Origin of the sequence: Acanthopleuribacter pedis, from assembly GCF_017377855.1 — a bacterium.
GTDB lineage: Bacteria > Acidobacteriota > Holophagae > Acanthopleuribacterales > Acanthopleuribacteraceae > Acanthopleuribacter > Acanthopleuribacter pedis.
In genome coordinates this window covers 1-57,671 of the sequence record NZ_JAFREP010000010.1, presented here as the reverse complement: position 1 = coordinate 57,671, position 57,671 = coordinate 1, and the positions used below count along the sequence as shown (strand labels likewise).

At 56.3% G+C, this 57,671-nt stretch carries 39 protein-coding genes (1 of these 39 running past the window's edge); 19 read left to right on the top strand and 20 right to left on the bottom strand.

The window, feature by feature from the left end:
* From J3U88_RS12630 to fabD, 6 genes are all read right to left on the bottom strand, one after another.
* A protein-coding gene (locus tag J3U88_RS12630) for an amino acid adenylation domain-containing protein (protein WP_207859127.1) crosses the window boundary here: on the bottom strand, nucleotides 1-5,268 show its 5' end (the start). The gene continues 6,441 nt to the left of window position 1, outside the view; 5,268 of the gene's 11,709 nt are visible here — the first part of the coding sequence; its start codon is at nucleotides 5,266-5,268; the stop codon falls past the left edge of the window.
* Nucleotides 5,269-6,263: 995 nt separating this feature from the next.
* The gene (locus J3U88_RS12625) at nucleotides 6,264-7,430 is read right to left on the bottom strand and encodes a 6-bladed beta-propeller (RefSeq protein ID WP_207859126.1); all 1,167 of its coding nucleotides are present in this window, start codon (nucleotides 7,428-7,430) and stop codon (nucleotides 6,264-6,266) included.
* A gap of 656 nt (nucleotides 7,431-8,086) precedes the next feature.
* Nucleotides 8,087-9,415 (bottom strand): metallophosphoesterase, encoded by a 1,329-nt coding sequence (locus tag J3U88_RS12620; RefSeq protein WP_207859125.1) that lies wholly within the window; start codon nucleotides 9,413-9,415, stop codon nucleotides 8,087-8,089.
* 33 nt (nucleotides 9,416-9,448) lie between these two features.
* Complete coding sequence (locus J3U88_RS12615; RefSeq protein ID WP_207859124.1) at nucleotides 9,449-10,681, bottom strand: beta-ketoacyl synthase N-terminal-like domain-containing protein; 1,233 nt, start codon at nucleotides 10,679-10,681, stop codon at nucleotides 9,449-9,451.
* Nucleotides 10,659-10,907, bottom strand: coding sequence for an acyl carrier protein (locus tag J3U88_RS12610; RefSeq protein ID WP_207859123.1), 249 nt, complete (start codon nucleotides 10,905-10,907; stop codon nucleotides 10,659-10,661). The genes J3U88_RS12615 and J3U88_RS12610 overlap by 23 nt, the downstream gene beginning before the upstream one ends.
* A gap of 34 nt (nucleotides 10,908-10,941) precedes the next feature.
* Entirely contained in the window at nucleotides 10,942-13,479 is a 2,538-nt protein-coding gene (fabD, locus tag J3U88_RS12605) for an ACP S-malonyltransferase (RefSeq protein ID WP_207859122.1), read from the bottom strand.
* Between the two features lie 373 nt (nucleotides 13,480-13,852).
* Here fabD and J3U88_RS12600 point away from each other — a divergent pair, with 373 nt between their 5' ends.
* From J3U88_RS12600 to J3U88_RS12570, 7 genes are read left to right on the top strand one after another with little or no spacing between them, the layout of a single operon-like run.
* The gene (locus J3U88_RS12600; RefSeq protein ID WP_207859121.1) at nucleotides 13,853-15,994 is read left to right on the top strand and encodes an ABC transporter ATP-binding protein/permease; all 2,142 of its coding nucleotides are present in this window, start codon (nucleotides 13,853-13,855) and stop codon (nucleotides 15,992-15,994) included.
* Nucleotides 15,991-17,262: a hydroxymethylglutaryl-CoA synthase gene (locus J3U88_RS12595; RefSeq protein ID WP_207859120.1), complete on the top strand. Its 1,272-nt coding sequence runs from the start codon at nucleotides 15,991-15,993 to the stop codon at nucleotides 17,260-17,262. Before J3U88_RS12600 ends, J3U88_RS12595 begins: the two co-directional genes overlap by 4 nt.
* The gene (locus J3U88_RS12590; RefSeq protein ID WP_207859119.1) at nucleotides 17,250-18,050 is read left to right on the top strand and encodes an enoyl-CoA hydratase/isomerase; all 801 of its coding nucleotides are present in this window, start codon (nucleotides 17,250-17,252) and stop codon (nucleotides 18,048-18,050) included. Before J3U88_RS12595 ends, J3U88_RS12590 begins: the two co-directional genes overlap by 13 nt.
* Nucleotides 18,037-18,780 (top strand): polyketide synthase, encoded by a 744-nt coding sequence (locus J3U88_RS12585; protein WP_207859118.1) that lies wholly within the window; start codon nucleotides 18,037-18,039, stop codon nucleotides 18,778-18,780. The genes J3U88_RS12590 and J3U88_RS12585 overlap by 14 nt, the downstream gene beginning before the upstream one ends.
* A gap of 20 nt (nucleotides 18,781-18,800) precedes the next feature.
* Nucleotides 18,801-19,922, top strand: coding sequence for an oxidoreductase family protein (locus tag J3U88_RS12580; RefSeq protein WP_207859117.1), 1,122 nt, complete (start codon nucleotides 18,801-18,803; stop codon nucleotides 19,920-19,922).
* Nucleotides 19,919-20,614, top strand: coding sequence for a phosphotransferase-like protein (locus J3U88_RS12575; RefSeq protein WP_207859116.1), 696 nt, complete (start codon nucleotides 19,919-19,921; stop codon nucleotides 20,612-20,614). The genes J3U88_RS12580 and J3U88_RS12575 overlap by 4 nt, the downstream gene beginning before the upstream one ends.
* A gap of 27 nt (nucleotides 20,615-20,641) precedes the next feature.
* Entirely contained in the window at nucleotides 20,642-21,340 is a 699-nt protein-coding gene (locus J3U88_RS12570; protein ID WP_207859115.1) for a chloramphenicol phosphotransferase CPT family protein, read from the top strand.
* 92 nt (nucleotides 21,341-21,432) lie between these two features.
* On the opposite strand, the gene J3U88_RS12565 is transcribed toward J3U88_RS12570, so the two are convergent.
* The gene (locus tag J3U88_RS12565; RefSeq protein ID WP_207859114.1) at nucleotides 21,433-22,251 is read right to left on the bottom strand and encodes a VOC family protein; all 819 of its coding nucleotides are present in this window, start codon (nucleotides 22,249-22,251) and stop codon (nucleotides 21,433-21,435) included.
* A 167-nt stretch (nucleotides 22,252-22,418) separates the two neighbouring features.
* A complete protein-coding gene (locus tag J3U88_RS12560; protein ID WP_207859113.1) occupies nucleotides 22,419-24,329 on the bottom strand; it encodes a transporter substrate-binding domain-containing protein in 1,911 nt (636 codons plus the stop codon).
* A 487-nt stretch (nucleotides 24,330-24,816) separates the two neighbouring features.
* Here J3U88_RS12560 and J3U88_RS12555 point away from each other — a divergent pair, with 487 nt between their 5' ends.
* Nucleotides 24,817-25,623, top strand: coding sequence for a methyltransferase domain-containing protein (locus J3U88_RS12555; RefSeq protein WP_207859112.1), 807 nt, complete (start codon nucleotides 24,817-24,819; stop codon nucleotides 25,621-25,623).
* 82 nt (nucleotides 25,624-25,705) lie between these two features.
* Here J3U88_RS12555 and J3U88_RS12550 read toward each other — a convergent pair whose 3' ends face one another.
* On the bottom strand, nucleotides 25,706-26,620 hold the full coding sequence (locus J3U88_RS12550) for a WG repeat-containing protein (protein ID WP_243435922.1): 915 nt from the start codon (nucleotides 26,618-26,620) through the stop codon (nucleotides 25,706-25,708).
* 294 nt (nucleotides 26,621-26,914) lie between these two features.
* Entirely contained in the window at nucleotides 26,915-27,280 is a 366-nt protein-coding gene (locus J3U88_RS12545; RefSeq protein WP_207859110.1) for a GFA family protein, read from the bottom strand.
* A gap of 192 nt (nucleotides 27,281-27,472) precedes the next feature.
* Here J3U88_RS12545 and J3U88_RS12540 point away from each other — a divergent pair, with 192 nt between their 5' ends.
* Nucleotides 27,473-28,957 carry a cryptochrome/photolyase family protein gene (locus J3U88_RS12540; protein ID WP_207859109.1) on the top strand — a complete coding sequence of 495 codons (1,485 nt, stop codon included), beginning with the start codon at nucleotides 27,473-27,475 and terminating at the stop codon, nucleotides 28,955-28,957.
* Nucleotides 28,958-28,964: 7 nt separating this feature from the next.
* Here J3U88_RS12540 and J3U88_RS12535 read toward each other — a convergent pair whose 3' ends face one another.
* Complete coding sequence (locus tag J3U88_RS12535; protein WP_207859108.1) at nucleotides 28,965-30,107, bottom strand: alginate O-acetyltransferase AlgX-related protein; 1,143 nt, start codon at nucleotides 30,105-30,107, stop codon at nucleotides 28,965-28,967.
* 17 nt (nucleotides 30,108-30,124) lie between these two features.
* Nucleotides 30,125-31,576, bottom strand: a complete 1,452-nt coding sequence (locus J3U88_RS12530; protein WP_207859107.1) for an MBOAT family O-acyltransferase — start codon at nucleotides 31,574-31,576, stop codon at nucleotides 30,125-30,127.
* Nucleotides 31,577-32,174: 598 nt separating this feature from the next.
* Here J3U88_RS12530 and J3U88_RS12525 point away from each other — a divergent pair.
* Nucleotides 32,175-34,676, top strand: a complete 2,502-nt coding sequence (locus J3U88_RS12525; RefSeq protein WP_207859106.1) for a PA14 domain-containing protein — start codon at nucleotides 32,175-32,177, stop codon at nucleotides 34,674-34,676.
* Between the two features lie 90 nt (nucleotides 34,677-34,766).
* On the opposite strand, the gene J3U88_RS12520 is transcribed toward J3U88_RS12525, so the two are convergent.
* A complete protein-coding gene (locus J3U88_RS12520; RefSeq protein ID WP_207859105.1) occupies nucleotides 34,767-36,929 on the bottom strand; it encodes a PKD domain-containing protein in 2,163 nt (720 codons plus the stop codon).
* Between the two features lie 309 nt (nucleotides 36,930-37,238).
* On the opposite strand from J3U88_RS12520, the gene J3U88_RS12515 reads away from it, so the two are divergent.
* From J3U88_RS12515 to arsS, 6 genes are all read left to right on the top strand, one after another.
* Complete coding sequence (locus J3U88_RS12515; RefSeq protein ID WP_207859104.1) at nucleotides 37,239-38,372, top strand: hypothetical protein; 1,134 nt, start codon at nucleotides 37,239-37,241, stop codon at nucleotides 38,370-38,372.
* 461 nt (nucleotides 38,373-38,833) lie between these two features.
* Nucleotides 38,834-41,023: a TonB-dependent receptor domain-containing protein gene (locus J3U88_RS12510; RefSeq protein ID WP_207859103.1), complete on the top strand. Its 2,190-nt coding sequence runs from the start codon at nucleotides 38,834-38,836 to the stop codon at nucleotides 41,021-41,023.
* Nucleotides 41,024-41,654: 631 nt separating this feature from the next.
* Nucleotides 41,655-42,929 (top strand): hypothetical protein, encoded by a 1,275-nt coding sequence (locus J3U88_RS12505; RefSeq protein ID WP_207859102.1) that lies wholly within the window; start codon nucleotides 41,655-41,657, stop codon nucleotides 42,927-42,929.
* Between the two features lie 432 nt (nucleotides 42,930-43,361).
* Nucleotides 43,362-43,877, top strand: coding sequence for a CesT family type III secretion system chaperone (locus tag J3U88_RS12500; protein WP_207859101.1), 516 nt, complete (start codon nucleotides 43,362-43,364; stop codon nucleotides 43,875-43,877).
* Between the two features lie 88 nt (nucleotides 43,878-43,965).
* The gene (locus tag J3U88_RS12495; protein ID WP_207859100.1) at nucleotides 43,966-45,375 is read left to right on the top strand and encodes a hypothetical protein; all 1,410 of its coding nucleotides are present in this window, start codon (nucleotides 43,966-43,968) and stop codon (nucleotides 45,373-45,375) included.
* A gap of 338 nt (nucleotides 45,376-45,713) precedes the next feature.
* A complete protein-coding gene (gene arsS / locus J3U88_RS12490) occupies nucleotides 45,714-46,685 on the top strand; it encodes an arsenosugar biosynthesis radical SAM (seleno)protein ArsS (RefSeq protein ID WP_207859099.1) in 972 nt (323 codons plus the stop codon).
* A 149-nt stretch (nucleotides 46,686-46,834) separates the two neighbouring features.
* Here arsS and J3U88_RS12485 read toward each other — a convergent pair whose 3' ends face one another.
* From J3U88_RS12485 to J3U88_RS12460, 6 genes are all read right to left on the bottom strand, one after another.
* Nucleotides 46,835-48,529, bottom strand: a complete 1,695-nt coding sequence (locus tag J3U88_RS12485) for a fascin domain-containing protein (protein WP_207859098.1) — start codon at nucleotides 48,527-48,529, stop codon at nucleotides 46,835-46,837.
* Between the two features lie 514 nt (nucleotides 48,530-49,043).
* On the bottom strand, nucleotides 49,044-49,511 hold the full coding sequence (locus tag J3U88_RS12480; protein WP_207859097.1) for a TlpA family protein disulfide reductase: 468 nt from the start codon (nucleotides 49,509-49,511) through the stop codon (nucleotides 49,044-49,046).
* 25 nt (nucleotides 49,512-49,536) lie between these two features.
* A complete protein-coding gene (locus J3U88_RS12475) occupies nucleotides 49,537-50,664 on the bottom strand; it encodes a DUF3570 domain-containing protein (RefSeq protein ID WP_207859096.1) in 1,128 nt (375 codons plus the stop codon).
* Nucleotides 50,655-50,846, bottom strand: coding sequence for a DUF4266 domain-containing protein (locus J3U88_RS12470; protein WP_423842046.1), 192 nt, complete (start codon nucleotides 50,844-50,846; stop codon nucleotides 50,655-50,657). Before J3U88_RS12470 ends, J3U88_RS12475 begins: the two co-directional genes overlap by 10 nt.
* 82 nt (nucleotides 50,847-50,928) lie before the next feature.
* Nucleotides 50,929-51,906: an FAD:protein FMN transferase gene (locus J3U88_RS12465; protein WP_207859094.1), complete on the bottom strand. Its 978-nt coding sequence runs from the start codon at nucleotides 51,904-51,906 to the stop codon at nucleotides 50,929-50,931.
* 426 nt (nucleotides 51,907-52,332) lie between these two features.
* Nucleotides 52,333-54,348: a methyl-accepting chemotaxis protein gene (locus tag J3U88_RS12460; protein WP_207859093.1), complete on the bottom strand. Its 2,016-nt coding sequence runs from the start codon at nucleotides 54,346-54,348 to the stop codon at nucleotides 52,333-52,335.
* A gap of 176 nt (nucleotides 54,349-54,524) precedes the next feature.
* Here J3U88_RS12460 and J3U88_RS12455 point away from each other — a divergent pair, with 176 nt between their 5' ends.
* A complete protein-coding gene (locus J3U88_RS12455; RefSeq protein ID WP_207859092.1) occupies nucleotides 54,525-55,172 on the top strand; it encodes a hypothetical protein in 648 nt (215 codons plus the stop codon).
* A 9-nt stretch (nucleotides 55,173-55,181) separates the two neighbouring features.
* Entirely contained in the window at nucleotides 55,182-55,880 is a 699-nt protein-coding gene (locus J3U88_RS34980; protein WP_207859091.1) for an NAD(P)-binding domain-containing protein, read from the top strand.
* 7 nt (nucleotides 55,881-55,887) lie between these two features.
* On the opposite strand, the gene J3U88_RS12445 is transcribed toward J3U88_RS34980, so the two are convergent.
* Nucleotides 55,888-57,084: an ankyrin repeat domain-containing protein gene (locus tag J3U88_RS12445; RefSeq protein WP_207859090.1), complete on the bottom strand. Its 1,197-nt coding sequence runs from the start codon at nucleotides 57,082-57,084 to the stop codon at nucleotides 55,888-55,890.
* A gap of 380 nt (nucleotides 57,085-57,464) precedes the next feature.
* On the opposite strand from J3U88_RS12445, the gene J3U88_RS12440 reads away from it, so the two are divergent.
* A partial coding sequence (locus J3U88_RS12440) for a hypothetical protein (protein WP_207859089.1) occupies nucleotides 57,465-57,671 on the top strand: 207 nt, incomplete at its 3' end.

Sequence of the window (57,671 nt, the reverse complement as noted above, 5' to 3'; positions counted from 1 at the left end):
CACTTCAATCGCATCGCCCGAGGGCGTGCCCGTGCCGTGCGCTTCCACGTAACCAATGCTCTGGGGATCGATCCCCGTTTGTTCGAGGACCGCGCGCGCCGCGGCGGCTTGACCGGTTACGCCCGGCGCGTGGAAGCCGGCTTTGTCGTTGCCGTCGTTGTTGATGCTGATACCGCGCAGCAAGGCGTAGATCGGGTCGCCGTCGGCCACCGCCTCGCGCGCCTTTTTGAGCACCACCACGCACACGCCCTCGCCCTCCACCATGCCCGACGCGTCCGCGTCAAAGCTTCGGCAACGGCCGTCGGCGGACAGGTTGAGGTCGGGTTCGTGCAGGTAACCGACACGGGAGAACGCGAACAAACCGGCGCCGCCGACCAAGGCGGTTTTGGCTTCGCCCGCGAGCAGGCTTTGCGCGGCCAGTTTGACCCCGACCAGCGAGGACGAGCAAAGCGATTGCACGAACAGGCTCGGCCCTTTGAGGCCGAGGTGGTAAGAGATTGTGTTGGCGACCATGCCGCCTTGGGCGTGGAGACCGGCCGGATGGCCGTCCGCGCCTTGGAGCTGGTGGGCGGCCAGGCCCAGTGGCTGTTGGTAGAAGTTGGTTGCCGCCGACATGAAGACGCCGGTTTCGGGGACATCGCCGACCGCGTAACCCGCATCTTCCAGCGCCCACCAAGAATGGAGCAGGAGCAGCCGCGTCTGCGGGTCCATGTTCAAGGCGGTGCGCGGCGAAATGTTGAAAAAGGCCGGGTCAAAGCCATCTTTGCCGCTGATGGTGCGTTGGGCCGGGACAAAGTTGGGGTTGGCGCGCAGCTCGGCGTCCACGCCCGCCGCGGCCAATTCTTCCGGGGAAAGCAGGCGCATGCTCTCCACGCCCTCCACCAGGTTCTGCCAGTACTGACGATGGTCGTCGGCGCCCGGGACCTGGCAGGAAATGCCGATGACGGCGAGGCTGTCGGCGGGAACCTCGGCGACGCCGGCTTTTTGGCAGGCCGCCGTGCGCTTCGCCGGGGACGTCGGTTTTTTGGCTTCGCCGGTAACCGCCGCGCGGTCGAGGCGACCTTGGTTGTCCAACGGCAGCTCGGTTTGGAAGATAAAGCGGCCGGGGATGCGGTCGTGGGGCAGCCGTTCGCTCAAATGGTATTTGAGGTGCGGCAGTTTTTCCTGCCAAACCACGCTGAAACCGGGGAAGTTGGCGCCGTCCAGTTCCAGGGTTTCGTCCTGTTGCCACGTCAGTTCGTGGGGCGGTTCGCCCGCGGTGGCGCCCTTGGGTTGGGCGTAGATTTCAAAGCGACCGTGCTCGTGGGGATGTTCCCAGTGGACCGTGGTGGTCACGCCGTCGCCGTTGCCCTGCTGGAGCACGTCGTAAGGGTCAATGCCTTTTTCGTTGTCGGGCGTGGCGTCGATGCGCGCCAAGGCCGCTTGCAAGGTGGCTTCGCCGTGATCGTCGGCGGTCCAGTCGAGGATGGCTTGTTCGCGCCACAGCCGGCGATTGGGGACATCCGTCAGCCAGAGGGCTTCGTTGCCGCCGGCGACCAACTCGCGGGTTTCCGCCGCCGATTCTCCGCGCCAGGGTTGCTCGCGCGGGGTTGCGCCTTCGACACGGGGTTCGTCCAGGTAGAGGAAGGTGTCGAAGCGGTACTTCATGAATTCGTTGTGGAAGCGGCCTTTTTTCGGACAGATGCGCACCTGTTTGACGCGCGGCAGGGTGCGCGTCAGGTTTTTGAAGTACAGCGGATCGATGACCAGTTCTTTTTCAAGGCGCACGCGGTCGGCCAACAAGCGTGCGAATTTGGCGCGCGTGGTTTTGGCCGGACATTGGTGGGCGAGAACCGCCGCATGGAAGGATTTGAGCAGGCGCAGGTCGCGCACGTCGCCGATAAAGATGCGTGCCCCGTGGGGCAAGCGTTCCGTCAGGGTGCGGATTAGGTCGGTCAGGTAATCAATGCCGGGGAAGTACTGAATCACCGAATGGATCATCACCGTGTCGACGGCTTCGACCGAGACCGCGTCCAAATCCGAGGCGTCGCACCGCACACAGGTCACCTTGTCGCGGTAGGTTTTGTTTTTGAGTGAGTTGTGGATGTGGTCCACCGCGTTTTGAGACAGGTCGGTGGCGTAGTAGTGTTCGACGCGGTCGGCGAGGTTAAACAACAACATGCCGCTGCCGCACCCGATTTCCAGCATTTTGCGGGGCTGGTGCGCCATCACGTGCCCCACCGCGAGATCGACACATTCGCGGATCTCTTCCTCCGGGATTTGATCGCCGGAATCGCTGGTGACGTAACCAATGGCGTTCAAAACCTCGTCGGAACTTTCCTCGCCGCCGAGGATGGGTGCGTAGTTTTGTTCCCAAATGGGAATCCAGTTTTTGAGCAGCTCTTCCGTGTCTTGGTCGGCCTTTTGAAAGCGGAACCAGTCAAAGTTGGGGCGCACGTAGGCGACCAAGCTCTGTTTGCCGCGGTTTTGCCGCGAAAAAACCACGCTCTGTCGCACCGCGGGGTGGGCGTTGAGCGCGGCTTCCACGTCGCTGTAGGCGTGTTGCTCCGTCGGTTCTTGCGGCGGCGTGGCTGACGCGCCCTTGGGGGGCTCGGCGACAGGTGTCGCCCGCGGGGACGGGTCCGCGATGTGGGCCGACAGGGCGGCAATGCTCGCGTGTTTGAACAGGGTCGTCGTGGTCAGCGCACAGCCAAAGGTTTGGTTGATGCGTTCGATCAGGGTGATCGCCAGCAGCGAGTTCCCGCCCGCCTCGAAGAAGCCGTCGTCGACCGAAAGGTCCATGATGCCCAACAGCTCTTCCCAGATCTCCAACATCTGTTCTTCTACCTCGGAGCGGGGCAGGCTGATTTTTTTGGGGCGGCTTTTTTGGACGGCTCGGCTCGCCAGTTGCTTGCGGTCCAATTTACCGTTGGCCGTCAGCGGCAAGGCGGCCAAGGGGACCAGCGCGGCGGGTACCATGAAATCCGGCAGGCGCGCGGCCAGCGTTTCTTTGATCGACGCGAGCAGGGCCGCGCGACCCGTCCACGGGGTTTTTGGTTCCGAGGGCGCTTTCTGCTTCTTCGCCGGTGTGCGGGTGGCGTAAAGGTTGTAAATTTGGGTGTTTTGGAAGGAATCGTCCTGTTCGACCACCACGTGGAAGCCCTGTCCCTCCAGCAGCTCTTGCACCGAGCGGGCACGGTTGTCGATATCGTGGACCTCGATCACCACTTGTTGAATTTTGGGCCAGTCCTCCGCCTTGATGCCGTCGAGTACCTTTTGCTCCATTTTTTCGACGTCGACCTTCAACAAATCAATGCGCGTGATGTCCGTCTCGGCGATGACCTCGGACAGGGTGCTGATGCGGCATCGCACCTCGCGGGTTTCCAGGCGGGCGCGTAACATGCTGTCCACATCTTCTTGACGGGCCGCGCTTTCACCGGGTTCACCGGCAAGGTAGGCGCGCACCACGTCCAACTCTTCCTCCACGTCGGCGTGGGCGCCGGAGAGAATGGTGACGTTGGGGTAGTAGGTAAAGGTTTCATAGCCGGACTGGTCGGCGATGCCGCGCGCGTAGGTCTGGACCTTGTCGCCGTAAATGTGGGTGTTGCGCGCCAACACCTCGTAGACCTCGGGCATGGGTTCAAAGGCGGTGACCCGTGCATCGCGTTCAGCCATGCAAAGTGAAAACAGGCCGATATTGGCGCCGACATCAAACACCTGATCGCCGGGGTTGACCACCAACCCGTGTTTGAGGTAACCCTCGCCTTCGTAGATTTCGCGGTAGAGGAACTCGGTTTCACCGGGGTTGAGGTGGAACACGTCCATGCCGTTGGGCAGGGTGGTCGTGCGGTGGTCCTCGTGTTTGTCTGCCGCTTCCAGGGCCAGCCGCCGTTGGACCGGGCCGGCATGCTGGGCGTCCGGTGCGAACCAGGCCACGATGCGCTGTTCGCCGCGTTCGTCCGCTTGGACCACCGCGGCGCAGGCACCGACGCCCGGGTGTTCGGACAAAACCGCCTCGATTTCACCCAGTTCAATGCGGTTCCCGCGCAATTTAATTTGATGATCGATGCGGCCCAAATAGGCAAGCGAACCGTCCGGGAGGAATCGCGCGCGGTCACCGGTGCGGTAAAGGCGCGCGCCAGGTGTCTCGGAAAAAGGATCGGGTTGGAAGCGGTCCGCGGTGAGATCGCCACGGTTGCAATAACCGCGCGCCAAGCCGACACCGGCAAGACACAATTCACCTGCTTCGCCGTGGGGGACCGGGTTCAAGGCGGCATCGACCACATACAGGTGCATGTTGGCGATGGCCCGTCCAATGGGCACCTCGCTCATTCCCGGCCGGCAAGGTTGGTAGGACACATCGATGGCGGCCTCGGTTGGGCCGTAAAGGTTGTGCAGTTCGCATTGGCCGAACGTGTCAAAGAAACGGCGCGTATGGGCGACGGTCAGGGCCTCGCCGCTGCAAAACACCTGCTTGAGTGAGGTACAGCGTGTTACACCCTCGATGCCGAGAAAGGCATTTAACATGGACGGTACAAAGTGCAGGGTGGTGATTGACTCGCGCACGATCAGGTCGCGCAGATGGTAGGGATCCTTGTGTTTCTCCGGCGCGACCAGCACCAAACGGGCGCCGGTGATCAGGGGCCAGAAGAACTCCCAACCCGACACGTCAAAACTAAAGGGCGTTTTCTGGAGGACGCGATCCTCGGATGTCAGGCCGTATTGGTCCGCCATCCAAAGAATGCGGTTGGCGAGGGCGCGGTGTTCCAGCAGTACGCCTTTGGGCCGTCCCGTGCTGCCCGATGTATATAAGATGTAGGCAAGTTGGTCGGGATGCGGTGCGGGGGGTGGTGTTTCGGGTGGGTTCGTTTGGCACAGGGTCTCCCAATCGCGGTCGAGACTGAGCAGCGCAGCCGTGTCACCGACCAAGGGCGCCAAGGATTCCTCAAAACGTGCGAGGGTGAGCACTTGGGAAACGCCGCTGTCTTCCAGCATGAACTGCAACCGTTGCGCGGGGTAATTTGGTTCGAGCGGGACATAGGCGCCGCCGGCCCGCAAAATCGCCAAAAGCCCGATGACCATTTCAAAAGAGCGGGTGAGGCAAAGCCCGACCGGTTGATCGGGACCGACGCCCTGTTGCCGCAGGTGGTCGGCCAGCTGAGCGACGCGCCGGTTCAGCTGGGCATAGGTAAGCTGTTGCGTCTCAAAAACAAGGGCGACGGCATCCGGTGTTTTCTCGGCCTGTTCTTCGATAAGCTGATGAATACAGGGCGTTTCGGGACGAATCACATGGGCGTCCTTTCATTTGATGCGTGGCGGTTGATCCGCGAGAAGGGATGGGGAAAAAGCCTTTCGCTTTTCCTTGCTTCGATGAAAATTGCAGGATTTTCGTAGAGGACGAATATTACATAGCTGTGAGTTTAGAGCAAGTCTTTATGAGATTTTCTTAAATAATGTTTAATTGGAGTTATCCTTTTGTCCGCGTGTTTTCCGGCAAAAGGTCCGCGGGACCCTTGTGAATTTGGTGGTGATTGGGTCTCTCGCTTCTTTTTGCCGGCTGTCGTTTGAGGTGACAGGAAGGTGCTTGGTTTTACATAAGTGGTTTTTTTGCAGATTGTTGCGTTTGCGTTCTTGATGATGGCGATATCACAGATGCAAAACTCAAGGCCAAAACAGAAGCTGTGTCTGTTGACCCCTCCCACGTTTGGCTCAGGGGGCTTATCCTCCATAGTGCCCGCGCTTAAGTTAGGTTGTGGTGTTGGTGGAGATTGAGTTTCTATGCTTTTGTGTTAAATAGTGAGCAATATCAAGACGGCCCTTATTATTTTTCGATGGATGCCATTTAGAAATAGATTATCTGGAACGGTCGGCTCCTGAAAGCGTGGTCTTCGAGGCGAAACCCTAACAACACCCGAGCGCGTTGCCCCAAAAGCTCGAACTCCCGCAAGCAGGGGTGGTGCGCACTCCTGGCTTTAGCCAAAAACTCTCGCTCCTATCGCGCTTCTTAGGTTGAAGTCTCATTTCTGTTTCACGCTGAAAGGTTTGGTGGTTGGCCATTGTTGCAGAAAGCCTGGCTCTAGATAAGTAAACAAGGCAAACATTGATGCATAGGAGAAAAACTATAAAGATCAATGCGCTCTTTTTCATTTTGCTTTCCTTCATGGTGCCTGGCAACTTATTCACCGCGGCATTGACTGAGACGGTTTTTAAGCTAGGGTTGTGTCTGAGATAAAGGCGGTTTGGGCGTCCTGTTGTGGTTGTGTTGCTGTGTAAAAAGAGGCTGTCTATAAGGTGTCCCAGAAGTTTTTACGTAGTTTGAAAAAGACAAGTATTTGGTTTGCTAAATCTCCCAGTTTCATATTGGAAAAGATGTGATAGTTGTCCTTGAATTCAGAAAAACGCACTGGATCACCGATTACCCCAACCAGATGTTGGGAGGTGGATCCAGATACATAGTCAATGCTTAAGTGGTCACGGGATGTACCATCTAGATCACGCAGAACAGTTTGTCGCAGTAGTGCGCCCTTTTTTGTTTTTAAGTTAATTAAGCGGAATCGATTGACGGCATCATCGCCGCTCCGGCGTCGTTCATGCATAATTAGATTACCTGAAAAAGATCTAAGTGACTGAAAGTGCCAAAGGTTTTTGATTACCGCTTTCCTGTTAGCTTCGTTAAAAGAATCACCTTTCCAAGCATCGGTAAACACCTGGTTTTGTGTACCGAATTTTGATGTGGTTAATTTTGATTGTTTAAAAACGTTCAAGGATAATGAATAGGCGTCTGTAAAGAAAAGTGAATCCCCCGCCGCGGTGATGGTGGTCGGTGCCGCAAACATGTAAGTTTGAAGCCGTTTATCTTGTGTTCCTAAAGTTCCTGCTGGGTTTAATTGATGGTCGAAGACAAGAAAGCCAGGGTTTTTTGAACCATTGCCTTTTCCAAATTTGAAATACAGGAAATCGCGGTGGGCAAATAGTTCTAGACCGTATGGCCCAAGGACAATTTCACTTAAAATCTCCCCTTGATCAGAGAATTTTAGCAGTCTGTTATCCGCAAGAAAGAACACATCGCCGACATGATTCACCGCAAAATCAAGTAATGTTCGGTATTCTCCAGGTCCAGAACCCTTGGTTCCAATTCTGTTCAAAAACCGGCCTTCGTTCGAAAAAACAAAGACAGATCCCGTTGCGTCATAGTCGCCGACATATATTTTGCCAGAAGGTTCATGAACAATGACTTTGCTTATCTCTCCCAGGATCGATGCCGGAATCGTTTCTAGTTTCACCGCACGTTCAATCGCAAAAGCATCTTCAAACATCTTTGCCTTGCTTTGGGTGAAATGGATAGACGAAAGTGGCTGTGAAGTATCGTTTCCTTTTTGGGGAATTTGATGTGTTTGGGTGTTACAGGTTGTCAATGCAAGTGCCAGTAATATATGGAGTGATAACCTCATGATGAATTCCTAAGAGATCGGGCGATGTCTTGCAGATAGGGTAGGGTAGAATTTTTTATCCCCGCTGCAAGTTGTTTGCTTTAATAGAATGAGCGAGAGGGTTGTACCTAAGAAACGCGATAACTGCCGGTGATTTTGGCTAAACCTCTGGGCTGCAACGGCCTGTAAAAACACTCACCGCACCCATAGGGTGCGCGTCGTGCGCGACCCCGGCCCGCTTTTTTCAAACCATTTCGCTCCAGATCTTCAGCCAAAATCCCTCACTCTTATCGTGCTTCTTAGGTTTAATAGTATGGGAATGAGTGTGTTTCCTACAAGCAAATCTAGCAGGGTGAATCTTCTTGTTCAAACGTTTTCTCGGGCGTTGGGTGTGAAACCGAATTTTTGTGAGGGTTTGCTTTCTTTTGATGATGTTGGTGACTTTTTCCGCCATCGCTCCTCCGTACCTTCTAATCTTGGTGGAACTGTCATTTTTCCTTATACCTAAGAAGCGCTGACGCGGTGGTTTTGACTAAACCTCTGGGCTACAACGTCCTGTGAACATGCTCACCGCACCCAGCGGGCCTGAGCATTTTTGCAGACCCTTGCCGCCCCGAGATTTAGCGAAAATCATCAAGCATCGCCTTGCTTCGGTTCGCACCTTGTCTGGAGCGACCCTACTTCTTGGGCGGGGATTTTGGCTGGAGTTGCTTGTTTTTTACTAAAAAACTTTGGCTGATGCTGCCGTCCAGTTGGTACAAGGTGACCTGCCAACCCGCCGGGGTTGCCTCGGCCATGGCGTAGTTAAAGGCATCCTCGGTGTGGAAATTCTCGGGGGTGACGCCCAAGGTTTTGAGGATGTTTGATTGGGCCAAAACTTCCGGGGTGATTGCCGGCGAGCGTTTGGTGCCGCTGTTGCCGATGATCATCATCGGCGGGCGTCCGTCGGTGAAATTCAAGGCCTCGAACAAGTGAACGTGGCCGCTGAGGAGCAGGCCGATGTGGGGGCTGAACGCGCCCGCGGCGGTTTGTTTGAGCGCCGCTTGCAGTGTTAACTGCAAGGGGAACAGTTCGGTACCTTGTTCCGTTTTTCCCGGCTGGATGCCCCAGATCGGTTCGTGGGTGAGCAGCCAATTTTCGCGGTCGGCGCTCGCCAAGCTGTTGAGGCGGGTGTAACTTGCCGCGTATTGGCCGACCAGTGCTTTTCCTTTGGGGTCGTTGCCCGGGGAGTGGGGGACGTTGGCGCTGTCTTGAACCAACAGGTGTAGGTCGGTGAAGGAAAGGCCGTAGGCTGGGCTGATCATCGGGCATTGATCGGATTGCCAAGGATTGGCCGGGAGCGGGCCGGGATCCAGCAGGTAGAACCAACCACGCCAGGCGCGTGAGCAGCTTTCGTGGTTGCCGCGGATGAATACCCAAGGCGCCGCGGCCAAAAGGTTGCGGGCCGGGGCAAAAAAATCGGCTTCCCAGGCGGGCCAGTTATTGCCGTAGGGACCGGCGCAACCCTTGTTCCCCTCGGGGCAGGGGAACTCTCGGTAGTGGTAGTCACCGAGGTGGATGATTAAGTCGGGTTTTCCCGCCGCAACCGCGTCTGCCACTTGGGCAAAGGGCCAGGGGGTTCCGTAGCCTTTGACGCCGTTGCAGTTTTGCACATCGACAATGCCCTCGATGTTGAGGATGCGGCAGCCGGTATCGCCGATGATGGCGATGCGGCGCGGTTTGCGCTTGACCACCGGCAGCGGTTTGCCTTGGAAGCCGACCGTTTGGGTGTTTTGGGGCAGGTCACATTCACACACCAGCACGTCAAAGTTGGGCGGTGGGTTTTCGCCGCGTGGGGTGAGCGGGTGCGGTTTGCCGTTGACCTGGATCGTGGGGCAGGTTTTTTCGCGGGTAATGACGCGCACGATTTGGCGGTTGTTCGCGCCCATCTCCGTCCAGGCGTAATCGGGGGCGGTGGTGTCAGGGTTGAAGGCCGTCACAAGAAACCAAAAAACGAAACCAAACATGCTGCACTCCTCGTTCCGGGCGGCGCTCAGTGATTAGCCACGCGGATTTTGAAGGCAAACGGCGGTGTTGACGCCGCCGAAGCCGTAACTCAGGCAAAGGGCGTTGTGTACGTTTTGGACGCGTGCCGTCGCGCCGACGAAGTTCAATGCGCCGTTCATCGGTGCGTCGAGATTGCGGGATGGGTGCAGTCGGCCCGCCTCCATCTGTACCAGGGTGGCGGCGATTTCAACCGCGCCGGCGGCGCACAAGCCGTGACCGGTTAGGGATTTGGTGGTGTTCAGCGGCGCGTGTTCCAAGCCGCACTGCAGCAGCGCCTCGCTTTCCGTTTTGTCGCCCAGGGGTGAACCGGTCCCGTGGGGATTGATGTAATCGATTTCGCCCGGCTTCAGGTCGGCCGCCTGGAGGGCTTCGCGGATGACGCGGACTTCACCGTCCGCGTTGGGATTGGGATAGCGGTTGCCGTCCATCACCACCGCCGTGCCGCGCAGCAAACCTCTGGGCGCCGCGCCCCGTTGCGCCGATGTTTCGGCCCGCTCGACCACCAGGGCCGCGCAGTTTTCCCCAAAAATAAAGCCGTCCCGCTGTTCATCAAAAGGGCGACAGGCCTGTTCCGGCGCTTCCGCAAAACGTTCGGAACCCATGGCGCCGGCGGCGCGAAAGCCGGCGCATTCCCAGAAGGACAGGTCCATCAAAGCGCCCACCGCAACGGCAACGTCCACGCGACCCGATGCCACCGCGTCGGCGGCTTGGATGACCGCGAGTTGGCCGGCCGCGGAGGCGCCGCCCAGGGTGTAGGCAAACCCTCGAATCGGAAACAAGTCCGTGCACAGGCCGCACAGATCGCTGTCGAGAAAGGTCATGGCGTAGGTCGGCCGCAGAAAAGCGAGGCGTTCGGCGTATTTCTGTCGGGTTAGGGTCAGTTCGCGCTGTTGCAGGTTGGAACCGCCGATGATCAGGCCGATCCGGCTGGGATCAACGCCGTCCAACCTGGCGTTTTGCCAGGCTTCGTCGAGCGCCGCCAAGGCTGCTTTGCCGGGGAGGGAACAGGCACGCAACACGCGGGCGGGCACCCTCGGGAGGTGAATTTCGCCACATTCCGCGCCCAGGAACGCGCTGTCTTCCGTTTGACGTCCCGGTCGTTGCATGATGGCGAAGCGGTGATCACCGCGCAGCAAACCGGTGCGAAAAGCGTCGATGCCGATACCGATGGGGGAGACGACCCCCATCCCCGAGATGATTAAATCAGACGGCAACGCGCTGTTCATGGATGGCGTCCGCCAGTTCGCCGATGTTTTTGGGACCGTGGAACTTGACGGCGGGCACTTTGAGGTCGAGTGCCTCCAGGGTCATCATCAGGATTTCGGAACGGTCCAGTGAATTGGCGCCCAGGTTGCCCAGGGAATCGCTTCGCTGGAACGCGTGGTCCTCGAGTTCCGGGATGACTTCGACGGTGTGTTGGGCAATCAGTTTGAAAATAGCGTCACTGCTCATGGGGTTCTCCTTGGGAGCGGGCACAGGATTTAAGTCAGTTTTTGTGGGCCATCGTGTTGTAGCGTTGGTTCAGAATTTCGGCCGCGCCGGTCATGATTTTCTCGGCGATCTGGTCAACATGCCGGTTTCGCCAATCTTCCAGCGGGCTGCCTTTGACCCACTGGTTAAAGGCGCCGAGGGCCGGGCCGGTGTGGATCTGGTAATCGACCTTGCTTGCCGAAACACCTTCCTGCGCGAGCCGGGATGCGTAGCTGAAGTACCAGCGAAAAACCAAACTCATTTTGAATTTGGGGTCGCTGTCGGCCTTGGCGCGGTCGGCCGGTGAAAGCTGTTCGGTGACCTCGCGGAAAACCGCGGCAAAATCCCGTTTGAAATAGCGGCTTTGCAGTTGATCGACCGTTTTGGCGTCCAATTCTTCCAGGGCATGGTGGTGGCGGTATAGGTCGTACAGCTTGCGTGCTCTTGCCGGGAAGAAAACACCTCGTTTGAGTACTTGGACGCGGGTGCCCAATTCAAAAGCTTCACCTGAAGGTGCATAGTCGGTGTCTTGTACGTTCATGTTTTGCAGCAGGTCTTTGGCCTGGTCGCTGGTGGCGGCTTCCACCGTGCATTGGTTGACCGAACCGGTGAGGATGAAGTCGCAACCCAGCATGAACGAGGCGGCCGCCGCCTCGGCGGTGCCGATTCCGCCGGCGGCCCCTATATAAATGTTGCGGTGGTAACCCCGGTGCTGCACCACTTCATTGCGCAGGCGAATCAGGGTGGGCACAACCGCATAGGGCATGCCCTCGTCGGTTTGCCAGGCCGAGTCGGCGGCGACGATGAGGGCGTCGGCCATGGGGACCTCGCGCAGCAGGGCGGCTTGGGCTTCGGTGAGTTTGCCGGCGGCGACCAGACTCTTGACGACGCGTTCGGGGGCCGGGTTTAAGAAGGCGGTTGCGGTTTCGGGTCGGGTGACCTTGGCAAAAATACGACGATCCGACTGAATTCTGCCATGTTCATCGCGGCGTAAGCCGGCCGCGCGGTAGCGGATCAGGGCCGGTGTGATTTGCATGAAGGCGGCGGCTTCGACGACCGGCACCTCCCAGCGCAGAAAAAGATCGACCAGGGTTTCGTTGCGTTCGGGTTGATCGATATCGGCCACAAGGTTGGCGCCGTAGAAACGACCGGCCGAGGTTGTTTTGAGCGCCCGCAAATCTTGTTCGACGCGCTCGGGAGCAAGGTCGGCGGTGCCATAAAACGCGAGGTACCCCGCGCGGGTCATGCGGTTGACCAGTTCGACGGAAGATATACCGCGGTACATGCCGCCGGCGAGATAGGCATGGCGCAGTTGGTATTCAGCGCGAAAGGCGGGATTGCCCAAGGCGTCGGCGCTGAAAAAGGGTTGGATCGGCGGCGCGATGGGTGGCGTTGGGGCCTCGGTTTGGGGTGCCGACCGGCGTTTTTGTGTTGGTGTTTCGGGTGCGGGTGTTGCTGCCGGGGCCTCGGCTTGTTTTTGTTCAGTTCGCTCGTGGGGTGCGGGTATTGCCGCCGGGGATTCGGCTGGGGGTGCGGCCGGCTTTTGTTCCCTTTGCGCGTGGGGTGCGGGTGTTTCCGCCTGGTCCTTGGCTAGGGGCGCGGTTGGGTTTTGATCGGGATGCTCGTGGGGTGCGGGTGGCGGCGTTTCGGCGGCGTGCCGCGCTTCTTCCGCGGCTAACAAGGCGGGATCCAGGGGTTCGGCTGCGCGCATGGTGCGCATCGCCAAGGCTTTGACCACGCTCGACTTGCCGTTGCCGATCTCGACGAGGTTCTTGTGGGTGGCACCTTGGGCCATCAGGTAGCGAATGCTTTCGGTCCATTTGACCGGCGCCGTAATTTGGTCGGTGATGTGTTGCAGCATCCGCGCTTTGCGGTAGGGGCGCGCGGTGACGTTGGAAATGAGTGGCAGGCGCGGTTCGTTCAGGCGAATCTCGCCTACGACCGCGGCAAATTGTTTGCCCGCCTCGGCCATGTAGCGGGTATGAAACGCGCCGCTTACATTGAGCACGCGGTAATGGGTCGCGCCGCCCTCGAGGAATAAAGGTTCGGCTTTGACAATGTCTTGTTTGGGGCCGGAAATGACCAACTGACGGGGACTGTTGTAATTGGCGATCGAAAGGTTGGCGAGGGCCGGGTTTTGGAGCACGGCGGCAACGCCGTCTTCTTCCAAACCGATGACCGCGGCCATGCCGCCGCCGCGGGCTTCGGCCATGAGGGCGCCGCGTTTTTGCACCAACCGCAGTCCCGTTTCGAAATCGATGATGTCCGCGACAAACAAGGCGCTGTACTCGCCCACGCTATGGCCCAACACATAATCGGGTTTTGCTTCCGAACGGATGTGGTCCAGGTAACTCAAGCAGTTAACCGTATAGACCGCGGGCTGGGTGTAGCGCGTCTGTCCCAATTGGTTGTCGGGATCATCCAAGCACAAGGTGCGGATGGAATAACCCAGAACGGCGTCGGCCGCGCGGGTGTATTCGGGAAATGCGTCGAACAGTTCGTCACCCATGCCTTTGCGCTGGGAACCTTGACCGGGAAAAAGAACAATTTTCACGACACCATCCTTCTGAAACCGCGGTGCGCGCATAATCCAAAGAAGACCGGCGTGGCGGCCGCGGTAATCACCAAGCGAGCAATGGAAAATACTGACTTGTATGAAATTATCTTTTATAAAGGACTTTTGCGAAATGTACGTCTTGCTTGCTGGGTGCGCAATCTTAACACAGCGCTCATCGACGGGAAAATCCTTCTTTTGGCAGAATCACCTGTGATAGAATGCAGCTTCTTCAAAGCCCATCCTGCCGAATAACGGACAATCGCGAATCTTTAATTCGTACCGCCCTTATGTTTTCGTCCCGAACTTTTCGCGAGGATAACCGGTTCTTTCTACTGTTCTTCCATCTCTTGCGCAGCGCGAAGGATCACGGATGAAAAGACACAAAACCGTTCAGCCGCTCAGATTACGGTCGGCAATTCAGGGACGAGAACGTTGGGATATTGTCGGCCTGCGGCGTAAGCCGTTTCTTGCCGAACAACTCGAATGGGATCTAAAAAACCACGCGGGCGTTGTGTCGGTTCGCGCCAATCCCGTTACCGGGCGCGTCTTGCTGGTTTACGATCACCACATTGTTACCGATACCGCCGACCTTTTAAGGGACGCGCTTGAGGGATTGGCCAAACGCTGGGCGGGCGAAAGCGCGACACGCGAAGGCGGCGGCCCCTTTGACGAAGCGCCCGCCACCCATCAGGCTGACGAGCACGTGCTTTCGCTGATTCGCTCCGTTGAAGAAAACACCGGGCAACGCTGGAAGGCGACCGGTTTAACCTTATTGAATACCGTGGCCGCGTTGGCGCCGCCTTTGACCCTGGGCCTGATTATGGCCGCCGCGGTTTCGGGTGGGTTACCTGTGTTAACCAACGTGGGGTTATCGCCGGTAGCCCAGGTGGGCTTGTTGGCCGTCGGTTTTGTCGGCGCGAACACGGCCAACACCATTACGGAATACCACGCCAAAACGGCCTGGCAACGCTATGCGGCGGGCATTGAACATGCCTTGCGCGTCAAGGCATTTGCCCATGTGCAACATCTGGATGCGGCCTACCTTGACAATCAAAATACCGGCCAAGTTCTGAGCGTGGTTCACGACGACACGGTGAAAATGCGCGAATTTTTGAGCCATTTGCCCGATTCAACCGTGGATCGGGTGGGGACCTTTGCCGCGGGCAGCGCCTTTTTGTTGGCCATTTCGCCCGTTTCCTTTTTGCTGTCGCTGGTGCCGTTGCCCGTTATTTATTATGTATACCGCCGCTACCACAAAAAAATTGCCGAGGTGTATCGGGACCAGGGGATCAAACAACATGCCGCCCGCAAGCAGTTGTCCGACAGCTTGACCGGTTTGAGCACGATCAAAAGTTTTTCCCGCGAAGAATACGAGCAGTTGCGTCTTGAGGCGCTGAGTCGCGACCTGAAGGAAAGCACGGAAGCGGCTTACGCCGAGGCCATGCGTTACGCGGATATGACCAAATTCGCCATGGTTGCCGGCATCGGGTTGCCGATCATCTACGGCGGCGCCCTGATGCTGTCCGGTCAAATATCGGTGACCGTTTTTATGCTGCAGAGTTTTGTGATGCCCAAGATGGTGGGTGCCATGGGTGGCCTGGATCACGATTACGATCTCTACCAGAGCACGGTCGCGGCCGGCAAACGCCTCTCCGGGATTCTGTCGGTTCAGCCCGCCATTCAGAACGGCTACCGCTTGTTCGAGGCCGAGACCATCCACGGGGACCTGCGTTTTCAAGGTGTCACCTTCGGTTATGCGGGTAACGAACACCTGTTCGAGGATTTCGACCTGCACATACCCGCGCGCTCCTCCGTGGGGCTGGTGGGTACCACCGGCTCGGGGAAATCCACCCTAACCCGGTTGCTGATGCGTTTTTACGAAATTACCAAGGGGCGTATCCTGTTGGACGGCCAGGATATTCGCGAGCTTGAATTCAACGCGCTGCGGGATGTGATCGGCTTGGTCAGTCAAGACGTGTTCCTCTTCCACGGCACCGTTTACGAAAACATCCACTACGGGCGCTTAGACGCCACCCGCGAAGAAGTAATCACCGCCGCGCGTTTGGCCGAGGCATTGACCTTTATCAACGCGTTACCGGATGGGTTCGAAACCATCGTCGGTGAGCGTGGGCAAAAACTGTCCGGTGGTCAGCGGCAGCGGATCGCCATCGCCCGCGTGTTCCTCAAAAACCCGCCGATCCTCATTTTGGACGAGGCCACCTCCTCGGTGGACAACGAAACCGAAGCCGCCATCCAGCATTCCATTGACCAACTGGCCAAGGACCGCACCACCATTGTCATCGCCCACCGCCTGTCCACCGTGCGGCACCTGGATCGGATTCACCTGATCGAGTGCGGCCGTGTTTTGGAAGAAGGCAGTCACGAGGAACTTTTGGCCTTGGATAAGGCCTATGCCGCGCTTTGGAAACGGCAAACCGGGGACGACGCGGCCGCACTTTTTACGGGCGAGAACGAGGACCCTGAAAACCAACCCAACAAGGAGCAGCCGTGATCCCAGCCGGAATTGAGTCGATGAATATTTTTGGTGGCACCGCCTACCTTGATGTGAAGAAGTTGGCGACGCATCGGGAACTGGATACCACCCGTTTTGAGAACCTGTTGATGAAAGAGAAAGCCGTCGCCCTTCCTTACGAGGACCCGGTCACCTTGGGGGTTAACGCCGCCAAACCGATCCTTGACCGCATGAGCGACGCCGAAAAAGAGCGTATTGAGCTGTTGATCACCTGCACCGAATCGGCCTTTGATTTCGGCAAATCGCTGAGCACCTACATGCACGATTACCTCGGGCTCAACCGCAACTGCCGCTTGATGGAACTCAAAAACGCCTGTTATTCCGGGGTGGCCGGCTTACAAATGGCGTTTAACTTTATCCTTTCGCAGACCTCGCCGGGCGCGCGCGCCTTGGTTGTCGCCACCGATCTATCGCGGTTTGCCGTCGACCCCGAAAGCGAGGAAGCCGACGCGCTTAAGGGGAATTGGGCCTTTTCCGAACCCAGTGGTGGTTCCGGCGCGGTGGCCATGTTGGTGAGCGAGCAGCCCTATGTGTTTCGGGTGGATCCAGGCGCTTCCGGTTATTACGCCTATGAAGTGATGGACGCCTGCCGCCCCATGCCGGACGGCGATGCCGGTGACGCCGACCTGTCGCTCTTGTCTTACCTGGACTGTTGCGAAAACGCCTTCCTCGAATACAAAAAGCGGGTTGCCGACGCGGATTATGCCAAAACCTTCGGGTACCTTGCGTTTCACGCGCCCTTCGGCGGCATGGTCAAAGGCGCCCACCGCAAGATGATGCGCACCATGGTGAAAGCCAAGCCACCCGAAATCGAGGCCGATTTTCAACGGCGTGTCATGCCCGGCCTGTCCTATTGCCAAAGGGTCGGCAATATCATGGGCGCCACCGCCGCCTTATCGCTCGCCAGCACCATCGACAACGCATCCTTTTCGTCCCCCCAACGGATCGGCTGTTTCTCCTACGGCTCGGGCTGCTGCTCCGAGTTCTTTAGTGGGGTGGTGACGCCGGAAAGTCGCGAACACCTCAACACCTTTGCCATGGGTAAGCAGTTGGACGACCGCTACGAACTGGACATGGATGAATACGAGGTGTTGCTGCGCGGCAGCGCCGCGGTGAAATTCGGGACCAGCAACGTGGTGTTGGATCCCGATTTGATTCCCGGCGCCCGTAAGGCGCGCGAGGGTTCCGGCAACCTCTTCCTCAAAGAAATACGCAACTACCACCGGATTTACGAATGGGCGTCGTGAGCGATTCCTACCAAACCATTAAATTTCGCAATGACCGCGGTCTGGCCACCCTGCAGTTCCACCGTCCCGAGGCGAACAACACCATCAATGACCAGCTTGTCAGCGAATGTCGTGCGGTTTTAGCGGAGTTTGGTTCGCAGATCCGGGTGCTGGTCATCGAAGGGTTGCCCGAGGTGTTTTGTTTCGGGGCCGACTTTAAAGCCATCCACCAGGCCGGCTCGGATCCGGCCGCCTCGGATGGAACCCGTAGTGCCGAGGACCTTTACGACCTTTGGTTGGATCTGGCTCAGGGGCCCTATGTAACCGTGGCCCATGTACGCGGCAAAGCCAACGCGGGCGGGATGGGTTTTGTGGCCGCTTGTGACATCGTGTTGGCCGATGAGACCGCGGCCTTCAGCTTGTCCGAACTGTTGTTTGGCTTGTTTCCCGCCTGTGTGCTCCCGTTCCTGATCCGCAAGATCGGCAAACAAAAGGCCCATTACATGACCCTCATGACGGTGCCCGTTCAGGTAGGCGAGGCCCATCGCTGGGGTTTGGTTGACGCTTACGCCGCCAATAGCGACGACCTGTTGCGCCGCCACATGTTGCGCTTGCGGCGTCTTTCCAAATCCGGCATTCAGCGCTACAAAACCTATTTGGCCTCGCTGGAAAACGACCTCGCCGCCCAGCGCGACAAAGCCGTTGTCGGTAACCGCGCCGTCTTCAACGATCCCGAGAACTTGGAAAAGATCGCGCGTTTTGTCGAGACCGGTCAGTTTCCTTGGGAGGGCGGCCATGGCGGTCGTTGATCTCGCCGAGGCGGCGCCGGGGATCCTCGTGTTAACCATGCAGGATCGCGTTAACAAAAATGCCTTCACCGATGAGATGACCTTGGCACTGTTGGACGCCTTTGAAACCATTGCCGCCGAGGAGCAGGCCAAGGTGGTGGTGCTCACCGGGTTCGATAGTTACTTCTCGACCGGGGGCGATCAATCCGCCTTGTTGCGGCTTCACGAGGGCGAGGGCAACTTCGCCACCACCAGCCTTTACAGCTTGGCGCTGGACTGTCGGATCCCCGTCATTTCCGCGATGCAGGGCCACGGTATCGGCGGTGGTTTTGTGATCGGTCTGTTCGCCGACATGGTGTTTTTGAGTCGGGAAAGCGTCTACACCACCAACTTCATGAAGTACGGATTTACGCCGGGCATGGGTGCCACCTACATGGTCCCGCTCAAAATGGGGACCGCGCTCGGCCATGAAATGCTGATGACCGCCCGCAATTACCGCGGCGAGGAATTGAAACAACGGGGCGTGCCTTTTGCGGTGTTGCCCCGTGACCAAGTGTTGCCCGAAGCCGTAAAAGCGGCCCGTCAACTCGCCGAAAAACCGCGTGTTTCGTTGATCACCCTCAAGGATCACCTGGTCGCCGAACAGCGCCGTCGCCTGCCTGAATTTATTCAGGCCGAGGTTGCCATGCACCAAAAGACCTTCCACCAGGATGAGGTCAAAGAAAAGATCCTGTCGTTGTTTGGTCGCTAGGAAAGGGCCGGGAGGAAAACGTGTTTCCAACAGATGTCGAAGCGCTAACCGTCGCATGGCTGAACGGGGTTTTGTCGGACGGATCCGCGGCCGTCATCGATTTTCAGGCTGAAAAGCTGGGGGAACAGGGACGGACCTCCGTGGTTTACGTCTTAACCCTGACCTATGACCGTGCGACCGCGCTGCCGACCAAGGTCGTGGCCAAATTCTCCGCCGGCGAGCAGTACGTCAAAAATGCGGTGCAGGCCCTCAATGTGTTTGAGCGCGAGGTTTTGTTTTATCGGCATTTCGGTGATCAGGCCGGGATTCCCGTGCCCCATTGTTACGCCGCCGAGTATTCCCGCGAAGAAAATGCCTGCGTCCTGCTGCTGGAACTTGTTGTCAACGCCCGGCAACCCGATTTATTTCACGGTACCGTCGCGGAAGTCGCCCTTGCCGTGGAACATTTGGCACCGTTTCACGCCCGTTGGTGGGGCCGTCGCGAACTACCGGGCGATGTTCCCTGTGATTACGACCGGCCCGAGCTGTACGTGGCCGACGTGACCAAGGCGCTGAACAAAATCCCGGAAGAACACCGCGACAACGTGGGGCGCACCGTGATCGAGGTCCTGGAGCTGTGGCTGCAACACCACCGTCAGCTCGCCGCCTATTGCCGAACCTTGCCCTTGACCCTGTGTCACGGTTCGTTTCACCGCCAACAGTTGCTTTTTCCGACAGCTGAAAACGATCCCTTCCGCGTCATCGACTGGCAGAGCACCGGCATGGATTGCGGCCCGATCGATTTGGCACGCCTGATTGTGACCGGTCTTTTGCCCGATGATCGCAAAAAACACGAGGCCCCATTGGTGGCGCGCTACCATGCCTTGCTTTGCGAGCACGGGGTCACCGATGTCAGCTTGGCGCAGGTATGGGAAATGTACCAATTGGGCATCGTGCGCATCCTGGTGTTGCACATCCATGTTTTTGCGCACTTTAGCGTCAAACTCATGATTGAGCACTGGCGCAAGGTGGCGGAGGAGCGCTCGCTCTGGAAGATCCTGTTTCAGTGGCCGCAACAGGCCTTGCTGGAACACGATGTGCCTGCGTTATTGCGGCGTTTGGCGTCCCAGGCTTCGGTGCCCGCCGCGGGAGGTCCATCATGATTCAGGAAGGGACGATCATTCTCATCAACGGGACTTCTTGTTCCGGCAAAACCACCTTGGCGCGTGAGATTCAGGGGGCCGCGCGCAAACCTTATATCGCCACGGGTCACGATGATTTTTTGCCCATGTTTCCCGGTAGCTATGTGGGCATCGACAAAAAAGTTCAGCCCGAGATTGCGCAATGGCCGGAGCCGGGCAGTGCGCGATCTTCGCTAGGGTATGAGGTCCGCGTGACCCAAGAAGGGGAACCGCCCGAGTTCCACTTTTACGCCGGCCCCGCCGGGTGGCGGATGTTGGCCGGCATGCACCGCGCCTTTGCCACCATGGCGCGCGAGGGCAACAACCTCGTCATCGCCGACGTGATGACCGAGGTCCTGTTGTACGACTATTGCGCCGCCCTCAAGGACATCCAGACCGTGTACCTGATCGGCATTAACTGCCCGTTGGACGTGCTGGAACACCGTGAGGCGACCCATGCCAACCGCACCGTCGGCGGGGCGCGCATGCAGTTGGCAAAAATGCGCCGGCCCGGTGAATACGATTTCACCGTTGATTCCGGTCGCGACACGCCGGGCGAATGTGCCCGGCAGGTGCTTGCCTATATCGCCGACAATCCGCCCGCCGCGTTCCCCAGCCTGGCTGAACGTTACGGCGATTTTAAGGTTGATCAATTTCCCGTGGCGTTATGGTAGCGCCGGGACTATCCACGAGAGGTATTTATGAAGAAACAAGGCGAGATTATTCTCATCAACGGCGCGACCAGTGCCGGCAAAACCACGCTCACCCGTGAAGTGCAAAAGCTGGCGGATCGCCCGATTATGGCCACCGGCTACGATGATTTCCTGCCCATGCTGGCGTTAAAATACGTTGGCCTCGATCCCGAGATCACACCCCACCATTGGCCCTGCCCCGATCCCGGTTCGCCCGATACGCAACGGGGATTCGAAATTCTCCGCGACGGGGAAGGGGAGAACCGCACCTTCCGCATGATGGTCGGTGAGACCGCTTGGACGCTGATGGTCGGCATGCGCCGCGCCCTGGCCGCGATGGCCGAGGCCGGCAACGATTTGGTGTTGGCCGAGATCAACACCGAAATCATGCTCAAGGATTACCTGGACGCCTTTAAAAACATCGAACGTGTTTATATGGTGGGTGTGCATTGTCCGCTGGAAGAGTTGGAGCGCCGTGAAGACGTGATGCCCAACCGCCGCGTTGGCTGCGCGCGCATGCAAATCGAGCAAGTGCATATTCCCGGTGAATACGATTTCACCGTGGATACCGGCAAAGACGACGCCGTGGAATGCGCCCGCCAAATTCTCGAATTCGTCGACAACAACCCACCCGTGGTTTTCAAGAAGTTGGTAGAACGCTACGGCGACATCGAACCCGTCACCGAGTTCCCCGTTCAGTGGTGGTAATGCGCCGCCCTGTCGCCGGCGTCCTGTTCAGGGACCGGCGACAGACTGGTGCATGAGGATGGTTATTGAGGTGCGTCTGGTTCGGGACCGACTCAGCGATTGAGCGAACCCGCTTCTTTTTCAAGTGAAGGCGTGTTTTCGGGCATCTGAGTCTTGAGTGCAATCGAAACGCCCTGGGGATCAAGCATGCGGGTGACGCCCGCGGCAGCCAGGGTTTCCGACGCCGCCGGTAACACGGAGCCGCCCAGTTCCACCGCGCGTGCCACGGCCGCTTCGTGATCAGCGACGCCGATGGCAAACGTCCAGCCTTGATGTTCCGGCGAGGTGGCGGTGGACATGCTGCCCAGCGGTTTGCCATAAGCGCCGTAAATGATCTGTTCATTGGGGCCGTCGGGATCCAGGGTGTCGAGGCGTTGCCAATCGAAAAGGTTTTGGTAGAAGGCAAAAGAGGCGCGGTGATCGGCGCAGGCCAACGCGTTCCAGACGATGCCGCCGTGGCGCCAAGGATGGCGTGCCTCCAGCGGATCTTTTGGGGTGAAGACCGCGAGTTTGGCACCCTGGAAATCGCGAAAAACCGCCCAACGACCGACCGTTCCCATCGCCTCGGGACCCAGTACCAGGCGGCCGCCGGCTTCGAGAATGCGATCCACCGCGACCTCAAGGTCGCGGACCACCACATTGGCAAACCAATGGGGTGTAATTCCGGGTTCCCGTGCGCGTTCCAGGCTGAGCAGGGCGCCCAGCGGTCCGAAGTGATCGATCCAGGTGGTGTAGGGTTCGTTGGATCCCTTGGGGTAATACTGGTGCGTTTTCCAGCCTGCGACCTTTTCGTAAAAGCGTGCCGCTGCCTCGGTATCGGAGGTAACCAGCTCATGCCACATGAACTGTCCATGCTGGTAGGTAGGCTCCATGATTTTTCTCCAAAAGCGGTATTTTTACAAACGCCAGCATAGCGCAATCCAGACCGACGATCAGCCAAAAATACCTGGACTTAAACCTGTTCCATCCCACCAGGTTCTCTGATAGTGACAGGCGGGGCTCTAACCTAATGACCTAACGCCCCTGTGAGAAAGGCGGGTTAGTTGCCCATCGATTGAGCCGTGGTGAGACCTTCCTTGATATCCTCTTGTTCGATAGGGATGTAGGCCTTGAAGGTGGCGCCGCGGTTGACGCCCTCGGACTCGATTACCAGCTTCGCGCCGATGCTCTGTAGGGTTTCCGCGCAGTAACGCAGCCCAAACCCATGCCCGTCCTTTTTGGTGGTGAAGCCGTAGGTTCCCAGTTTGTCCAGATGGTCCGGGTTAATGCCGTGCCCGTTGTCGCCAATTGCCACCATGATGTGTTTTTCGGTTTCCGTCACCGACAAGGTCAGCTCCGGTGCGGCATCGGTGTTGTCGCGCATCGCTTCCTTGGCGTTTTTAATCAGGTTGAGGAAGACGTGGGCCAGCTTGATGCGGTCCGTCTGAATCGGGCTCACCGCGTCGTAACGGCGCGTGATCGTGATCGCACCCGTTTGGATGGGAAACTGAATTTTAAGCGCGTCTTCCAATACGTCCTTCACCAAGCAGGTGTCCTGCTGGTTCACCGCAAAGTTTTGCTGGGTGCGTGCAATGTCGCGGATTAATCGAATTTGGTGATCCATGTGCAACAACTCGTCCTGCAAAAGGCCGCGCTCCTTTGGCAATTCGTCACCGATCATGGACAGGTATTCCAGCAGTTTGCCGCCGCGTGGGTCGCTGCTGAAAAAGGTGCCCAAGTTGTCGCCTTGTTCCGTGATCAAATCGATGGCCCGTTTGACCCCGTTGGCACGGGAATGCTGGTGCATTTTTTCCAATGATTGGACGCCGACCACCAAACTGTTAATCACGTTGCTGATGTTGTGAACCGTGCAGTTGGCGATTTCACGTGAAATCGCCAATTCTTCCTGGACACGGGTGCGTTCGATGACCTCGCGCTCAAGCAGACGGTTTTTCTCACTAAGCTCCGCCGTTCGTTGTTCCACCCGGTGCTCCAGCCGCGTGTGGGCCTCCTCCAGCTTTTCCTGGGCTTGACGGCGTCGGCCGATCTCCTCCTGAAGGGCGCGGGTCTTGCGCTGGACGATGAGACGCAAGGTGATGTTCGAAACAAAAACGGTGATCAAAATGACCAGCAACATCGCCAGCGCCACCTGGAACAGCGGTTCCCGCCAAAAAGGGCGCAGGGGTAGGTTGATCCACTTACTGAGGATTGCGCTTTTTTCTGTTTCGGGGAATGTGGCCAGGTATCGGTCCAGGATGCTGCTGAGATGGGGGATGTCTTTGCGAACCGCAAAGGTGTAAACGTAGTTGAAATCGACCGCATTCACGGTGCGCAGGTTGGTGATGCCCTGCGCTTTGACCATGTGGCTGAGCACCCCGGTATCACCGACAAAGCCGTCTACCTCGCTAAACACCGTTTGGCGCAGACCTTCAAGATCGTTAACCACCGGAACCAAATTCAGTTGTGGGTAGCGCCGTGCCATAAATTCTTCAATGGCGTACCCCTTGGGCACCGCGATGCGAAGGTCACCGGGCTCATCCAAATCGATGGGTTCCTGGTGCTCACTGCGCACCACCAGTAAGGCGGGAATGTGGGCATAACCCCGGGTGAAATCGAGGAATTCGGCGCGATTGGGGGTTCTGGCCAGGGTGGTGACCAAGTCCACCTCGCCGCGTTTCGCTTCCTCCAAAAGAATGTGTAAGTCCTTGGGTTCCGTAAAGGTAAAGGTGATTCCCAGGTCGCGTTCGGCCGCCCGAAGCATGTCCACGGAAATGCCTTGGGGCCGGCCTTCTTCGTCCGCAAACACAAAGGGCGGGTAATGCTTTTCGAAGGCGACCCGAATGGTACCGCCGCGCGCCACAAGCCAAGCTTGTTCTTGTTCGCTTAGTTCGATCTTGGGACGCTCTTGGAAACAGGCCAAGAGGATCAGCACCACCAAACAAGGAATCACGATTTTTTGGATGGGAGCCATGGAACCTTCCGAAGGGTTGCTGGAAAGGATGATCAGATGGATACCAAGCAATTTTTTAGATAGGGGGGCTTCCGAGACGGGTCGGTACGAGGTAAGCGCGTTCAGGTCTAGGAAGAACAGGGTGAATAAATCGAGAAAATGTTTCAGCGGTGAACTTTTGATTAATTCATTATAATGAGGGTGCGCTTTGGGGACAAGCGCAAATAATTTGTAGGCGCCTTTTCATACATTTTCCTAAGCGCTTGTTTTTTAATAGGGTAGCGGTGTTTTTTCCGGGCTTGCTGAATCTCTGCCAAATTCTGTTGTCACTTTTTGCCGGTTGCTTTGGTATAAAATTGGAATAAAAAAAGTTTACGGCTGTTCAATTCTTCGATCATGTGTCATCTTTTTATCAAATCACCTCGGCCCATTGAATTGACGGTTTCCTGCAGTTTTCGGTGTATGCCGGGTTGTGATGCCCATTGTCTTTGCCCTAAGAGGTGTTTTTGTGAAACAACATGCCGGCTCCTATGATTTCGGAACCTTCTCTCGGAATGATGCCGAGTTAGATCGCCTGACCCGTCAGGCTGAACTTGCCCGCGATATCGAACGCGGCATTCTCCAGCAGGCCGGTCTACGCAACGGCATGCGCGTGTTGGACCTGGCTTGCGGACCCGGCGTCATTACCCGAATTATCGCCGACCTGGTCCCCGATTCCGAGGTGTACGGGGTGGATCTAAGTGAACCGCTGCTCGAAACCGCGCGCCAAAGCCTTTGCGGCCACGAACACGCCCATCTGGTATTCCAGCAGGGCAATGTTTACGAACTCGATCCTGGATTGGGTTATTTCGATTTTGTCTACGCGCGCTTTCTATTTCAGCACTTGGAACGGCCCATGGCCGCCCTGCGCGAGATTCAGCGTGTTCTCGCGCCCGGCGGTATTTTGTTGGTTGCCGATGTCGACGACCAATGGCTCACGCTATACCCCGAGCCCTATTCCTTCAAACGGTTTACCGATGAGGCCGCGCGCGGCCAATCGCTTGCCGGCGGGGATCGTCGCATCGGGCGCAAGTTACTTCATTACATGAGTAAGGCCGGGTATACCGATGTGGACTTGCGGATTGAAACCATTACATCCTGCATGGTGGGTATGCGTAATTTCCTCGATGTCACCACCGGTTTCAAAAAAGAGCAGATGAACCACCGCGGCAGGGTCGAGGTGGCTAAGGAATTAGAAGAAATCTATCAACTGGTCGATGATCCCGAGGCCTTTGGCTCCGTGGGCGTTTTTCTCGCCCGCGGCAAGCAAGCTTAGCCTAGGTTCCAGCACGGCATGTTGATGACCGCCAATCAGGCAGTACCAGGGCTTTCGGCACATCCCTGCACAAAGTCGGCGGTTAGCGCCGCGGCGCCCATATCCATTTACCGGTGACGTCGATATAACCGATTTTTCCTTCGACCTGGACCATTGCCAGACCTTTGTCAAAGGGTTCGGCCCAATCGAAGACCGGCTTGATCACGAAATCGCCCTCGCTATTGATGTAACCCCATTTGTTTTCGCTGCGCATTGCCGCCAAACCCTGTGAAAAACGGGAGACCTTCTCCGAGGCAACGGGGAAACTGTCCTTGATGACAAACCGGCCGCGGTTGTTGATAAACCCAAAGTTTCGTTTCTCGCGAACCAGGGCAAACCCCTCGTGAAACCCGCCCGCGTAACGAAAGCGCGGCTTGATGATCCAGTCGCCGTCGGCGTTAATGTACCCCCACAAACGGTTTTCGCGAACCGGGGCCAAGCCTTCCGAAAATCCGGCGATGGTATCAAACTGAAGCTTGCGGTTTGGCGCGGTTTTTTGGTCGATAAACAGCCATTCCTGGCGCAGCTTAACCGCCGCCAATCCCTCCGCGAAGGGATATGCTTCGCTGTAATTGGGGTTGATAATAAACCGGCCCTGCTGATCAATAAAACCGTGGCGCTCGCATATGCGAACCAGCGCCAAACCCTCCGTGAACTTATCGGCGTCGTCAAATTGGGGCTCAATGACCATTTCCCCGTCGGGATTGATGTAACCCCACAAGCTGTTGCTTTGAATGGGGGCGAGACCCTGACTGAAGCCACGTGCATCCTCGAATTGCGGGGTGATACGCACGGTACCCTGACGGTCGATATAGCCCCACTTGCCTTTCACCGTGACAGGGAACAGTCCGACCGGGGCCGTGTCCTTGGGTTCGGTTGCGGCGGCCGAGGGAATGAGGAAGCAAATCCAAGCGCACCACGCCAACAGCAAGGGTGTTGGGATCGAGAGGCGTTGCATCAACAAACGTCCGTCCTTTTTTAAGAAACTGGTTTCTGGATAGGGGGGCAAAGAATAAACCGATTATAGCCAATATTTCCAGAATGAAAAACGAAACATGGCGGTGATCCTTGTGCTTGCCTGAAACAAAGCTGCCACCCATTTCCCGTTGTTAAGATAATTCACGATCACCTTTACAGCCATTTCCCGGCGGTTCCCGCGAGAAAAGCGCAAAAGGTAAACCGTGTCCCTTTCGACGGTGTTTTCCGTTCCTGCTCGGTTTTTCCTAGCCCGCGATGCCGGTTACCCTGTTTGTTAAAGCAGTTCCGCGCCGTCGAAAAGGGTAACCTCCAGCGTTTCAAGGTCGAATCCTTCCAAACAACCGAGGTTGATCCGCATCAAGCCGGGCTTTTGGGTTGCTTCGTGAAACGGATAGATGCCGCATCGTTTGCAAAAGTAATGGTTCACATCGCCGTCGCCCCATTGGTAAAGCTGCAACTGGTCCCGGCCCTGATGGAGCTGAAAACATGGCGGCGGGTAATAAGCCTTGGACATCAAGGCGTTGCGCCGCCGGCAGATCGAACAATTGCAGCGCAATGCGTCCGTAATGCGGGGTGATTGGATCGTAAATGCCACGCCACCGCAATGGCAGCTGCCATGGTAGCTGAGGTTTTGGGTCATACGCGCTGCCTGCTTAATTAGGGGAATAGGGATCTTGCAGGTCCAATCATAACAAGGCTTTCCCAAGGCTCGCCACCTCATGGTAAGCTGCCGGCGCCGACCCCTGTGCCATTCCGCCTGTTGCTCAAATTGGGGTTTCCTCACTTTTGACCGATAGACCCGATTAAAGACGAATCCACTTTCGGAGTTTCCATGGACGTAACTTTGATTTTCCCCCACCAACTTTTTAAGGAACATCCCGCCGTCGCGCTTAACCGGCCCTGTTGGATGGTCGAGGACAGTTTGTATTTCTACGACCAACGGCATCCGGTTCGTTTCCACAAACAGAAGTTGGTGCTGCACCGTGCTTCCATGAAGGCTTTTGCCGACCAGCTCAAACGAAAACGGTACCGGGTTCACTACGCCGATTTTCCCACCTATCCGCGCTTAAAACCCTTGCTAGGCCACCTTCAAAGCGAGGGGGTGCGTTGTGTGCATGTCGTTGATCCCACCGACTTTTTGCTGGAAAAACGCCTGAAACGGTTCACCGCGGACTTGGGCCTGCGCATTCAATGGTACGAAAGCCCTAACTTTTTGACCCCGCGTCGCCAATACGAATCCTTTCTCTATAAACGCAAACGCTACAGCATGGCCGAATTCTATGCCTGGCAACGCAAGCGGCTGAACATCTTGCTGGACCCTGACGAAAAACCCCTCGGTGGTAAGTGGAGCTTCGACACCGAAAACCGCAAAAAATTACCGCGTGGGCACCGTCCCCCGGATATCGGAACCATTCCCAACACCAAATACGTTAACGAGGCCAAGGCCTATGTGGCCCAGCACTTCGCCGCGCATCCCGGTTCGTTGGAGGGCTTTAATTACCCGATTAACCACGATCAAGCGCGAACCGCTTTTTCCTATTTCCTGCGCACGCGTTTTCGCCTGTTCGGACCCTATGAAGACGCCCTCTCGGTGCAACACGCCTTCATCTATCACGCGGTGCTGACGCCCTCGCTGAACATCGGCCTTTTGTCGCCGAGTGAAATTATCGAACGCACCATGGCTTATGCCGAGGACCACCAAATCGCCCTGCCGTCGCTGGAAGGGTTTTTGCGGCAAATCATCGGTTGGCGCGAGTTCATGCGCGCCATGTACGAGGTGGAAGGCGTCAAGCAGCGAAATGGTAACTTTTTTGGCCACACCCAACAATTGCCCGATTCCTTTTGGCAGGGAACCACCGGCATTCAGCCCATCGACCACGTTGTCAAGAAGGTTGACACCCACGCCTACGCCCACCACATCGAACGTTTGATGGTGCTCGGCAACTTCATGTTGCTGTGTGAAATTGAACCCCATGCCGTGTACCGCTGGTTTATGGGCGGTTTCATCGACAGCTACGATTGGGTGATGGTGCCCAATGTTTATGCCATGAGCCAATACGCCGACGGCGGTGGGATGACCACCAAACCCTACTTCTCCAGTGCCAACTATTTGCGCAAGATGAGCGACTACCCGTCGGGTCCGTGGGAGGAAGTGTGGGACGGCCTGTTTTGGCGCTTCATCGCCAGGCACCGTGATTTTTTCGCCAAAAACCACCGGCTGAGCATGATGGTGCGGCAGTACGAGAAAATGGATACCGCCAAACGCAACAAACATTTCCACGCCGCCGATCAATTTCTCGGTCGTTTCTTTGGCTGAGGCGCGGTTATTCCGGGGTGGGTTTCCAGTTGAGCAGGCGCCGCTCGACCAACTGTTGGATCACCACCTTGGGTTGCTCTTTTTCAACCAAACTTTTGTCAAAGCTATTGGACCATACGAAGGTTGCCCGTTTGAAATGGCGCGCCAGTAAGGGAATTAACGCTTGGCCGAAGCTGTCGTGAATAATAACCGCGGACTCGATTTCGCCCGCCTCGCAGCGCGTGACCAGGCCTTCTTCGCCTTTGAGCACGTCCTTGACGACCACGGTTAAGGTACTGCCGTCCTTTTCGCGAACCACGGGGCGTGACTCGGGAAATTGCGGGGTGCGCATCAGTTCTTCCGTGGAGAACTTGAGCCCCATCATGCGCGCCAAGTCGCCGCCGTTGGAAGTTTGTTCGTCGATCTCCAGTTCGTCAATCGGGACAATGGTTAATTCGGGGTAATGCTTTTTGAGTTCGGTCATGATTTCCACGTAACCCACGTAAGCGCCCATTTCGTTCCAGTGGGTATCGCTCTTGAAATATAGGGGGCCGTGGCTCGATTTGTGGTTGTTCAAGGCGGGACGCACGTCCACCATGGCGACCTCGGGCAGGCGGGAATCCACCGCGGCTTGCAACTGGTTCAGGCGGTTGGGGCGATCCAGCGGCTCCCAGCCTTCCGGCAAAAATTCGGGGTACATCGTGGGTTTGTTGGGTGAGATGGTGAACACGTAGGTGATGCCGCGTTCCGCGCAAAAGCTTTGTCGTGCCGCCAGCAAATCCAGCCATTGCTGCAAGCCCGGTTTATCGAAGGGGTAGAGATTGCGGTAATCCTCAAACACCATTTCATCGCGGTAGTACAGCCAATCATCCTTACCGAGCATGACTTTGGTGGACGGGCTGGTGCCGAGCACGTCTTTTTTGAGTTTGCCGTGAAATTGGATGAACCATTGGCGGAAGCCGAAATTTTCGCCAAACCAATATTTGAATTGGCCGGGCAGGGAGGCGACACCGCGCAGGCCGCCGCGAAATTCGGGGAATGTCGCCACCGTTCCGGCCACCGGCGTTTTGTCGATACCGACGATCATGTCGACACCCGGCAACAGGATCATCACCAGAAAAGTAGCCGTAAGTAATTTGTGGTACCAGTGGACGCGGCGACGGTGAAACACGGAACGGCCTCCTCAGCCTAGAAACGGAAGTAAATGAAGGGGTTGTAGCTGCCGGCCGCCATCATCATCAGGCACCAGAAGAAGATTGCGGTTAGGGCGGCCCATTTGAGCAGCGCGAACAGGTTTTCCCAGGTCGCCCGTTGGGCTTTTTCTTTGCCGGCCACATAGCTTTTAAGGCGGGCCGTGCCGGCGGGCACGATGTTGGTGGCGCCGATCATACCGATCACGATCATCACCAACAGCTCGGTATCCAGGTAATGGCCCAGGAGGCGCGCGCCGCTGGGATCAGAGCCGAAGCCGAACATCGCCGCGATAAAGGTCAGCGATTGGGGCAGCGTTTCCGCGCGGAAGAAGACCCAGCCAATGACGGCCGCCAACATGCAGTAGATGTGGCGTACCGCGCGGGGTCCTTTCTTGAGCATGGCGCCGAAACCGAGGCGTTCGATGATCAGGAACAGGCCGTGGTACATACCCCAAATGACGAAGTTCCAACTGGATCCGTGCCACAAGCCACACAGAAAAAACACCGTGAACAGGTTGAAGTAGGTGCGGCGCGGTGAAACGCGGTTGCCGCCGAGGGGAATGTAGAGGTAATCGCGGTACCAACTGGACAGGCTGATGTGCCAGCGGCGCCAAAACTCGGTGATGCTCTGGCTGATGTAGGGGTAGTTAAAGTTTTCCAGGAACTTGAAGCCGAACATGCGGCCGAGACCAATGGCCATGTCCGAATAACCGGAAAAGTCGAAGTAAATTTGCAGGGTGTAACAAACCATGCCTAGCCAGGCTAGGGAGGTGGTGATCTCGTCGTCCGGTAGGGCAAAAATTTGGTCACATGGATAAGCGACAGCGTTGGCGATGATCATCTTTTTGCCGAGCCCGATCAGAAACCGCTCCGCCCCGTAGGCGAAGTTCATAAAGCTGTGGCGGCGACGTTGTAACTGCTCGGAAATATCGTGATAGCGCACGATGGGGCCCGCGATTAACTGCGGAAACAACGAAATATACAGCGCCAAATCAAAAGGATTGCGTTGGACTTTCACCTCGCCGCGGTACAAATCGATGATGTAACTCATGGCCTGAAAGGTAAAAAACGAAATGCCGATGGGCAGGTGGACCGGGTCGAGATGGACCGTTGGCAATTGCACAACGGACAGGGCTGAATTGAGGTTGTCTACCAAGAAGTTGGCGTACTTAAAGGCGATGAGCAGGCCGAGGTCGCCGACAATCCCCGCGATCAGCCAAAACTTCTTGGCGGCGGGCGTGGCGGCGCGATCAATGGCCAAGCCGAGTCCGTAGTTGAGTGCGATGGAAAACAGCATCAACAGCACGAACATTTTTTCGCCGTATGCGTAAAAACCCAAGCTAAAGATCAATAAAACCGTGTTGCGCAGGACCTTGGGGACGGCGAAATAAATGGCGAACAACAGCGGCAGGAAAAACAAAAGAAACGCGGGTTCTGAAAAAAGCATGGTGACCTGATCTCAAAAAAGATGGCATTGCTCATTTACCGGCCACGCACACAGCAATACCCCGAGCCTTGAAAAAATGCGTGTGTGCGGGGGATCGGCCTATTATTGGTATTCCCGCCAGAGCAAGTCAAGCCATTTACCGAAGAAGCGCGATAAGCGCGGGGGATTTTCGCTAAAGATCTGAAGCGAAATGGCTTGAAAACAGAGGGCGGGTACCGGCCGGGTCTCAAACCGAACTTTACAGGCCGTTGTAGCCCAGAGGTTTAGCCAAAATCTACCGGTCGTCTGCTCTTGGCCCCTTTCGTCTTTCGCGGTTCTAGCCCGCATTTCTCACAATCTCGCGACGAATCCTTGTGAGAAATGCGGGCTAGGACACCGAACCCTGCGGGATTCCTGGCGCCACGCCTGGCCGGCCACAAGTTTGCAACAAACGCCCCATAGGTCGACCCGGTTGCACCAAGGCCCGCCGACCCGCGCGCCGTGTTCTCGCGCACGCTTGGTAAGATCCAGGCCTGACGGGCCGCGTGTCCGTCGGTTTTTTCGATCCGTCTTGTTGTATAAAGCAATGTAGGAATGTTCGTGTGAAGGAGCCATCATCGTGCCCTCGTTTGTAACCCTTATTTTAATGACCCTCTGTGTTTCGCCTGTTTTGGCGCACGAAACCCTTCCCGAGCGCGCCCGCCCGGATCGGCTGCCCGCGCGCCCGACCCTGCCGGACCTCCCTTGGCTGCCGGATACCGCGTTCGGTTCGATGCAGGTTTTTCTCGCCGGCGGAACTTGGTCCGGCTCGCTTGCCATGGCTGAAACCGGCCGTTACCGTTTCGAATTGATTACCTCCGCCGCCGTTCGCTTCAGCGTGGCCGGCAATCCGGTGCTTGAAACCAGCCTGGGCGACGGGAACCAAAGTTACATCACGACCCTCGACCTGGCTGCCGGCAACCATGCCGTCCAGCTCGCGCCGGTTACGGGTAGCTTCGCCTCCATCGTGCTCAAATGGCGTTATCTGGGTCAACCGGCGGATTGCACCGACAACACGTTTTGCGTCAGCTACTTCGCCAATACAGAACTGTCCGGCGAGCCGGTCCTCGAAACCGTTGAAAGCCATGTTTCTCACAATTGGGGTTACAACAGTCCCGGCCAAGGCGTTCCTGCTGATGGGTTTTCCGCCCGTTGGGAAGGTTCCTTTGATTTCAGTGCCGATACCTACTTGTTCCGATTAACCGGCGACGACGGCGTCCGTTTATGGCTCAACGAGGAACTGATTTTCGACGCATGGCGCGATCAAGAAGCCGTGAACCTGTCGCGTCACCTGACCCTACCCGCCGGCCGCCACGCGCTTCGTCTCGAATATTACGAAAGCGGTTTTGAAGCGCAGGTTTATCTCGACTGGCGTCCCGTCAATAAGGCCAACCAGACCTCGGCAATCGGGGTCAATGTACACGATCTCAATTACTGGTCGACCGAATGGACCTTGCTCGACATTTTTAAAATGTCCGGTGGCTGGTTCACTCAAAGCGACGATTCCTTTGACACGGCCGAACAGGCTCAGCTTGATCTCGACGCCAACGGCTGGGTGCGTTCCCTGCCCGCGGCGGACGACAGCACCCGCAACTTCCGCTACGTTGCCGCGCTGATGCTTCAGGGCAACACCGGCGCGCATCCCGCCGGTCAGTACACCGTGCTTTACGACGGTGACGGTTCGATTGAGTACCAATTCGACGGTGTTTACAACGAAACCCTGTCCCAACCCGGCCGCCACATTCTCGATGTGGACGAACCCTCGGATCGGGGCATTTTGCTGCGCATCACGGCGACCGATCCCAAGAACTACATTCGCAACATTCGCGTGATTATGCCCGGCGCCGTGTGTGACCGCGACCCCTACCAATGGTGCAACAACGACGGAACCTGTAGCGGTACCACCTGTTTACCTTTTTCAGAAGTCTATACCCACCAGCGTTTTCACCCGCAATACCTCAACGATTTACGCCGTTACCGCGTGATTCGGTTCCTCGACTTTTTCCGCACCAACCTCAACGAAACCAGCGCTTGGGAAGATCGCCCGCAAATGCGTGAGGCCCGCTGGAACCGTTGGGAACAAGGGGCGCCCTACGAATTGGGGATGGAACTGGTCAACCTGTTAAACGCCGAGCCTTGGGTCAACATGCCGGCCTTGGCCGACGACGGTTTTGTCCGTAATTTTGCCGAGGTTGTCAAAAGCGACCTGAACGAGGGGTTGCCGATTTACCTTGAGTACGGCAACGAAATTTGGAACACCGCCTTTTTGCCGGGTTTTTGGGTAGAGGATTTGGCCGTGGCGCGCTGGCCGAACAGCGATGCGGAACCGTTCACCAAACGGATGAACTACCACGGCATGCGCACCACCCAAATCACCGCTACCTGGAAAGAAATGCTGGGCGAGGATCGGGTGATCGGTGTTTTGGGCGGGTTTCACACGGTGCAAGCCGTCAGTGAAGCCGCCTTGGATTGTCCCTTGTATGCGGCCGAAAACGGCGGGGTTCCTTGTTACCAAAACCTCGACGCTCTGGCCATCGGGCCGTACTTTGGCGGCTACTTGGGCAGCAACACCTTTGCCCCGAGCGTGATCGGTTGGGCAAGCGAGGCCGACGGCGGCTTGGAAACCCTATTCCGCGAAATCACCGAGGGCGGTCCCCTGTACGATCCGAATCAGGAGCCTGAATGGGAGCGTGCCCCCCAAGCCGGGGCCATGGACGAAGCCATGGGCAATGTCACGGTTAACAAAAACCTGGCTGATCAGCGCGGTTTGCGTTTGATCGCCTACGAGGCGGGCCAGCATTTGGTCGGCATTGATCGTTACTTGGACGACACCACTTTGAACAACCTCTTCTTCGCCGCTAACCGCGATGCGCGCATGGGGCAACTCTATACCGATTACCTCAACGGCTGGCGTGAGCGCGGTGGGGAGCTGATGTGTATGTTCCTAAGCGTTCAGCTGTACGACCGGTTTGGGAGTTGGGGTCTCAAAGAGTACCAAACCCAGGAAGGCGCACCTAAGTTTGAGGCGACCATGGCGTTCATCGAGAACACGCCGTGCTGGTGGACCGACTGCACCCGTTAATTTTGTTTTTGCAAAAGTTAGATTAACAAAAATGGTTATTTGCTAACTGGCGCTAAATAATGGGTTTTGTTTAGCGGAGTGCGTTGGGGGTTATCGTTCCCTGAGGAACAGCCGACCCTTTTTGCCGATGGCCAAGGCTCGGTGAAGGGTCGCGCGTAAATCGTTAAAACCGGTGACCGGCGGCGCGCTTTGCGGCTGCCAGGTCAACCCATCTGGGCTGAAGAGGATGTTGGTTGCAAACCGCGGGGCGTCGCTTGAGCGCACGATTTTCCCCCGATTGCCCACCAAGGTAAAACCGTCGGGGTCGGTGCCTATAAAACGAACCTGCATGGCATAAGGCAAGGCGACGCGTTGCCAAGATTCGTTCGTATTCCCCAGATAAAGAAGGGTTTGTGCGTCCTGAGCGAGTTGATTATCACCCGCGACCAACACCTGGCTATCACGGAAACCGACCGCCCGCACCGCGTAATTGTCCCAACGAATTTCCGTCCAATCCCGTGCATCACTGCTGTGCAGCAGGCGGCCGTTGTTGGTGACCAGCCAGAAGCGGTTTTCATACGCTTGTAGGGTACGGGGTGATTCAAGTTGGCCGGCATGTTCCCAAAAGCGGGCCTCGGGATCGCGTGTGCGTTCAACCGAACCGCCGCGGGTGATGGCGACCACCATGGCCTCGGTGGCGGCGATGACTGCAAAAGGTTCCGTTTTGGCGTGGACCACGCGGGGCGCATCTTGCTCGAGCATCCAGATCGCACCCGGCTCCGTCGCCGCGGCGCGTTCACCCGCGATCAGCAGTCCCGTCGGCCGTTCCACCAGGCCCGCATAACGCACGGTTTGTGGGGTGGTGGTGACCTGCCAATCCCTTCCATTTGGGCTGGTTAAGAGTGTGCCGCCGTCGCCGGCCACCGCAAAACCCGTTCGGGTATGCGCGATGTGGTTGAGGGACGTCGCTTCCCCATGGCTTTGGTTCAGCGGATGTTCCTGCCAATCGACGCCATTGCTGCTCCACAACAGGGGACCCTGGTCGTCAAAGGCTTGCCACACCCATTGGTTATAGCTGATCAGGGTGACGTCTCGTTCCGGGAACGCCGGATGGCTGACTGCTTGCCAGGCGCGACCGTCCTCGCTGGTGAGCAGGCGTTCTTCCGCCCAGGCAAAAAAGCGTTCACCCTCGTAAAAAATCCGTTCCGGCCGGTCGTTGCCGACATACCGGGCGGCGACCCAGTTATCTTCTTCAAGGTAAACCAGTTGTTCGAGCAAGTTGATTTGGCGAAAGCGTTCGCCGCGCGGGATGGGTTCCGGGCGAATCGGATTGTCCGCGACCTGTTCCCAGGTTTCGCCGTCCGTGCTTATCCAGGTAAAAAAGCCGCCGGGGTCCTGACCCGAGGGTGCCCGTTTTCCCGAAAGCCACAGTTGGTTGCCGACCACGCGGATTTCGTCGATGCTTTCGCCTTCGGTCCTGAGCCAATCAAAGCGATTGGTGGCGCGGTTAAAGCGATAAATCACGCCCAAGCTGGTCAGGGTTTGGGTGTTGGGATCGATGAATTCCGCGCGACCCACCGCGAGTAATTCGGGTCCCAAAAAGGCAAAATCGGTCAAAACGGCGTCGGCTTCGGCGATGACCGGCCAGCTTGTGCCGTCGCGACCAACCAACAAAACGGTTTCCCCGCGTGGGTTGCCCTCACCGTCGAAACGGGCGGAATGACCCAACACATAAAATTGGTTTTCGACCGCCAGCACCCGGGTAAAGTTCCAGGAGAAACCGTCGCCCGCCGCGCACCATTCAAAACCGTTGGCACTCCGTTGGAGACTGCCGTTGTCGCCGACCGCGAGGAACCCGTGGGGTAAGGCCGCCATATCGTTAAAAACCCAAGGACTGGGACCGCGAACTTGGCGCCAGTCGGTGGGACATGCCGCCACATCGTCGATGTGCACCGTTTCAACATGGGAAGAACGGCTGCCGTCGCCGTGTTGAAACTGGGCCGTCACCTGATAGGTGCCGGGTTGGCTGTAGTAATGGCTGGGATTGATCGCGTTCACCGCTTGCCCGTCGCCAAAATCCCAATTGGCACTGACGGCAAAAGCCGGCGCCGAGGACCCGTCTTGAACCGTTGTGAAGACCACCAAGGCCCCTTGCTGTTGATAGGTAAACGAAAGTTGCGTTTCGGGCGTGTCGCCTTCCCCGCCGCCACCGCACGCAGCCAAACACAACAGGAGAACCAGCGAAAGTTGGGAACAACGTGAAGAAGGGAACATCATCAGCCTCATCGTGGTGGGCAGGCGGAAAGGGGCCTTGCACCCTGAATCACGACCATTGGGTCGAAGCGGTATTATTCCAGATTCCCATCCGAATAGGGGAGAGGTGACGCATAAAAAACGAATGATAGACGCGTTGGGACGGGGCCGCGAGGTGAACATTTTGGAATCTTCCGGGCGATTGCTTACGTAAAGGGAAGGGACCATCCCGCGAACCGCCACTCCGGCGACACGGTTTTTCGTGCCTTCTTATTTCGTGCTTTCTTTTTAGGTGGACTTGCGGGGTTATCACATCTGCAAGGGGCAACCATGTCCGCATCCGGCTCACACCCTATTCATCCCATTCAAACCGGTACACCTTGGATCCGCAATCGCGCCTTTGATTTGTGGTTGGTTACCGGCGGTGCCTTTTTTACCCTAGCCGCTGCCTTGCTCGCCTTCCAATTTCCGGTGCTTTTGCCGCCGCTGTTTTGGCTGTGGGTTGTTGCTTTTGAGGGCTCCCATTTCTGGGCAACCTTTTCGAGAACCTATTTCGACCGCGACTTCCGTCGGTCCCATCCCAAGTTGCTTTGGGGAAGCACCGTATTTTTCCTATTCCCGGTACTGGCTTTGAGCCTTGATGCGGTCTTACCGGGCGCGAACCTGGCGACCTTTTACGGATTTTTCATTTTTTGCTGGTCGTTGTACCACAATGCGCGCCAGCACTACGGTTTCATTTCCATTTACAGCCGCAAGGCCGGCCTGGACGCCGAGCGCCGCGCACACTTGGTCTTCGCGCTCTACGCCTCCGTGTGTCTGGCCCAATTCCATTTTTTATGGAACTTCAAGGCGCCCGGGATTTTTGGCCTGCCTGTTCCGGGCGAGGTGGGCGGCCTCTGGTTTTTTGTGGGCCACCAACTGCCCATGGCGTTAAGTGTCGCGGCTTTTGCGTTTCTGGTTTTTGTGGCCCGCCAACTCTGGAACCGGCGCGGTGCCGCCGCCTTTATGCCGATTTTTTACACCGCGGTGTGCTGGTTGTTTTATTCGCTGATGTTTTATGTGATCGCCCCGCGCGATACCTTTGTTCAACGGCTCAATGGCACCGAAACCCTGATGTTGATTGCCGTGATGAACTCCTTGTTCCACAACATCCAATACCACGCCATTGTGTACCACCATGGTCAGCGGCGTTATGGGGGCGACAAGCGCCAATTCGGCGCGGCCGGCTGGATTAATCGAGACGCGGGCCACTACATGGTGGTGGCGCTGTTGGTCGGCGCGGTTTTCGGAACCATCGTGTGGCATCTGGGGGATTGGCCGGATGTCTTCGGCCGCTGGTCGGGGGGTTCCATGCAGGCGTGGGCCTATGTTTTGTTTTTCGGCATCATCGGCCACCACTTCTACCTGGATCAAAAGATTTGGCGCCCGAGTCAAAGCAAAGCCTTGCGAAAGGCGCTGAGTTAGTGGCGCGAATAGCCCCGAAGAATTTCTAGCCAAACTCTGAAAGTTGAAGTGGAATTGAAAGCATGTCGAGTGAAAAAAACCGATAGAAGTGTAGAGGCTGTTTTGTCAGCGAAATTTCCGGTAGCGACGGCAACAAAATCTCGATCTTGAAGGGAACACTTTTTACCCTAGCCCGATTACGCGGCGAGTTGAGACAAAACCTTTTGTTACGAGGGCCCTTGTAGGGTCTGGCAAGTATTTGCTAAGCATGGTAAGTAAGGTAATAAATGATTCAATCTTGAGTTCTGTTAAGGCAAAGCCTTTTCGGAAGAAATGAACCGCATCACTCGCACCCGCGCGGTTTGGTGCGCATGATTGGATTTTTTAGGTGGATACTGTAATTTAATTTTTGGGAGGATTTTGCCGAGTCAGTTATTTATGAAGGATAACTTTAAGAAACCATAGGTATCAGGGAGTCCTCCGTGCTTGTTAAGTTCTTTTTTCTAGGGATGGTGGTTGTTTTAGCGCTTCCATGGGGGCTGTGCCAAAAAGCGCAACCCACCCGTGAAAAAGCAACCGATCTTTCCCTTGAGGCCTTATTGGAACTGCGCATTACCGAACAAGCCGTGCGTGAGTTGGGTCTGGATGACCAGCCAAAGACTGGAAACCACTTTCATTTGTCCGCCTTCCAGTTACCTGTTTCCATCGATATCATTGAGCATGACACCGCGCGGGCACGTGGCCTGAAAAGTGTGACCGAGGCCGCGGAGAATTTGGTCGGCGTTTTGTCCGGCGAGTCGCCCGCGGAGCCGTCCAGTTTCTCCATTCGCGGATTTACCCGTGACGGGATCGCCATTCTCCGCGATGGGATTCGCGCCGGTCCCTCCACCATGACCATGCGTCCCCAGAACACCTTTAACCTGGACCGTGTCGAGATCTATAAAGGACCGGGTTCGCTGCATCACGGTCCCGGTACCGCCGGCGGTGCCATTAATATGGTTACCCGTCGCGCGCGTCTCGACTTGCCGCGGCGCACCGAACTGTTCGGGTCCTGGGGGCGTTACGAAAGTTTCGACGCCGGTTTCGGGATGGGCACACCGCTGGGTCATCGAACGGCCTTGCGGGTTGACGCCAACGTGACCCAATCCCAAGGTTGGGTCGACCGAACCGATTCGGATTCCCTAAACCTCACCACCTCCCTGGTCTGGGCTGTCAACCATCGCCTGTTGGTGGAAGTGAGCCTCGACTTGCTCGACGACGATCTCCCCGCTTATTGGGGAACCCCCCTGATTGATGCCGCCGCGGCACGTGCGCCGCTCACCGGCGTGGTGGAGACGCGTGATGGTCGGGTTTTGGATGATCGCCTGCGCTTTACCAATTACAACATTGGCGACCAGCTTTCCCAGTCCGAGCATCTCTGGACGCGGTTGGGCGTGGATTGGCAGGTTTCCGACAAGATTGCGATCAAACAATCGGCTTACCATTTCAGCGCGGATCGGGCCTGGCGCAACGCCGAAAGTTACCTGTTCGATTCAGATCTGGAAACCCTTGCACGGGACCGATTTTTTGTCTTTCACGATCAATCCCTAAGCGGGTACCAGCTCGATGCCGTGCTAACCGATCTTTTTGAAGGTTTTGAACAAGAGTGGGTGGTGGGCCTTGACTACACGCGCCACGATTTTCTGCGTATGCGCGGGTTTCCCGATGGGGACCGCGTCGCGCTGGATCAGCCGGAACCCGGCCAGTTCGGCCCCGAGGTCGCTTTTTCCAGTCCCACCGACATAAGAACCCTGGCAGGAATCCTTGATTTCACCGCACGGCTGTCCTCCCAGTGGCGGATTTTTGCCGGGTTTCGCGCCGAACACACCGATCTCGACCGCAAGAACCTTGATCCGGCCGGGGTGTTGGTGGCGGAGGAGAGCTTTGCACGCGACTTTCAGCCCTTGTCTTACCGACTGGGGCTGACCTATCAAATCGATTCCGGCAAATTGGTTTACCTGAGCCACGGAACCGGTCACGATCCGGTTGGATCCAATATCTTTCAGGTCAACGCCGCCGAAAACTTTGACTTAACCGATATTGTGCAGACCGAAATAGGCTTCAAATGGTTGGATCAGGAAGATCGCTTCCAACTGACCGCCGCGGTTTTTGACAGCGAACGCAAGAATTCGCTCCTCCTCGCGTCCCACAACAATGCTTTTGACAACATAGGCGACCAACGCGCCCGCGGCCTGGAGCTAGCAGGGCTCGTGCGAATGGGAGAAAACACCCGCTTTGGTGGGAACGTCGCCTACACCGATGCCGACTATGGGAACTTTATCGATCCTGATTTCGGCCACGATGTCGGCGGAAACCAACCCCACAATGTACCGGATTGGGTTGCCGGTGCCTGGTTGAGCCGCGGCGGCCTTTTGGGGTTACCCCTGGATGTGGGTTTCGGGGTGCGTCATGTTGGTGACCGCTTCGCCGATTCGGCAAATACGGTGCTGCTGAAGCAGTACACCCTCACCAACGCTTTTCTGGCCTACCAAACCCGACAATTTCGGCTCGCGCTCAACGTTCGCAATCTCGGAAACATCGATTACGTTCCCTGGGGCGACATCTTTTACCCCAACCAACTGGCACTGGCCGCGCCGCGGAATTACGAGCTCAGTGTCCATGTGAAGTTCTGAGCGACCGCTCTCGGGGTCGGGGTTTTATCTTGCTTCCGGTGGGTCTGAGGCGGAACGCTTTGGATGATGCCTCGCACAAAGCCGATCTTGCGCGTGTTTGGTTGCTGCCAAGGGTGAAGGGTCAAAGAAATCGAAAAAAAATCGTTTTTCTTTTTGTCTCCCCATTTCCTCCGCAATTGGTTTCTATCTTTGTCAGTGTCAGGCGGCAAACGGGTTAAGCAACCCGGCCTCGACGGCCTAATGAGCAACCAACGATACATTAGGAAACACCTGGCCGCACGGAACATACCGGCGCCATCCAATACCATACTTGGGAAACCCATCACCCTTTCCATAACGGCATCCTGACCGACCTTTTTTAACGTGTTTAACGTTTGTTGGTCCCGCTTAAGAACTGCAAAGAACGGCGCTTTTTTGGCGAAGATGTGTCGAAGGGTAATACGACGCAACGTGGTTTTAATCAGCGCGATGATGCTCTGGTTTAATCCATTGCTTGGTGGTCTACGTGGTTTTTTCCCTTCATTACTAGGAGTAAATGATGCCTCAGATCAAAAATAGAATGTTCGATTTTAAAACCGCTCGAAGCCAGGTTGAGAGTCAGTTGAAATCACGTTCCCAGAACGATTTGGGAATGCGCAAAGTTTCTCATCAGAAATCGCAAAGCACCGAACTTCAACCGATGAGCAATCCTTCGCCAAAGCGCATTCAAAGTACCGATGTTACCCCCATAACCTATAAAAAGTTCGATGATTTTAAGCTCGACTTAGAAGTTACCGTCATGCGCTTTAAAGATGAATTATTAAAGGATCAAAATAATCCTGATCTGAAGGCTCAATTGAAAACCGCCGAGAAGAATCTGGAACGTGCCGAGGTGCTTTACGAACACTATCGTTTGGGCAACGATGTACGCGGTCCGCGCATGCTCCACCGTCGCGGTCAGGATCCCAAGGAGCAGTACCGGAACCTCGGCAGTCAGTTGCACGCAATCAACATGACCTGGCAAGGCCAGGGCGATAAAACCCAAGATTTGCCGATTTTGTATGCCTTTGACAAGGGCTCTTCCGCTAAGGAACACTTGCATTCTCAAGGGATTATCTATGACCCTGTTGGTGTGGAGCACAAGCTTGCCAAATGGTCACCGAGAAAAGAGGTGAACGAACAGCAAAAAGTTGAGGTTGTGAAGGTTCCGCCCAAAAAGAAGTTGCAATTTAAAGGGAACAACTTCCTGGCTCAGATTCAGAACATGAAAACCAAAGAAAGCAAGCAGCCCTCTGAATCCTTCAAGAGTCTTGAGAAAAAGATGAAAACCAAAACGCAAGACAACATCGTTGAGAGTCAGAAGAAACCCGAGGTGAAGCTGGGTCACGACATGCAAAGTAACTTTGCATGGTTGTTGGGTGCGATGCACAATGGGGAACCCTTTGAGTTGGTCGGCCCCTTAACCGAGCGCAGTTTGGCGCGTGGCTCAAATGAAGAAGAAGCTTCGGCCTTGTTGCGTGAAATTCGCGGTTTGTTGCGCAATGGCTATGAGTTAAAACCCGAAAACCAAACCTTGGGAACCAAACAAAACCCCATCATTGTTTTAACGCCTAAGCAAGGTTATGACCCCGATAAGGTGACCTTGGAGTCGCTTGACCAATCGGCGCCGGTAAGCCTTCCCGATGAAGAGGAGAAGAAGCTCTACCGTGAGATGGGTTTGTTGGTAGATGGTTTTGACGATCAAAAGCAAACCAAAGATCTGAATGAACTCCAGAAGTCGGTGAACGAAATGGTCAAGGAACGCGCCAAGATTGTGCCGCCCCTCGATCATTCTCACGGAAAAAACTTGGAACAGTTCGTTGTCAAAAATGACCGACTCGGTGTGGTTAAAGGCCAAGACGAGCTCGGGATTTCCTCCCAGCGTTAACCCCTCCGAGAAAACACCTCATTGAAGCCTTGAGGTTTTTTTGCGACGCCTTTGGTTGGTCCGCGTGGGCTTTTTTATTAAGTCCACGCGGTTGATGCAAATTTTCCCGGCGTCTCCTCAGTTTCTCCTTAATTGCTCGCTATTCTTGCCGGTGTCGCGGGGCAGGCAGGCTTCCAAGTGTCTGTTCCGCAACAAATTGGGTCGTGAAACCTCCGGCAAGTTTTATGGCAAATAGCCCGAGTTTACGACCTCACTTCCGTATCGTGTATTCGCGCCTGTCGCCAATTCACGCGTTTTGTGAAACCGCCGCCTTTCCTTGGGTAACGGGTTGAAACCACGGTGGTTCAAGGCTTTGCGCCCGTTTTCAAGGAATGGTTCTGTTGCGGATCAGCAGTGCTTCACCTTTACATTTTCCCATTAGGAGTGATAACCATGGCACACAGTGAAGATCGTCAGTTAGTCGACGGCTATCTCAAAGAAATGGATGAAAACTTGGGGAGCGGCATTTTGTCGCTTGATGAAGACGGTCTTTGCGTTTTCGACATCGACGGTAAGGGTCGTTTTCGGTTTGAAGTCCCCGAGGCCGGCGGTCACTGTTACCTTGCTTCCCCTTTAACGATGGTTCCTTTAGAAGGAGAACGTCGTAATGAACTGCTCACCAACGCTTTGTTGCTGAACTTTTTTGGGAAGGGCACGCAAAATGCCACCCTTTCGCTTGACCCCGAAACCGGGATCATCCACTTGCATTACGCCCTGAAAATCGAATTCTTGAATGCGATCACCCTCGAAAATACCTTTTCCAATTTTGTGGATCTGGCCGTGAAGGTGAAAAACAGCCTTGAAGGAAACGAGACGGCCGAAGCGGCACCCGCCACGGAACAAGCGCCCACCGAGGAACTCGCCGGCTTTGGTGCCATGGCCAATCCGACGTTTGGCGGCTTCGCCTAAGTTCCTTCCAACAGCAAACCACGGGGCAAGGTACCCCCGGCTTTCTTGCACCTAAGAAACGCGAAACCCCCTTTTCGAGGAGTGTCTTATGTCTGGTATTAAATCGAGCCAACCGCAAATTAAAGAGCGCCAATTTGACTTTGGCAAAACACGCAACGAATTAGGCAAGAAGTTGCAATTGGGCTCGCAAAGCCTCGGGATTCAAAAAGTATCGAGTCAAAAAGTACAGAGTTCCCAGATCCAAGAACTGAGTCAACCGGCACCGAAGCGCATTGAAAAAACGGATGTCAAACCGGTCACGTACCGAAGCTTTGATGATTTCAAAAGTGATTTGGCCCAAGATGTTAAAGATATTAAACTGGCGCTCCAGGAACATAAAAACCATCCGGGTTTGGAAGCTCAGTTGAAAATTGCCGAAAAAAACCTCGAACGGGCCGAGGTTCTTTATGAACACTATCGCTTGGGTAACGACGTACCCGGTCCACGGATGTTGCACCGCCGTGGTCAGAACCCAACCGAAAAGTACCGAAACACCGCGACCATGCTCCACTCCATGAACATGACATGGAAAGGGCAAGGTACCAAAACCCAAGAGTTGCCCGTTCTCTACGCGATGGATAAAGCCCACACTGCTGAAGACTTCCTGCACAGTACCGGCAAAATTTATGATCCTATCGGGGTTCAGAACAAATTAAAGGAATGGGGTACGCCTGATCCAAGTTTGAAATCAAAGAAGAAGGACAACGGTAATCAAAAAGTTGATATCCAAGAAGAACAACAGATTGTCAAAAAGCCGAAAAGTCAGCCAAAAGAACGCAAAAAACCCATGTCTTTTTTGGATCAGATTAAACAGCGGGAAAATAAACCCGTGGACCTCGAGGCGTTTTCAAAGATTGAGCAACGTCAGAAGAACAACCTTCAGAAAAGCATGGTTCAACAAGAGCCCAAAAACCTTGGGCACGACATGCAAAGTAACTTCTCGTGGCTGTTGGGTGCGATGCACCGCGGCGAGCCCTTTGAGTTGGTTGGTCCCTTGACACCGAGGAGTTTGATTCGCGGTTCCAACCCTGACGAAGGTTCGGCCCTCCTGCGGGAGATTCGTGCTCTGTTGCAAAATGGGTATGAGGTTAAGGAAGAAAACCAAACCCTGGGCACCAAACAAACCCCGGTGATCGTGTTCACCCCGGTTGAGGATTACGATCCCAAAGAAGTGACCATGATGCGGTTGGACATCTCCGCGCCAAACGACAAACCCAAGGAAGACGAGTTGGAGCTGTACACCCAATTGGGCATCTTCCGCAAAGGGTTCGACCAGGAACAAGGCCCGCTTGACCTGGGCACGGTTACCAAGAAAATGGACGTACTGGACCAACAACGGCAAAAAATGGACCGCATGGACCATTCCCACGGTCAAAACTTGGATAAAGTTGTGGTTAAAGACGATGAATTGGGCGTGATCAGAGGTAGCGACAAGCTGGGTGTTTCGTCCCAAGAATAGGAACTCTATTTAAATTCAATTATTCCCAACAAAAGGAGGCTTAATCGGCCTCCTTTTTTGTGTTTACCCAAGTTGTTCCGGCCCGCGCCCACGCAAGCGCGGTTTGCGTTTCGTTCTTTTCCCCTATGAACCGCGAGGCATGTGCTGGAAGTGGAAGGCATGGGTTTGAAACCGATCCTGAGCGTCGCGTGGTTTCATAGCGAAGGCCGAATCGCGGCCCTGTTCCATGGGGTGTAACCCAAATCTGTTTTGTTTGGGGTTTACCTGAATCGATGCGCGCTTGCTTGTGTTAGATTTTGGGTTGGTACCAGCGATCTTTTTTCCCGGAGTCCCCATTCATGACCACCTGCAGGTTGCGCTCCTTTCAGCACACCATCGAAGAACACGGTTTGACCCTTGACCGTCGCCCCCTTGAAATCCTCCAAGTGAATGTGGGCAAATTATGCAATCAGGCATGTCAGCATTGCCACGTGGAGGCGGGCCCCAAACGGACCGAAATCATGACGCTTGCCACCATGGAGCGGTTGTTGGTCTTGCTCGAAGCGACGCCGAGCATTCATTCGGTGGATATCACCGGGGGCGCCCCCGAGTTAAATCCCCACTTCCGCACCTTTGTGAAGCGGATTCGCGCCCAGGGTCGCAAGGTCATGGATCGCTGTAACTTAACCGTTTTATTTGAGCCCGGCCAGGAAGATACGGCCCAATTTTTGGCAGACAACCAAGTCGAGGTAGTCGCATCTTTGCCTTGTTATTCCAAAGAAAATGTCGAGAGCCAGCGCGGTCGCGGTGTTTTTGATAAAAGCATTCTCGGCCTGCAAAAACTCAACGCACTGGGTTACGGCCGTCCCGGATCCGGCCTGGAATTATCGCTGGTCTACAACCCCTTGGGCGCTTTTCTTCCGCCCCCGCAAGCCAAGCTCGAGCAGGATTATCGGCGCGAATTAAAGAACCTGTTTGGAATTGATTTCAACCGGCTTTTCACCATTACCAACATGCCGATCAAGCGGTTTGGTGATGTGTTGAAGCGACACAATCAATGGGACACCTATATGGAACTGTTGGTTGCTAACTTCAACCCCGCCGCCGTGGATGGTGTGATGTGCCGCAACTTGATTTCGATTGGTTGGGACGGCGCTGTTTACGATTGTGATTTTAACCAAATGCTGGAAATTCCTGCTTCCGGCAAAGCCACCACCATCCACGACATCCCCTCTTTTGCGGTCCTGGCGCGGGCGCCGATTGCCCTGGCGGATCATTGTTACGGGTGTACCGCCGGCGCGGGCAGTTCCTGTGGCGGTGCCTTGGTCTAGAGACGGCCGCCGGCCCTTTTCGCTCGGCCGTGGTTCAGCCTTCGAATGATTAATCGATTGGCTGTTTTCAACCCATACCCCAAAACGCAAAAAAGGCGCGGACTGGGTCCGCGCCTTCTTTCCACATTGTTTTGTGGGGGATAGGGTGTTTAGTTGCCGTAGCTTACCACGCCGACCCATTCGTCGTCGTGGGTGCCGTTGTCCGCTTCCTGCTCTTGCAAGCGTACGGTGACGCTGCTCGTGCCGACGCTGTACATACGGGTGTTCACCGAGGCATTGCCGTTGCGCGTTTGGGTCTGGCTCAGGACGACCGGTGTTGAGGAGAAGCTGCTGGGGAAGGTAACTACCTCGGCGTTGTGGTCCAACTTCTGGGTTTGGGCTTGCAAGGTGCCGCCTTTTTCCAGGCTGTGGGTGCCGGCTTCGACGATCAGGTAGGCCACACTTTCAGTGCCGTGGGTGCCGTCCCGGAAATCCCACTCTTCCAGTTGGTAGCGGAAGCTGGTGGTGCCAACATCGCGGACTCGCATGTGGGACTCGTGGGTACCGTTGTAGCTGTTGATGACCATGATGACGACCGGATCGCTGTAGGTTCCGATGAAGCTGTCGAGGGTAAACCATTCGCCCGCATCGTCTTGGGTGACATCGATGATCCCCGCCTCGGCGATGACTTGGCCGTTGGTGTTGCGAATGCCGCCTTCAGCCAAGGCCAGGAAGCCGATGGTTTCGTTGTTGTGGGCCGTTTCCGAGTCTTTGGACTGTTCTTCTTGGACGAAGACATCGAAATCGGAGACACCCAAGTTGCGGATGCGCAGGTCGGCAGGGTCGGTGCCGTTGAAGGTTTGCATGTTGGCGAAGAGGGCGGGGGTGAAGTCGAAGTCACCGACAAAATCAACCGTGGCCCAGTTTTCGTCGATGTTGCCGACGGTGTCGCTGTCGATGAACAAGGTGGTGTCGGTGTAGGTGGTGACGTTTTGGCGGTCGAAGAAGTGCCAGCGGCCTTCGTCGGTGAGGGTGCTGCTCATGATGACGTCTTTCCAGCCCGTGCCGTTGCCGGTCAGGTAACGGTTGCTGTTGGATTTTATGGCGTAGGTGCCGCGGTCGGCGGATTCAAGCGTCCATTTGGATTCGGTGGTGATGGCCGAGATAACTTGGGTGTTGGTGGTGCCCGTGTCGGCCAGGTACTTGCCGTTGACGTGGAAGCTGTAGGTGCCGTCGCCGTTGACGATGACGTCCCATTTGGTCCAGTAGTTGTTGGCGCCGTATGCTTGATCGTAGGGGAAGGTTTCGGGATCGTTGTTGGTGAGCAAAATGATGATGTTTTTGGTGATGTAGTTGCTGATGTTGATGTTATCCAGGCCGCCGGTGGGGTCGGGGCGTTCGTTGAACAGCCATTCCTCGTTGCTGGTGCGTTCCCATGATTGGATGACATCTTTCCAGCCGGAACCATTGGCGCCGAGGTAGGTGTGGCGCCAGGTGCGGATGTAATAGGTGCCGTTGCCGGATTCCAGGAAAAACTTTTCGTTGGTGCCGATGGAGTTGGCCACGTTCACGCCGCCGTCGGCGTTGGCGCTGAGGTATTTGTTATTGAGACGGAATGAATAAGTGTTGTCGGCGTTGAGGAGCACATCCCATTTGGTCCAGTAATTGGTGAGGCCGTAGGCTTGATCGTAAGGAAAGGTTTCGGGATCGTTGTTGGTCAGGAGGATGATGGCGTTTTTTTCGTATTCATTAATGATGTTGACGTCGTTGAGGACGGTGGTTTGGGCTTGGAGCAAGCTGCCGCCGATCAACAGCAACAGGATCATGGAACGGAACGAATTTTGGACAGACGAAGGCTGGAACATCTGCTTCTCCTTGAAATGCAAGCATGTGGGGGCTCGTGAAACACGGCTTTGATGTGTCATGAAAAAAATGAAATGGAAAGCCGGGGTTGTTTAAAAAAAGGCCGCAACCTGGTGTTAACCCGTTTTTTTTGCAGGGGTTTCGCTTGTGCTTGAGCATCCCTGTCGTGGCATGTGGGGTTAAGGGTTGTGGCTGTGTCCCGGCTGACAAAACCTAATTTACGGACCAAAGATGGAGGAACGATGGAATTGGGTGGAATTTCCGCGGTGGGACCTCTGGAAAAGTGAGTAGAACCTACTCCAGTGCGGTACCAGGCAGTCGTATCTAGTCGTATCTATCATGAAAAAATACGTTTATAAAATTGATGTGCGCTTGGTGGGCCAAAGGCCGACGTCAAAAAAAATGCAAAAAATGGGGGAAAGATTCCGCCAAAAAAGAAGAAAGCACCCAAGGTCGCCACATTTTCGCCATATTTCGGCAAATGTGGCGCAATTTAGGTGCCTTCGCGGTCATAAATTACGGGTTTTTGCGGGCGGCGAGTAACTTCTCGATGACGGCCTGGGTTTTCGCCCACTTCTTTTCGTCAAAACCGACTTGGCTGTGTACAACCTTGCCTTCGCTATCGACGACAAACGTGGTCGGCATGCCCGGCGGCTGCATTTTTTCGGCGAGTTGATGGCCGGCATCCCAAAGAACGGGGATTTCCAAACCGAGTTTTTTCACCAGTTTGTCGCGGCCACGTATCTGGTCATCCTGGGAAACCACCAAAACTTGAACCTCGGGATGGTTTTTTGCGAAGGCCTGAATATGGGGCAAGGCGCGCCAGCAGGGCTGACACCAGGCCGCGGCAAAATCCACCACGGTGACCTGGTTAAAAAGATGGTCGATGTCGTAGGTTTTACCGTGCTGGTCCCGAAGGGGTTCGCCGGCGAACAAACCCGCGGGGAGCAGGGACAACATCGCCACGAGGTAGTGTATTTTCATGGGTATCCTCCTCAAATGTTCGCCGCTACAGGGTGAAGCCAAGCCCGAACGACAGATTAAAAGAGGTTAGCCCGTCGTCGCGGTCGTAATAGGTGGCGCGCACCTGGTAACGCTTAATGCGGCCTTGCGCCCGTTGGACCTCGTACCCTAAACCGAATTTCATGCTGTCGAAGGTGCTTAGGTCACGGTCGGCGGTGTAATACGCATCGGCGGCGGTGAAGGTTTCCGGGAGGCCGAAGTAATTGCTACCGTCCTGGCTGTGCCACCGCAGGATGGGGTAAAGCCAACGTTTGGCGTCGCCGCCCAGCCGGAAATGGGGTTCTATTTCGAGGCTGGTCGCGGTGATGTCCCAGTCATCGTCGTAATAACGCGCGTAACTTCGCAGCACCAAACCTTCGCTGAAAGCGTGGTTTAGGCTGAGTCGCAGGGCGTTGCGGGTGCGCGCGTCGGGCAAGTGTTCCTGTACATGCTCGCCGCTTTGCAGAATCACTTCTTGAAACGGGGAACTCAACCAACCACTTTGGTCGCTGATGGACCATTCAATCATGCCGACGGTGCGTGGCGAGAACACGTGGGTCAGTGATAACGAAAGATCCGTGGTTTCGCGGTCTTCCGTGCCGTCGACGTTGCCGTCGATGTTGTACAGCTCTACCTCGTCTTGGTAACGGGTGACCGCGGCGGCGAGCGTGTTGTTTTTACCGTTAAAATTCCAGGCCCAGTTGAGGCCGGCGCTGATAGAGCGGTAGTCGTATTCCTTGGAGAACCCGACCGAACCGCCCCAGGTTTGGCTGCCGAACGCGCGGCTCGCGGCGAGGTTGGCGAACACGCGGTTGTCGACGCGGCTCGCGCTGGATAGATTGACGCCGTTTGCGTCGAGGTCGATGTTGTCGGTTGAGGCCGAGGTAATGTTGTCCGCGCCGAGGCTGCCGTTGAGGTTCCAGCCCGACTTGGTGGTGTACTTGACCAGGAACACCGGGGAAATCGACTGCAATTCTTCGCTGCCGCGACCGCCGGTCACCGGTGAGTGATCGCCGTCCTGGTCGTAGTAACTCGCCAGAAAGTCGATTTCGACGCCTTGGTTCTCTTGAGCCCATAGGCGGGGGACCAGGAAAAGCAAGAGACTGATGCATAGGAGACGGGTGGCTAAGAACATCCGCAGCCTCCGCCGGACTTTCCGCCGTTGCCGCCCGCGGCGCCTTCGCGATAAACCTCGGCATTGCGTTCGAAGCGGTGGATCAGACAGTCGTCAACCTGCATCGGTTGCAAACTCAGCGTGCCTTTTTGCCAGGGCTTGACCTGGCTGCACGAAAACGATGCCGCGCAGAGCAGCAGCATAAAAAGAAGGAAACCAGCGCGTTTCAAGGGAACTCCTTTCGATTGGGATGATTGGGGTTGGGTAAATACGACGCACGTTCGGTTAAAAGTCCATTTGGGTTTGGATGTGGTCGGAATAAAGCAGGTGACCCTCGGCGGTGACGACGAAGGCCTCCACATTTTTGAGGCGATTGACCAAAGCCAATCCCTCGGTGCGGCCCATGATGAACACCGCCGTGGCCAGGGCGTCGGCCACCTCGCCGTCTGGGCAAATGACCGTCACGCTGCGCAGGTCGTGGACGGGGAAGCCGGTGCGGGGATCGAGAATGTGGCTGTACCGTTTGCCGTCGACCTCGATAAAGCGTTCGTAATCGCCCGAGGTGACCACGGCTTGGTTGTCGATGCGCAGCCAGGCGAAAACGCGGTCCGGTGCCGTGGGATCAGCGACGGCCACGCCCCAGGGGCGGCCGTCTTCCTGGGTGCCGAAGGCGACCAGGTCGCCGCCCGCGTTGACCACGCCGGATGAGATGCCGTGGGCGCGCATCACGCGTACCGCACGATTGGCGGCAAAACCTTTGCCGATGGCGCCGAAGCCGATGCGCATCCCCGGTTCGCTGAGGAAGACGCTTTGTTCGCGTGGGTTGAGTTTGATTTTGCGGTAGTCGACCAGGCGCAGCTTGCGGCGAACCGCGAGGGGATCCGGCAGGTTGGGTTGTTCGGCCTTGAAGTCCCACAGCCGGCCCGCGCCCGCGAAGGTAATGTCGAAAATGCCTTGGGTCAGCGCCGAGATTTTGGTGGACCGATGGATGAGTCCGTACAATTCGGGAGAGACGGCGACAGGTTCACGGCCGGCGGCTTGATTAATACGGTGGGTTTCCGAGGTGTCGCGCCAACTGGAAATCATCGCCTCGAGCCGGTCGATCTCGGCATAAGCCGCCGCCACGGCCGCCGCCGCGGTGGCGCGGTCCGGGTGGACGGCGGTCACTTCAAAGCGGGAACCCATTTTTTTAGCGACCACCTTTTCGGTCGCGGCAAAAAGCCACGGGCCGAGACACACGACGGTGATGAACAGAAGACGCATGGAACCATCCTTTCCGGGTAAACCGGTGGTGTGATCGCAGCAAAGTCGAGGGAATTAAGCATGCGTTTCGATTCAGGTCGACTTCGACAGCGAAGCTGGATTTCGCATACTTTGAGGTAGGGGTGGGACAGGAACACCGTGCTGTTGCGAAACCAAACAGCGCGGTGAGGTGAAGGGTTTTCGCCGTGATGGACGAAAAGGGTGGTGGGAAAAACGCGAATGTCCCGGACGGGTGCCCGTCTCAATAACCAACCTAAACTTGAGACGGTTATGGGTCAAGCACCAAAATCGGCTTTTAGATCGGCCTGTCAAACGTAAAGAGACGTCACTTGCAAGTTGAAGTTGTAACTTTCATAAAAAAAGATGTTTACGAGTGATGCTCCGGCGGTCTTACAACACGGGCTTGTCCATTATTAATTGGTAATCTTAGGGGCTAGCGTCCGTGTCCACGGAATAAGCCATGAGTTTTTCCCGGTATTGGTTGGAAAACTGTGTGAGTTCTTCACCCACGCCGGCTGCTTTGGTTGCGTTTTCCGACAGCAACCCGACATGGGTTTCTCCGACATGGATTTTTTCGGTAATGGCTTCGGCGAGGGTTCTGCTTTCATCCATGACACGATGTAGATCGTGGGTTCTTTGGGTGAGGGTGCGCAGGTTACCGGAAATGGAAGCGACTTCTGAGCCAACTTGATCGATGTTCTCCATCGCGGAAGTAAGGTTGTTGCTGTTGCTATTTAGCCCCTCGGCGATTTCGGTAACATGGTGGCTCTGGTTGGCAATAGCGTCGTTCACCTCGGAGAAGTCGGCACTGAGCTTGTCGACGAGATGGACGATTCGATCAATACCCACAATCGCGGTTCGGGTCTTATCTTGAATGGCGGCAACCTGTTTTTGTATGTCGCCCGTGGCTGATTCGGTTTTCTTGGCCAGTTCCTTAACCTCACCGGCGACCACGGCAAAACCCTTACCGGCATCACCCGCGGCCGCTGCTTCGATGGTGGCGTTCAGAGCAAGCAGATTGGTTTGTCCGGCAACCCCGCGGATGAGGTTAACAACGTCGCCGATTTCGTGAGCGGCTTGTCCAAGCTGGGCAACCAGAACAGCAGCCTGTTCGGTTTCGGATTTGATATCGGCAGCCTGGATTTGGGTGCGTTCGGTATTGGAAGAAATGTCACCTAGGGTTTTTGAAATTTCCTCCACCGCACGCGACAACGTCGCGGCGGTTCCGGTGACTGAGTGGGTTGAAAGGCCTAAATCTTTGAGTTCGTTGTCGATTTGAACAAGGGAGGCCGTGATTTTTTCTGCATCGGTGTCGATCAAGGTGACTTCTTCTGCCACGGTATGGTTGTGGGTGATCAAGGCCTCTGAACTGGCGGTGACCGCCGCCGTCATTTCTTGAAGTTGTTCAGTCTGCTGATGAAAGTCCGCGAATCGCTCAGCACCCGAGCGAAGCATGGTGGTACTCTCGCCAAGTCTTTTAATCATGTCGACCAGGTTCCCGCTCATGGTACTTACGGCCGCATTAAGGCGACCGATTTCATCATCGCGAATGTTTGGGGCGCGTCGCTGCAGGTTGCCCGCGGCGATGTCTTCCACAACCGCGACACATTCTTCCAAGGGGTGAAAAATTCTCTTGCGGATGAAAAGCAGCGCTGCCAGCGAAAGCACTAAAACCCAGATCAAACCGCCGGCCATTACGTGTAAAATCCGCGCTTGTTTGATGTCCGAAATGCGGTTTAACTCGCCCACTGCACCATGCATTTGCTTGAGACAGTTCACACTGGCCTCTAATATTTTGCGGCGTTCCGCCGCGTCGAGGCTGCCCTCGTTTTGAAATTTCACCGAACCTTCCTCACAGACGGCGACCAAGGCGTTCCATTTCAGCTCGACTTCTTTGAGCAATGTGCGTGCACTTTCTTCGTGAACGGCCATGATATCCACCGGCTCCTTGGCGACTAAGTCGGTGTAGGTGCGACCACCACTGAGAAACGCGCCCAAGGTATCCTCAAATAAAGCGCGGGTGACGGTAGGATCATGAATTGCCCCGGTTCGAACTTGTGCTCCAGTGGCTAGGTCGGATCCGCTTCGCATGGAGGCCAGCATTTCCTTCGTGTATTTTTGTGTCAGCATCCGTTGACGGCCCGCCAAATTGATAATCAAGCTGTCGTCGGTGCGGGCGGCAACAAGATGGGCCGTAATACCGACCACTGCTGCAAAGGTGGCGACAATCGCGGCAAATACAATGATCAGTCGGTTGTTAAGAGATGTCGTTTTCCACATAAGATCACCTGGCAGAGGAAAAGTAAGTTGCAGTGTTTGTGTATTTATTCTAAGTGAAATCTCTAACGTCCTGAGAAATATATCTTCGCCGAAGAAAACATGGGGCGCGCTTGATCCCTTCTGCCCTATATCCAGATTGTTTCGAATCGGCGATTGAGCCAAAAATTACGGTGACGAATCGCGCTTTCATGGTTTTGGGTAATGATGTTTCTACCGGCTTCGGAAGAGAAACCTTTGCCGAAGCGAATTCATACGCTCAAACTTGTCGTTTGTTTCCGCGTACAATTTTGGGGAAAAACCCTTCTTGTAATGAGTGGGATCACGATTTTGAGGTGACCATGAGCGAAGAAATTACCTGCAGTACCTGTTCGGTGCTCATTCCCAATCGGCATATTGATTGGATCGCGGGCCGTGCCTATTGTGCGTCGTGCCGGCAAAATTTCCCAGTGCCTGCTTTTGTGCCCGACCCCGAACGGTTGCTGCAAAGATGGTCGGAAGTGGTTTCCCGAACCGGTCGCCGGGAAAAACCCGTTTGGACCCTGCGTTGGTATGCGCCCCATAAATTCATCGCCTTGATCCCTGCCGCGATTCTTTTGCCGATTGCCCTGGGCCTCTTTTTTGTTTTGGATCAAGGGCCGTCCGGTTTGGTGATTGTGGTGGCGCTTACCCTGATGTTTGGCGCGCGGGCGCTGCTTGCCGCCCGCAACAAAACCACGCTGACTTTGGATGCCGATGCCCTTGAGGTTAAAAACGCTCCGATTCCGTATCCCTTCGGCGCGAAAAAGATGAACTGGTCGGCTGTCACCGCGATTCGCGTCATTGGCAGCCAACGACGTTTTCCCGGTAACCGCGCCGATTCCTACCGGGTATTGGCGTTAACCGCGGATGAGACGGTGCCGGTGTTCGTCGATTTATGGGATGCGCAACTGGCCAATGAACTGGCGGGGGTTTTGGAAGCGGCGCGCCTGAACCGCATCGGCGCCTGAACCGCGGCGGTGGCTGATTGCGCGCTTGCGTTATCGATGGTGGGCGATGAACAGGCGGCGGCGCGGGTTTGGTTGGCGCCGGGGGACTGCGCGCTTGCGGCGATGCCCGCGGGTGCCGTGGTTTTGGAAGTGAGCACCACCACCCGTGCCTGGGTACATCGTTTGGCCGAAGCCGCCGCCGCGCGGGGACTTGCTTGCGCGGATGGGCCGGTGGTGGGGTCGCGTCCACAGGCCGAGGCCGGTAAGCTGGTGTTTTTGCTCGGCGGGACATCCGAGGTGGTCGCGCGTTTGGTACCGATCCTGAATCCGGTGGCCGGGGCCGTGTTCCACGTCGGCGATGTCGGTCACGGCATGGTGTTGAAGTTGATGGTCAACGCCTTGTTTGGGATTCAGGTTGCGGCTCTGGCCGAATTACAGCCCTTGGCCGCCGCCGGTCTTGAACCGGCCCATGCCCAGGCGCTGTTGGCCAAAATTCCGGTGACCAGTGAGGCCGCCGCGGCGGCCGGGCAAGCGATGATCAACCGGGCCTTCGCGATGATGTTTCCCATTGATTTGGTCGGCAAGGATTTTGGCTGTGTTCAAACGACCGGGGAAGCGTTGGACGCGGCCCTGCCGCGCTCCGCCGCGACCGCCGCCGTGTTTCAGCAAGCGATTCGTGCCGGCTATGGCGGCGATAACATCACCGGTGTTGCGCGCCTCTACAGCTAAGCGGGATTTAGGGATGGGGCCAGGCCGCGATAAACGCCGCGAGCAGCTCGTGACCGTGGTGTTTGGCCCATTCCCGCGGCGTGCCTTGGTAGGTGGTATCGAGCGCGGTGCGATCGGCGCCCCGTTGTAACAGGAGTTCCACGATATCGTGGCGCCCATGCATCGCCGCTTTGTGGAGCGGGGTGTGTTGGTAGCCGCTTGGCTCGCGTTCGTTCACATTGAAGCCGATTTCGAGCAGGGCCGTGACCACCTCGGGCGAACCTTTGGCCGCGACCTGGTGCAGGATGGTGCGGTCGTTTGCGGAGAGGTCGTTAATCAGGCCGGGATTTTCCTGGTGACATTCCTTGATATAGTCCGTGTCACCGCGGAAACAGGCGCCGAAAAAACGGTCGCACAGGGTGATGTCCAGGGTGGCGCCCGCCGCGGACAGCAGGGTGGCGACCGCGTCGTAACCGTAGCGAACCGCGATGCGGTACAAGGTGATGCCGTCCTCGCGGCAGACCGAGGCGTCGGCGCCGTGCTGGAGCAAGAAACGGCAGCGTTCGGTTAAGCCGTTGGAAACCGCGTAGGTGAGCAGGTAATCAAGGGTGTGAATGTCGCGATCCGGCTCCCAATTCAAGGTATGTTCGGCGCGGAGTCCGTGGCGCAGGCAGAGTTCCAGGCAGCGTTCGTCGTCGTGGGTTTGCATCCAGTTGTAAAGCGCCTGACTGTCGTTGGGTTCGGCGCCGGCCGACAACAACCGTTCGGCGAGTTCGAACCCGTGGGGATGTGGGGGCTGTTTTAACAAGCCGCCTTCGCCGTTACCGAGCGCACCGGTCACCGCTGTAAAGATGCAGTGATGTTCGCTGGTGTAGGCGCTGTTGGGATCGGCGCCGGCCTGGAGCAGGATTTCGAGCGTTTCCCGTGGATCCGAGGAAAAGGTTTCGTTGTGAATGTTTAGGCGGCTGTAGGTCAGGTAAAGCAGCGGCGGCCAATCGCGGGGGCCGCTGGTTTGGTGAACCGCGTTGGGTTGTTTGGCGAGCATAGCGCGCACGGTTTGCGGCAGGGCCAAGCAGGCGGCGGTGTTGATATCGACCGCGGGCAGGTCGGGATGTTCTTGGAGCAATTGCTTGGCGATCTGTCGGGTCTCCGGGCAATCGTGACCGTCGTAGCGAAGGCAGGCGGCGTCCAAAAATTGGGAAACGATACGTGGATCGCGTTGCATGCGACCTCCGAGTCGGGTTGGGAGCGGACGGTTTTGCACGAGGCCCATCCGTGTCGCGCGGACGGGGAAGTGGCAAGGCGGACAAGAGGCGATTTCTATGGACTTCGATTTAACGACAGTTATGTTATCTCACGATGAAAATCCGTCAGGTGCGGGCAAATGGTGCGCGCCGGGGTTTTATAAAAACCGGATGCGGGATCCGCGGGAGCCGGCCGAGGCGTTGCGGGTCCAGGGTTGTGATTGGCGACGGGGGTGCGGCGGCGTGTGGCCGGTCGAGGGGGGATCGGTGAGCGTGGTTCGAAAGCAGGCGGGCAAAGGCGGGAGGTTGGCGTAGGGCGTTGGGTTCGTTGAGCGTGGTTCGAAAGCGGTCGTGCAATGGCATGCGGCCGGAAGTGGTCGGTGTGGTCGAAGTGGACGAAGTGGACGATGTGGTCGAAGTGGTCGATGTAGTCGAAGTGGACGATGTGGTCGAAGTGGTCGATGTAGTCGAAGTGGACGATGTGGTCGAAGTGGTCGATGTAGTCGAAGTGGACGATGTGGTCGAAGTGGTCGATGTAGTCGAAGTGGACGATGTGGTCGAAGTGGTC

Excerpts from the sequence above, each read along its gene's own strand:
- J3U88_RS12625 (WP_207859126.1), bottom strand. The coding sequence starts at position 7,430 with ATGAGGTTATCACTCCATATATTACTGGCACTTGCATTGACAACCTGT.
- J3U88_RS12620 (WP_207859125.1), bottom strand. The coding sequence starts at position 9,415 with ATGTTTGGTTTCGTTTTTTGGTTTCTTGTGACGGCCTTCAACCCTGAC.
- J3U88_RS12615 (WP_207859124.1), bottom strand. The coding sequence starts at position 10,681 with ATGAACAGCGCGTTGCCGTCTGATTTAATCATCTCGGGGATGGGGGTC.
- J3U88_RS12610 (WP_207859123.1), bottom strand. The coding sequence starts at position 10,907 with ATGAGCAGTGACGCTATTTTCAAACTGATTGCCCAACACACCGTCGAA.
- J3U88_RS12600 (WP_207859121.1), top strand. The coding sequence starts at position 13,853 with ATGAAAAGACACAAAACCGTTCAGCCGCTCAGATTACGGTCGGCAATT.
- J3U88_RS12590 (WP_207859119.1), top strand. The coding sequence starts at position 17,250 with ATGGGCGTCGTGAGCGATTCCTACCAAACCATTAAATTTCGCAATGAC.
- J3U88_RS12585 (WP_207859118.1), top strand. The coding sequence starts at position 18,037 with ATGGCGGTCGTTGATCTCGCCGAGGCGGCGCCGGGGATCCTCGTGTTA.
- J3U88_RS12575 (WP_207859116.1), top strand. The coding sequence starts at position 19,919 with ATGATTCAGGAAGGGACGATCATTCTCATCAACGGGACTTCTTGTTCC.
- J3U88_RS12570 (WP_207859115.1), top strand. The coding sequence starts at position 20,642 with ATGAAGAAACAAGGCGAGATTATTCTCATCAACGGCGCGACCAGTGCC.
- J3U88_RS12565 (WP_207859114.1), bottom strand. The coding sequence starts at position 22,251 with ATGGAGCCTACCTACCAGCATGGACAGTTCATGTGGCATGAGCTGGTT.
- J3U88_RS12560 (WP_207859113.1), bottom strand. The coding sequence starts at position 24,329 with ATGGCTCCCATCCAAAAAATCGTGATTCCTTGTTTGGTGGTGCTGATC.
- J3U88_RS12550 (WP_243435922.1), bottom strand. The coding sequence starts at position 26,620 with ATGCAACGCCTCTCGATCCCAACACCCTTGCTGTTGGCGTGGTGCGCT.
- J3U88_RS12545 (WP_207859110.1), bottom strand. The coding sequence starts at position 27,280 with ATGACCCAAAACCTCAGCTACCATGGCAGCTGCCATTGCGGTGGCGTG.
- J3U88_RS12540 (WP_207859109.1), top strand. The coding sequence starts at position 27,473 with ATGGACGTAACTTTGATTTTCCCCCACCAACTTTTTAAGGAACATCCC.
- J3U88_RS12530 (WP_207859107.1), bottom strand. The coding sequence starts at position 31,576 with ATGCTTTTTTCAGAACCCGCGTTTCTTTTGTTTTTCCTGCCGCTGTTG.
- J3U88_RS12520 (WP_207859105.1), bottom strand. The coding sequence starts at position 36,929 with ATGTTCCCTTCTTCACGTTGTTCCCAACTTTCGCTGGTTCTCCTGTTG.
- J3U88_RS12515 (WP_207859104.1), top strand. The coding sequence starts at position 37,239 with ATGTCCGCATCCGGCTCACACCCTATTCATCCCATTCAAACCGGTACA.
- J3U88_RS12505 (WP_207859102.1), top strand. The coding sequence starts at position 41,655 with ATGCGCAAAGTTTCTCATCAGAAATCGCAAAGCACCGAACTTCAACCG.
- J3U88_RS12500 (WP_207859101.1), top strand. The coding sequence starts at position 43,362 with ATGGCACACAGTGAAGATCGTCAGTTAGTCGACGGCTATCTCAAAGAA.
- J3U88_RS12495 (WP_207859100.1), top strand. The coding sequence starts at position 43,966 with ATGTCTGGTATTAAATCGAGCCAACCGCAAATTAAAGAGCGCCAATTT.
- arsS (WP_207859099.1), top strand. The coding sequence starts at position 45,714 with ATGACCACCTGCAGGTTGCGCTCCTTTCAGCACACCATCGAAGAACAC.
- J3U88_RS12485 (WP_207859098.1), bottom strand. The coding sequence starts at position 48,529 with ATGTTCCAGCCTTCGTCTGTCCAAAATTCGTTCCGTTCCATGATCCTG.
- J3U88_RS12480 (WP_207859097.1), bottom strand. The coding sequence starts at position 49,511 with ATGAAAATACACTACCTCGTGGCGATGTTGTCCCTGCTCCCCGCGGGT.
- J3U88_RS12475 (WP_207859096.1), bottom strand. The coding sequence starts at position 50,664 with ATGTTCTTAGCCACCCGTCTCCTATGCATCAGTCTCTTGCTTTTCCTG.
- J3U88_RS12470 (WP_423842046.1), bottom strand. The coding sequence starts at position 50,846 with ATGCTGCTGCTCTGCGCGGCATCGTTTTCGTGCAGCCAGGTCAAGCCC.
- J3U88_RS12465 (WP_207859094.1), bottom strand. The coding sequence starts at position 51,906 with ATGCGTCTTCTGTTCATCACCGTCGTGTGTCTCGGCCCGTGGCTTTTT.
- J3U88_RS12455 (WP_207859092.1), top strand. The coding sequence starts at position 54,525 with ATGAGCGAAGAAATTACCTGCAGTACCTGTTCGGTGCTCATTCCCAAT.
- J3U88_RS12445 (WP_207859090.1), bottom strand. The coding sequence starts at position 57,084 with ATGCAACGCGATCCACGTATCGTTTCCCAATTTTTGGACGCCGCCTGC.